The organism is Mesorhizobium sp. M0848 (assembly GCF_040319805.1).
Lineage (GTDB): Bacteria > Pseudomonadota > Alphaproteobacteria > Rhizobiales > Rhizobiaceae > Mesorhizobium.
The window spans coordinates 1-55512 of the sequence record NZ_JAMYOM010000008.1 but is presented as its reverse complement, the minus strand read 5'-3'; the positions used below and the strand labels follow the sequence as shown (position 1 = coordinate 55512).

Below are 55512 nucleotides of genomic sequence, written 5' to 3'. Positions count from 1 at the left end.
TTTCCTCGGCTCAGTCATCCGGGTTCGTGTCGGCATCGGCGGCAACACGGTCTCGCTCGACACCTTCAACAGCCCGGCGACACCGCCCCCCGCAGTCGGTGAAAAGGCCGAGATCTCGTTCTCGTCGAGCGATATGCTGGTGCTTCACTAGGCTGATGCGCTTGTTCAAAATGAATGGCTGCATCCCGGTCTGCGAAGACGGGAGGATGCTTCCGTCCGCGTGGCATGGGCTGCAATGCAGGGTTTAAGCGAGCCCTCTATCGGTGATTTCGATGTCAGTGCGGTCGGCGCATTTGTCGATTTGGCAGGGCATCGGCGGAAGGCAATTCGAGGCATATTCCCATCGGCTCGAGCTTGCTGGCCAATCAACAGTTTCCAGCCGCTTTGCCACTGCCAGCGTCTCGCTTCCCGGCTATAACAGGCCATGGCGCTTTTCGAACTGACACTCGTTCTGCTGTTGATCGCCGTTGCGCTGACGGCGCTGTCGCGGCGCGTGCAGGTTCCCTATCCCTCTTTGCTGGCGCTGGCAGGGGTGGCCATCGCCTTCGTGCCTGGCGTCCCGACCATAGAGATCGATCCGGAACTGGCGCTAGCCCTGTTCATCGCGCCGGTGCTGCTCGATGCCGCCTATGATACCTCGCTGCGCGATCTCAACCGCTACAGGGTGCCGCTTGTGCTGCTGGCGCTTGGCGCCGTCCTTTTCACGACAGCGACGGTTGCGCTGGCCGGCTGGGCGATGGCAGGCCTGCCGATCGCCGCAGCCATAGCGCTTGGCGCCATCGTGGCGCCGCCCGATGCGGTTGCGGCATCGGCCGTGCTTGGCCAGTTCAAGGTGCCGCACCGCATCACTGCCATTCTGCAGGGCGAGAGCCTGCTCAACGACGCCACCGCGTTGCTGATTTACCGGATGGCGATTTCGGCGGCAGCAGGTTCCATTCTGCTGAGCAGCGCCGTTCCGATGATCCTGCTGTCCACGCTCGGCAGTCTTGCGGCCGGCTACCTGCTTGGCCGGGTGTCTCTGATAACGCTGGGCCGGATCGAGGACCCGGCGAGCGGCACCGTGGTGCAATTTGCCGGCACATTCGGGGTCTGGATCCTGGCCGACAGGATCGGACTGTCGGCCATCATCACCATAGTCGTCTATGCCATGACGATCGCCCGCACCGCGCCGCGCCGCATGCCGGCCAGAAACCGCATCAGCTCTTATTCGGTCTGGGAAACGGCGGTGTTCGTGCTCAATGTCCTGGCTTTCGTGCTGATGGGCCTGCAGGCGCGTACGATCGTCGGCCGGCTTGCCGGGCAGGGGCAGACCGATGCGTTCGTCCTGGCCGGGACAGTGCTTGCCATCGTCATCGTCTCACGCCTCATCTGGGTGCTGGGGTGCGGCGCGATCATCAGGTGGTTTGACCGTTCCGGCGGAGCTGATCGTCAGCGTGACGCTCCGTCGTTTCGGGGCGGCGTGCTGATCGGCTGGTGCGGGATGCGCGGTTTGGTGACGCTTGCGGCGGCATTCGCCCTGCCGGCTGAATTCCCGGCCCGCGACCCGATCGTGCTCGCTGCCTTCACGGTCGTGCTCGGCACGCTGGTGCTGCAAGGCATGAGCCTGAAGCCGCTGCTGCGCCTGCTAAATCTCGACCCTGACGAAACGGTCGACCGCGAGGTTGCGCAGGCACGCGTCGTGGTCATGCAGGCCGCGCTCGACATATTGGGCGGCAAGACATCGGACGCGGCGGCCGCGGTGCGCGAGCAATATGCCGCTCAACGCAAGATCGCCAAAAATCCCGACGATGCCCAGGCAGCGACCGAATATGACCGCTTGCGTCTTTATGCGATCAAGAGCCAGCGCGACGCGCTGGAGGAATTGCGCCGCAACGGGACGATTGGCGACGAAGCCTATCATCGCCTTGAGGAAGAGATCGACTGGACCGAACTGGCGGCGTCGCCACCCGGCCGGTTCCAGCCGCTGAATACATAAGGCATCGCACGCCGTTTTCCGGCGCACGGAAGATACCGAAGTGCTTCGTGATCGGTGCATGATCCCGGTGAAGCAAGGCTGGTCCAAGCCACGTCCATTCTCCTGCACATTGCAACCGTGGCATCGAACCGCTACTGCCAACACGAAATTGAGCCGGATAAGCAATGAAGCTGGTCAGCTACAACATCCAGTACGGGTTCGGCGGCGACGGCCGCTACGATCTTTCGCGCGCCGCGCGCATCGTTGCCGGCGCCGACATCATTGCGCTTCAAGAGGTGGAGCGGAATTGGCAGCGCAGCAATTTCGATGATCAGCCGGAGCTGCTTTCCCGTCTGCTGCCCGAACATCACTGGGTTTACGGCCCGGCCTTCGACATGGATGCCAGCGAAAGGCGCGACGGCCGTCTGGTCAATCGGCGCCGCCAGTTCGGCACCATGGTGCTGTCGAAACTGCCGATCGTCTGGTCGCGGCTGCATGCGCTGCCGATGCGCCGCACGCAGCGGCCGCTCAACACCCGCAACGCCGCGCTTGAATGCATGATCCGCACGCCGGCAGGGCCGGTGCGGGTGTTGTCGCTGCATCTCGCCCACATCGCGGCCGAGGAGCGGCTGGAGCAGATCGACTATCTCTTGGCCGAGCATCGCCGGGCACCGTCCGATGGCGGGCCGTGGAGCGGCGTCGACGACGAACCCACGCGCAACTGGACAAGCGGCGAAGCGGAACCGGAAAACCCGCTGGCGGCGATCTGGATGGGCGATTTCAACATGGAGCCGGGCAGTGCCGAATATCGCCGCATCGTCGGCAGCACGCCCTACCATCGGGGCGCCGCCTATCTTGACGGTTTCGTCGATGCCGCCGCCATTCCCAGCGAGCCGGCCGCGGATTTCCACACCCATGTGAAGACCATCGACGGCAAGCTGGCAAAGCGCCGGCTCGACCATTGCTTCGTCGGCGGCATGTTCGCCGGGCGGGTGCGTTCGATCAGTGCCGACATCGGCGAGGTTGCCTCGGATCATTTTCCGCTGCGGGTCGACATCGACCTGGAAACGCCGGGCATCGCCACATGACGCTTTTCGTCTTCTTCGCAGTGCTTGCCGCCGCTGCCATGCACGCGATCTGGAATGCGCTGGTCAAGGTTCATCTCGACCGCTTCCTGTCGATTACGCTGATGACATTAGGCATGGGCGCCGCGGCCCTCGTGGTGCTGCCTTTCGTCGAAGTGCCGAAGGCAGAGGTGTGGCCCTACATCATCGCCTCCGTCATTTTCCACATGGGCTACCGGACCTTCTTGATCGGCGCCTACAAGGCCGGCGATTTCGCACAGACCTATCCGCTGGCGCGGGGCACAGCACCTCTGCTCTCGGCCTTTGGAGGCATGTTCGTCGTCGCCGAGATTCCCGGCCCGTTCGCCATGCTCGGTATCTTCCTGTTGTCGGCCGGCACGCTGGTGATGTCGTTTCGTGGCGGCGCGCATCTGGAAAAGCTCAATCTGCGCGCGGTCGGTTTTGCGCTGGGCACTTCCATCTTCATTGCCAGCTACACGCTGTCGGACGGCAGCGGCGCGCGGCTGGCGGCAACCGCGCAGAGCTATGCCGCCTGGCTGTTCATCTGCGATGCTTTTGGCGCGTTGGTGCTGTGCCTCATCTTCCGCGGGCCGAAGGCGCTGCCGGTGCTGGCGCGCGACTGGAAGGCAGGGCTGTTCACGGGCGTGCTCAGCGGCGCCGCCTACTGGATCGTCATGTGGGCGATGACCAAGGCGCCGATCGCTTCGGTGGCATCGCTGCGCGAAACCTCGATCCTGTTTGCCATGATGATCTCAGTCTTCGCTCTCGGCGAAAAAATGACCGGCTGGCGCGGTGCCGCCGCGCTCAGCATCGTGGCCGGCGTCGTCGCACTGAGGCTTGGTTAGGCGCCGCTCAGGTCAGGACCGTCATCACCTGGCCACGTCGTTCCGGGCTGAAGCGGATGAAGACGATGATGCAGACGGCGACCACGCCTGCGAACAGCGCCAGAGCATAGCCATAGCTGCCTCCGGCGCTTTCAGCGATTCCTGCTTGATAGGGGCCGCCATAGGACGCGGCGAGATTGCCCGCCTGATAGATAAAGCCGGGCAAGGTCGCCCGCACCGCGCCGGGCGAAAGCTCGTTGAGGTGCACGGGGATGACGCCCCAGGCACCCTGGACCGCGACCTGCATGACGAAGGCGCCGATGGCGAGCATGAACGGCGTGGTCGAGTAGGCCCATAGCGGGATGGACGGCAAGGCGATCAGGCATGCCAGCGTGATGGCGTTGACGCGGCCGATCTTCTCCGACAGCGCGCCGAATGCCAGGCCACCGACGATGGCGCCGATATTGGCAACGATGGTGATCCAGCTCACTGTGTGCGGATCAAAGCCATGCTGCTTCTTCAGGAAGGTCGGATAAAGATCCTGCGTGCCATGGCTGAAGAAATTGAAGAACATCATCAGCACGACGGCATAGAGCGCGACGCCCCAGTGTTTCTGCAGGGTTTCCCACATGCCCGGTCTCGCGGTCTTCTGCGCTTCGACGAAGGCCGGCGATTCCGGCACATGCGAGCGGATGAAGAGCACGATCAGCGCCGGCACGAAGCTGAGCAGGAACATGGCACGCCAGCCGATCGTGTAGCCGCCGATCGTCTGCTGATAGAGCAGACCATAGACCACCGCCGCCAGCAGGTAGCCGGCCGGATAGCCGCATTGCAGGATGCCGGAGACCATGCCGCGTGCGCTCGGCGGAATGGACTCCATGGCCAGCGAACTGCCAAGCCCCCATTCGCCGCCCATGGCGATGCCGAACAAAGCACGCAGGGCGAGGAACATGCCGAGATTGGGCGAGAAGGCGGCCAGCGCGCCAATCACCGAATAGCTGACGATGTTGAGCATGAGGATCGGCTTGCGCCCGTATTTGTCGGCAAGCATGCCGAAGAAGAACGCGCCGATGAAGCGTGTCGCCAAGGTCAGGAACAGCGCCTTGGAGACCGCGGGCACGTCGGCGTGGAATTCGGTCGCGATATCGGTGAGCAGGAATGTCAGAAGGAAGAAATCGAAAGCATCGAGCGTCCAGCCCAGGAATGAGGCAAGGACGGTCTTCTTCTGCTGCGAATTAAGGGGCAAATCTTCCTCCATCATCATCGATGGGGGGAATTATCGGCCAGTTCAGGGAAGACCGGTGGTCACGTTTTCGCGTGGCTCATTTGATCGAACGCCCGCAGGAATGGCGGAAGGTGCGATGAGACCGACCGGTGCCATCTGTCGATGAACTCGATCGTGGCTTGAGGGTAGGTTTAGATTTCGAGATCAAACACCAGCAGTCCGTCCGTGCCGCCTTCCAGGGCAGCGACCAGGCGCGCGCCGGCGCGCTGGTGCGCTTCATGCACAAGATAGGCATCGCGCGCGGCAGCATCGCGGAAATCGATGGTGAAGCCGTGGGTGAAGCCGCGTGCGAACGGCTCCGGGCTGACATTGGCGCTGAATTTTACTGCGTCCATGCCGTCGATCACCTGTCGCAGCGCCTCGAGATCGGCATGGATCGCCGTGCGCTCGGTGGCGTCGACATCGTTGCGCAGCTTGACGAAAACACAGTGCCTGATCATGTCTTACTCCTCAGTGGCTAAGCAGCCCGGTTTCCGGAAAACACCGCCGGCGGCAGCGGCTCGCGGCCAAGGACCAGGTCGGCGCCCTTTTCACCGACCATGATGGTCGGCGCATTGGTGTTGGATGAAGGCACGCGCGGCATCACCGAGGCGTCGCAGACGCGCAGGCCCTCGATGCCGCGCAGCCGCAGATCCGGCGTCACGACAGCCATATCATCATGGCCCATGCGGCAGGTGCCGACCGGATGGTGGTCGGTCTTGGAACTGCGGCAGGCATAGTCGAACAGCTCGTCGTCGCTGGCGAGTGACGGGCCGGGCAGCACCTCGCGCAGCACGTAAGGGGCAAGCGCCTTCTGCCGCATGATCTCGCGGGCCAGCCGCAGCCCCTTGATCGACATGGCGCGGTCATAGGGATCGGACCAATAGTTCGGATCGATCAGCGGGTGGTCGGCCGGGTCGGCACTCTTCAGCCGCACCGTGCCGCGCGAACGCGGACGCAGGAAAGCCGAGTTCAGGGTGACGCCAGGGTTTTTCAGCTTCTCGACGCCGGCTTCGATGCCGGAACCCAAGCCGAGATGAAACTGGATGTCGGGCGAGGCGGCGGTCGGGTCGGCGTACCAGAAGCCGCCGGTCTCGAACAGGCTGGAGGCCACCGGCCCTTTCTTCAGCAGCAGATACTGCAGGCCGGCCCAGGCCGTGCGGTGCAGCTTGGCGTAGTTGTCATAGGTGTGATCGCCCGTACATTCGGCGATGACGAACAGATCAAGATGGTCCTGCATGTTGGAGCCGACGCCGGGCAGGTCGTGCACCGGCGTGACGCCGACCGACTTCAGATGGTCGGCGGGGCCGATGCCCGACTGCATCAAGAGTTTCGGCGAGCCGATGGCGCCGGACGAGACGATCACCTCGCGCTCGGCGCGCAGGATTTTCTTCTCGCCGCCCGGTCTGTCGACAATTTCGACGCCGATGGCGCGGCCCTTCTGGACGACGATGCGCGTCACCAGCACATCGGTTCGGACGGTCAGGTTCTTGCGGGCGCGGATCGGCCTCAAATAGGCGACTGAAGCGGACGAGCGCCGGGCATCCTTCTGGGTCAGCTGGTAATAGCCGACGCCTTCTTGGGCAGCGCCGTTGAAGTCCGGGTTGAAGGGGATGCCCATCTGCTGCCCGGCACGGAAATAGGCCTCGCAGATCGGCAGCGGCGCAATCGGGTTCGAGACGCCGAGCGGGCCCTGGTCACCGTGAAAATCGTTGGCGTAGCGCTGGTTGTTCTCAGCGCGCTTGAAATAGGGCAATACATCGCGATAGCCCCAGCCGGCGAGGCCTTCTTCCTTCTCCCAGTCGTCGTAGTCGCGGGCGTTGCCGCGCGTGTAGATCTGGGCATTGATGGACGAGCCGCCGCCGACCACCTTAGCCTGCGTGTACCAGAAGACGCGGTCCTTCATATGACTCTGCGGCACGGTCGACCAGCCCCAGGAAGCAATACCCTTGGTCATCTTGGCAAAGCCGGCAGGCATGTGGATATAGGGATGCCAGTCCTTGCCGCCGGCTTCCAGCAGCAGGACCGAATTTGCCGGATCCTCGCTCAATCGGTTGGCCAGAACGCAGCCGGCCGGACCGGCGCCCACGATGATGTAGTCGGTCATGACACTGTCCACTTATAGTCGCGGCACGGAGAGGGCGCCATCGACATTGATGATCGAGCCGGTCGAAAAGCCGAGCCTGCCGCCGGCGAGCGTCGCCACCACCGCACCGATGTCCGATGCTTCGCCCCAGCGTTTGGCCGGCACCAGTCCACTGTCGATGAGGGCATCGTATTTGGCGGTCACGCCTGAAGTCATGTCGGTGCGGATGATGCCGGGCCGCACCTCGAACACGCCGATGTTTTCGGGCGCCAACCGCAGCGCCAGGTTCTTCACCCACATCGAAAGCCCGGCTTTCGAGATGCAGTAATCCGGTCGCTCCGACGATGCCATTTCGGCGCTGACCGAGGTGATGGTGATGATCGACCTCTGGTGATCGCCTGGCGCAGCCAGCATCGCCTTGGCGACGGCCTGGCTGAGGAAGACGGTGCCGCGCAGATTGATGCCCAGCGTGCGGTCGAAATTCTCCGGCTTGAGGTCCAAGAGGTCACCGCGCACCACGGCGCCGATGCCGGCATTGTTGACCAGGCAGTCGATACGGCCGAAGGCGCGCATCGCGGCATCGACAAGTGCGGTGTGGCTGGCGAGATCGGCGATGTCGCAACGGACATAGGCGAACTTCGCGCCACGCTTGGTGATGTCGGTGGCAAGTCCATCAGCGGCTGTTTCGGCAAGATCTGCGATCAGAATATCGAAGCCGACATCCGCCAACGCCTGGGCGCAGGCAAGGCCGATGCCGCGCGCGCCGCCGGTGACGATGGCGGAGGGGCGGGTCATGCGGCGAGGTCCGTCTTGCGGATGTGGTCCGCGACGCGGAGCGCCTGCGCGGCGATCGACAATGCCGGATTGACCGCCGCCGAGTTCGGAAGGAAACTACCATCGACAACGAACAGGTTCCGGTGATCGAATGAGCGGCAGAACGGATCGAGCGCCGCCGTCGCCGGATCGTCGCCCATCTTTATCGTGCCGCATTGGTGCGACGGCGTGCGCTTGTCGAAGGGGCGCGAGAGAACGATGGGATAACCGCAGGCGCGGAAATTCTCGCGCATCACCTTGGTCAGCCCGTCGAGCGACTGCATGTTGGAGCGCCGCCATTGCATGACGATGTCCTTGCCGTCGACCATGATGCGGCTTTCCGGATCGGGCAAATCCTCGCACATCAGGTACCAGTCGACGGCATGGCCGGCCATGAAATCGAGCGCGAATTTCGGTGTATACTTGACGTTGGCCTGCAGCATGTTGCCGTCGATCTTGCCGAGAAGCTGGACGTTGCCGAGCGGCTTGCCGCCCTTGCCGTCGGACAGGTAATAGTCGTTCAGCATCAAAGTCTTCTGGTAGACGGCATCGTTGCGGCGGCGCGGGTCGATCGCCAGCATGGCGCTTGAATTGTGGTTCATGAAATTGCGGCCGACCTGGTCGGAGCGGTTGGCTAGGCCTTTGCCATCTCCCTTGCTGTTGTTGGGCGAGGGCGAGCGCAGCAGGATGACGGCGGAATTGACCGCGCCGGCGGAGAGGATGACCAGCTTCGGCGACACCTTCTTCAGTTCGCCGTTCTGGCGATAGTGAATCGCGGCGATGGTTTTGCCATTCGCCGAGGCTTCGAGATATTCAACATAGGCGCCAGTCTCGAGCCGAATGTTCTGGTCGGTCAGCGCCGCCGTCAGCGGTCCGGTCTGCGCATCGACCTTGCCCTGACCGGTGTTGGGAAACGCGTCCCAGCCGGTCTTGCCCTCCTTCAGCCAGGTTTCGATGTCGACACCGAGCGGCAGCGAGGCGGGATGCAGGCCGAGCCCCTTAAGTTCGGCGCGGGCGCGGGCAATCGGTGCCTCGTCGGGCACCGGCTTATAGGCGTAGGGGACCGAATGGAACGGCTCGGTCGGATCTTCGCCCAGCGTGCCGCGCACGCGAAACAGCTGTTCGGCTTTCGAATACCAGGGCTCGAACTCGTCATAGGAAAACGGCCAGGCCGGCGAGACGCCGCCGAAATGCTCCATGGCGGCAAAATCCTCTTTGCGGTAGCGGATCAGCACCGCGCCGTAGAATTTCGAATTGCCGCCGACATAGTAGTAATTTCCCGGATTGAAGGCGGCACCGCCGGCTTCGCGCCACATCTCCTTCGGCCGATAATGGCCATCGACGAAGATCGAGCGCGTGTCACGTGTGTGCGGCGTCGCCGGCAAAGGCTCGCCGCGCTCCAGCATCAGGATCGAGGCGCCGCTGCCGGCAAGGCCGGAGGCGATCGTGGCGCCGCCAATGCCGGAGCCGATGATGACGATGTCCGGATTTGTCATGGCCTAAATCGCGTCCCGACGCGTTTTAGTTTCTTGTTTTGATGCATGTCGTTGCCCCAAAACCGGATCCACTTTTGGGCGACATACATTAGCGAATACGGGTCTCGGTCGCCGGATCGAAGAACACCGCCTTGGTCAGGTTGAAGGCGAGCGGCGTGTTGGTGCCCGGCTGGATGTTGGCATCGGCGCGCAGCCGCGCCACCACGCCCTTGCCGCCGAGATTGGTGACGGCGAAGGTATCCGAGCCGGCCGGTTCGACGACCTCGATGTGACAGTCGGCGGTTGCGATGTGCGAGGCGTTGCGCTCGGCACCTTCCGGATCGGTCAGGGCTTCGGGGCGGACACCGAAGATAATCGGCTTGCCCTGGAATGCCGACAGGCCCGCCGGCGCATTCGCCATCGGCAGCGAGATCGGCTCGCGCGCCTCGCGCTGCAGCACGACCGACAGCGCATTGCCTGACGTGCCGATGGTCGCCGGGATCAGGTTCATCGCCGGCGAGCCCATGAAATCGGCGACGAAGAGATTGCTCGGGTTGTTGTAGATCTCGGCCGGGGTGCCGAACTGCTGCACCTCGCCATCGCGCATGACAGCGATCTTGGTGGCCAGCGTCATCGCCTCGATCTGGTCGTGGGTGACGTAGACGATTGTTGTGCCGGTGGTGGCGTGCAGACGCTTGATCTCGATGCGCATGTCGACGCGCAGCTTGGCGTCGAGGTTGGACAGCGGCTCGTCGAACAGGAACAGTTTTGGGTCGCGCACCAGCGCCCGGCCCATGGCGACGCGCTGGCGCTGACCGCCCGAAAGCTGGCTCGGCTTGCGCTGCAGCAGATGACCGATCTGCAGCACCTTCGCCACCTTGTCGATGGCCTTCTGGCGCTCCGCCGCCGGCACGCCGCGCATCTCCATGCCGAAGGAGATGTTTCCGGCCACCGTCATGTTCGGGTAGAGCGCATAGCTCTGGAACACCATGGCGATGTCGCGCTTGGAGGGGTGCAGATCGTTGATGGTGCGGCCGTCGACACGGATTTCGCCAGACGTGATCGTCTCCAGGCCGGCGATGGTGTTGAGCAAGGTCGACTTGCCGCAGCCGGAAGGGCCGACCAGCACCAGGAAGCCGCCTTTCTCGAGTTCGACATCGATCCCTTTGAGGATCTCGACCTGGCCGAAGCGCTTTCTCAGACCATCAATTTCCAGAAAAGCCATCAGATCATCCTTTGACGGCGCCAGCCATGAGACCACGCACGAAGTAGCGGCCGGCGAGCACATAGACGAGAAGGGTGGGCAGTGCCGCGATCATCGCGGCGGCCATGTTGACGTTGTATTCGACGACGCCGGTCGAGGTGTTGACGACGTTGTTGAGCGCCACCGTCATCGGCATCGCGTCGCCGGTGCCGGCGTAAGCCGAGGCGAACAGGAAGTCGTTCCAGATGTTGGTGAACTGGTAGATCACCGTGACGACGAAGATAGGCATTGAATTCGGCAGCATGATGCGCCGGAAGATCTGGAAGAAGGAGGCGCCGTCGACCTGTGCCGCCTTGACCAGTTCGGTCGGGAACGCCTCATAGTAGTTGCGGAAGAACAGCGTGGTGAAGCCGATGCCGTAGACGACGTGGACGAAGACGAGGTTGACCGTCGGGTTGCCGAGGCCAAAGCTGGTTCCCGTTGCATTCTGCAGCGTGACGCCGAAGCGGCCGAGACTGCCGAGGATGGTCGCCATCGGCAGCAGCACCGACTGGAACGGGATGAAGCAGGCGAACAGCATCAGCCCGAACACCAGCGTTGCCCCGCGAAAACGCCACTTGGTCAGCACGTAGCCGTTGAGCGCGCCGAGCATCGTCGAGATCAGGACGGCCGGGACCACCATCTTGATAGAGTTCCAGAAATAGCCCTTGATGCCGGCGCAGGTGAGGCCGACGCAGGTCTCGCCCCAAGCCTTCAGCCACGGATCGAAGGTCGGCGCCCTGGGCAGCGCCAGCATGTTGCCGTTCTGGATCTCGTCCATGGTCTTGAACGAGGTCACCAGCATGACGAACAGCGGCATCAGATAAAATAGCGCAAACAGCGCCAGCAGCCCGTAGATGACGATGCGGTTGATAACCTTGACGTTGACGCCGCCGGAGGCTTGGCGGGCGGGAGTGGTGACGGCGCTCATCGCGGCTTCTCCTGCAGTTCCGAATAGAGATAGGGCACGATGATGGCGACGATGGTCATCAGCATGATCACGGCGCTGGCCGAGCCGACGGCCATTTCGTTGCGCTTGAACGTGTACTCATACATGAAGTTGGATGGCAGCCAGGCCGAGCCGCCGGGGCCGCCGCTGGTCAGCGCCACGACCAGATCGTAGGACTTGATGGCGAGGTGCGCGAGCACGATGAAGGCCGACAGGAAGATCGGCCGCAGCAGCGGGATGACGATGCGGCGGTAGAGCTGGAAGGTGGTGGCGCCGTCGATCTGCGCCGCCTTCATGATCTCGCCGTCGATGCCGCGCAGGCCGGCCAGGAACATCGCCATGATGAAGCCGGAGGCCTGCCAGACGCCGGCAATGACCACGGTGTAGATGACGAAATCCTTGTTCTTGATCCAGTCGAAATGGAAGCTCGTCCAGCCCCATTGATGCAAGGTCTGCTCGAGGCCGAGGCCGGGATCGAGGAACCATTTCCAGGCGACGCCGGTGACGATGAAGGACAGCGCCATCGGGTAGAGATAGATCGGCCTCAACACGCCTTCGCCGCGGATCTTCTGGTCGAGCAGGATGGCCAGGAACAGGCCGAGCGCCAGGCAGATGAAGATGTAGAGAAAGCCGAAGATACCCATATTGGTGATCGACGTGTACCAGCTCGAGGGCGGGTCGGTGTCGAAGGTCCAGCCCCACAGTCGCTGATAGGCGCGCGAGCCGGTTAGGACATAGGATGGGAAGGTCTTGGAATTGGTGAAGGACAAATAGATCGTCCACAGGATGAAGCCGTAGACGAAGACGATGGTGATGGCAAAGCTGGGCGCCAGCACGATCTTCGGCAATGCGTCCTGCAGGCGTGAGCGCACCGAGGCGCGTGGCCGCGCATGCTCCGGCGTCAGCTTGATCTGGCTTGTCGCTACCGTGCTCATGGGCTCCTCCCGTCGACTCGCGGCCAACCAGCTTCGCGGATCTAAGTTCGCGGATCTGGGCCTTCCCCGCCGGAGCGGGGAAGGCGTTTTTGGCGCGTGGCGCTTACTTGGCGTCGTCGATCGCCTTGACCAGCTCGGTCACGGCCTCGTCCGAGGTCTTGATCTGCCCATGGACGAATTTGGAGACGACGTCCTTGTAGGCATTGGCGACCGCCGGGGGCGCGCCATAGCCCTGGGCGAGCGAGCCGAACAGCGTGCCGCCTTCGTTGGCTGCCTTCAGGTCGGCGATGCCCTTCTTGCCGCACGCGTCGAAGTCGGTGTCCGGAACGTCGGTACGGGCCGGAACCGAACCCTTGACGACGTTGAAGGCCGACTGGAAGCTCTTCGACAGGGTGGCGGTGGCCAGCGCGACCTGGGCGGCCTTGCGGTCGTCCGGAACGTTGAACATGCCGAACATGTCGGAGTTGTAGATCACTGAGCCGTCGGTGCCCGGGAAGCGATAGCACAGGAAGTCGGTGCCCGGCGTTTTCTTGGCGGCGTTGAACTCGCCCTTGGCCCAGTCGCCCATGACCTGCACAAGGGCATCGCCCTTGATGACCATGGCGGTGGCAAGGTTCCAGTCGCGGCCGGAGAAGTTGGGGTCGACAAAGGTGACGAGCTTGGCCAAATTGTCGAACGACTTCTTCATCGTGTCGGACTTCAGGGACTCGTCATCGAGGTCGTTGAAGGCCTTCTTGTAGAACTCGGGTCCGCCGGTCGACAGCACGACGGAGTCAAACATGGTGGCTTCCTGCCAGTTCTGGCCGCCGAGAGCGAGCGGGATCACGCCTGCCGCCTTGGCCTTGTCGAGCAGTGCAACGAAGTCGTCGAAGGTCTTCGGCTCGGTGCCGCCGATCTTGTCCAGGACGGCCTTGTTGATCCACAGCCAGTTGACCGAGTGAACGTTGACCGGAGCCGCGACCCACTTGCCCTCATAGACCGAAAACTTCTGCAGGGCTGCCGGAACGGACTTGTCCCAGCCTTCTTTCTTCGCCGTTTCGGTCAGGTCGCCCATGACGCCGGCGGCCGCATAGTCGAGCACGGTGTAGCCGAGCATCTGCGAGGCGGTCGGGTAATTGCCGGCCGCGACCATTGCCTTCAGCGCGGTCATGGCGGCATCGCCGCCACCGCCGGCCACCGGCACGTCCTTCCAGGCATAGCCTTCCTTGGCCAGGTCGCCCTTGAGGACGTTGAGAGCAGCCGCTTCGCCACCCGACGTCCACCAATGCAGCATCTGGACTTCCTTGACGTCCTCGGCGTGGGCTGTGAAAGCCAGGCCCGACGCGAGAGCCGTTCCGATAAGCAGTTTGCGCAACATGTACTTCCTCCCTTGTTGCATTACACGACCGGTGAAGCCCACCGGGTTCTTCTCAACTCAGCCGACCCACCACCCGGTGCGCTGGCCGCGATGAAACTGGATTGTCTTTTCCTCGGTATAGTCCTCGACGGCGCGTTTGCCGAGTTCGCGTCCGAGACCGGACTGCTTGTAGCCTCCGAAAGGCAGCTCGGGATAACCTTCCATGAACGTGTTCACCCAAACGGTTCCCGAACGCACCCCACGCGCCACCGACATGCAGGTGTCGATGCTGGCGCTCCACACGCCCGCCGACAAACCATAAGGCGTGTCGTTGGCGATGTGCAACGCCTTTTCAATCGATTCAAATGTCAGCACCGAGAGCACCGGGCCGAACACTTCTTCGCGGGCGATGGCCATATCCTCGGTGACGCCGCGAATGATGGTGGGATCGAGATATTGGCCGACATTGGAGGCCAATTGCTTGCCTCCGCTGTAAACCTGGCTGCCGTCGCCTTCAGCGGCAGAAACATAGCCGGCCACCTTCTTCAGATGGTCGGACGAGATCATCGCGCCCACCTTGGTTTGGTCATCGAGCGGATCGCCGACCGTAACCCTGGCGGTAAGCGCCTTGACGGCGCTGAGAAAATCGTCGGCGATCGCCTCGTGCACGATCAGCCGGCTGCCGGCATTGCAGCACTCGCCGGCATTGAAGAAGCCGCCGAACACCGCCGCATCGGCGGCCGCTTCGAGGTCGGCGTCCGGGAAGACGACCTGACCGTTCTTGCCGCCGAGCTCCATCGAAACTTTCTTCAGCGATAGCGCGGCGGACGCCATGGTCATCTTGCCGACGCGGGTCGAGCCGGTGAACGAGACCATCTCGACCAGGGGATGGCTGACCATCGGCGCGCCGACGTCGGCGCCAAGCCCGGCCAGGATGTTGACGACGCCGGCGGGGAGGCCGGCCTGCAGCAGGATATCGCCGAGCACAAAGGTCGAGGCCGAGGTCATTTCGCTCGGCTTGACCACCGCCGTGCAGCCGGCGGCGAGCGCGAAGGGCAGTTTCTGGCTGACGATCAGGAACGGGAAATTCCACGGCGTGATGATCGAGACGACGCCGATCGGCTCGCGCAGCACGACGCCCAGCATGGCATCGCCGAGATTGGCATAGCTTTCGCCGTGCAGCGTGCGGGCGAGCGAGGCGGCGTAGCGCCAGATGTCGACGGCGCCGCCAATCTCACCGCGCGCCTGGGCGATCGGCTTGCCGGATTCCAGTGTATCGAGCCGGGCGATCTCTTCCAGCCGGCCCTCGATCAGGTCAGCCGCCTTGAGCAGGATCGCGGCACGCTCAGCTGCCTTCATGCGCGGCCATGGACCGGTCTCGAACGCCTTGTGGGCGGCCTGCACAGCGGCTTCCACTTCGGCCGCGCCGGCCTGCGCGTAGTGCGAGACGGTGAAGCCGTGGCCGGGGCTATTTCGAGCAATCGTGCGGCCGTCGCGGGCATCGACATGCTTGCCGTCGATCAGCAGTCTGTACGCTTTCGGTGCCGCAGCCGCCTCGGCCGGCATGGCGATCTTGAGGGGGGCGTTCATCTGTTTTCCTCTAGGATCTCGAAAAGGCCGGCTTCTGCTTGGCCTTGAAGGCATCGACGCCGGCCTTGAGATCTCCGGTCAGGGCGATGAAGCCGCTGGCCAGCGCTTCGGTGGCGGCGGCACTTTCCTCGCCTTCGGCGACCGCGATCATCAGCTTGGCGGCTTCGGTCGCCAGCGGGCCGCGCTCGGCGATCTTTTCCGCCCACGCCCTTGCTTCGTCGTATGCCTTGCCAGTCGCGACCACCCGGTCGACGATGCCCAGAGCGAGTGCCTCGGGGGCGAGAAAGATCTCGCCGCCGAGCGCCATGCGGCGCACCGTCTGCGCGCCGAAGCGGCGCACGGCGCGCTGCGTGCCTGACCAGCCGGGCACGACACCGATCGAAGTTTCAGGGAAGCCCAGTTTCACCTGTGTTTCCGCCACGCGAAAATCACAAGCCACAGCCAGTTCCAGCCCGCCGCCCAGTGCATGGCCCGACAAAACGGCGATGGTCGGCTGCCTGAGCCGCGCCAGCCGGTCGAAGACGCGGTGGCCGTAGCGTACCCATTGCACCTGGAAATCGGCGGCACTCATCCGCGCCCAGGCTTCAACATCGCCACCGGCGCAAAATCCCTTGCCTTTGCCGCGTATGCCTTCGCCGCGTAGCAGCACGACGCGGACGCCCTCGGCCATCTCGGCCGCGTCGAGCGCGGTCTCCAGCGCGCGCAGCATCGGAATGTCCAGTGCGTTGAATTTCTCCGGCCGGCGCAGCGTGACGATGCCGAGGGCGCCATCCTGTTCGAAGGTGACGAGAGGCTCAGCCATGCGCGCCTCCGAGCGAGGCGCCGCCATTCAGTGACAGGCCTATCGGTTGCTCCTGATAGAGGGCTGCCGGTGTCGTCTTGAGGTCCTTGGCAACGCCCAACGGGATTTCCGACTGCGCCAGCACATCGCGCTGTAGATCGATGCCGGGTGCGAGTTCTGTGACGACCAGGCCCTCCGGCGTGAGCCTCATCACGCAGCGCTCGGTGACATAGGTGATGTCCTGCCCCTGCGCGACCGCGCGCTTCCCCGAAAACGAGATGTGCTCGACCTCGTTGACCACCTTCTTGACCTTGCCCTCCTGCTCGATGCGGATACCGCCATCGGCCAGAGACAGCTTGGCGCCGGCGTTGAAGAAGCCGGAGAAGACGATCTTCCTCGCCCGTGCGGTGATGTCGACAAAGCCGCCGGCGCCGGCGGTGACATGCGGGCGCGCCGAAAGCTTCGAGACATTGACCGAGCCATGGCGATCGATCTGCAGGAAGGACAGCAGCGAAGCGTCGAAGCCGCCGGCCTGGAAATAGATGAACTGGTGCGGCGAGGGCATGAAGGCGTCGGCGTTCGACGAACAGCCGAATTTGAAGTCGAGCAGCGGCACGCCGCCGACCGCGCCCTGTTCGATCACCCAGGTAATCTTGCCGTGCTGTCCTTCCTCGAGAAGGATGCGAGGGACATTGGCGGAAATGCCGAAGCCGATGTTGACGGCCATGCCGTCGCGCAACTCCATGGCGACGCGGCGCGCGATCACTTTCTGGACGTTCATCTCCGGCGTGCGGAAGCTCGACAGCGGCCGGAAGATTTCTCCGGAGATGGCCGGGTCATAGGGTGTCAGCGTCGTCTGCAACTGGTCGGGCGCGACGACGATATGGTCGACCAGGACGCCCGGCACGCGCACGTCATGCGGTTTCAGCGTACCGTTTTCAACGACACGCTTGACCTGCGCGATGACGATGCCGCCATTGTTGCGAGCGGCGAGCGCCTGTTCGAGGCCGCCGAGATAGGCGCCCTCATGCTCGTAGGTGAGGTTGCCGCGCTCGTCGGCTGACGTGGCGCGGATGATCGAGACCTGCGGCACGATGGAGCGGAAATAGAGCCATTCCTCGCCGTCGAACTGCTGCACCGAAACGATCGGCTCGCTGGCGGCGGCGTTCATGGCGCAGCCCTGGTGGCGCGGGTCGGCGAAGGTGTCGAGACCGACCTTGGTCAGCACGCCCGGCCGCTTGGCGGCCGCTTCGCGGTGCATGTCGAACAGGATGCCGGACGGCACGTTGTAGGCGGCGACCGAATTGTCGCCGATCATCTTCCAGATCTGCGGCGGTTCGGAAGAGGAGGGGCCGGACGGGTAGGAGCCGCACAAAGTACGCTTCAGCAGGCCGGGCTTGGCCAGATGGTCGATGCCTTTGATGCCGTACATGTCGCCGGCGGCGATCGGGTGAAGTGTGGTGATATTTTTTGGGTGGCCTTCCCCATCGAAGCGTTCGCCGATCGCGGCAAGCACCGCGTCCGGACAGCCGAGACCGCTCGACGACGACACGGATACGACCATGCCGTCCTTGATCAGGCCCGCTGCCTGCGCTGCCGAAACGACCTTGCTCAATTCATGCTCCCCGAACCGGCCGTCCTGTTTCGGGTGCGGCGATCCGGGCCACAGCTTTCCCTGACGACCAGATTGACCGCGCCGATATGGTCCTCGGCCCGCGTGGTGCGCGACTGGATCATTTTCAGCATGACATGGGCGGCGCGTTCGCCGAGGCCGGCCGAGTCCACCGCGACGCTGGTCAGCGCCGGCATGTAATGCTCGGCCTCGGCCACGTCGTCGAAACCGACGATGGCGAAATCAGTTCCCGGCTCAAGCCTACGCTTGCGCAGCGCCAGCATGGCGCCAAAGGCGACAGCGTCGTTGAAGCAGAGCGCCGCGGTCGGCGGCTCAGCCATAGCGAGAGCGGTTTCCAGGCACGCTATACCACCTCTGCGGCTGGTCTCGCCCTCGACGACCAGTGCGTCGCGGGCGGCGATGCCCTGCGTCTCGCAGGCTTCGCGAAATCCGCCAAGCCGCTCGTGATAGACCACCAGGTCGGACGAGCCGCCGAAGAAGACCAGCCGGCGATGTCCCTTGCCGATCAGATGCGCGGTGGCGAGATAGGCGCCGCGATGATTGTCGGGCGCGATGACCGGGATGCGGCTCTCGGGAAGCCGGCGCATGGCGAAGACAACCGGCAGACCCGCCGTCTCGATCCTACGGAAGGCGCCCGGCGTCGTGCCGCGAGCCGGCGACACGATGAGACCGGCGACGCCTTGCTCCATCAACGACTTCAGCACTTCTTCCTGGCGCACCGGATTTTCCGCCGTGTTGGCGATGAACGGCACGATACCGGCCGACTGAAAGACGCGTTCCATGCCGACCGCCAGTTCGGCGAAGAAAGGATTGGTCAGATCGTTGATGACCATGCCGATGACGTTGGAGTGCGCCTTGCGCAGATTGGCGGCGCCGCGGTTGTAGACGTAACCGACATCCTCGATCGCCTTGCGCACCTTGCTCGCTGTTTCGGGCCGGATCAGTCCGCTGCCCTGGAGCACGAGCGATACCGTCGATTTGGACACGCCTGCTTCGCGGGCGATGTCGAATATCGTCGCCTTGGCCCGGTTGGCCATCCAGATGCATCCTCCTCGATTGCAGGCCCAAACTATTGGAACGTTCTAATCTCCGCTCCGCTCGTAAGTCAATCGGGATTTTCCCGCGCCTCGAACGCCGATTGTGCGTACTCAAATGGCTTGCTCCACGAGGATTTGTGTTGCAATGCAGCATTCTTCCTGCCGTGGAGCCCGAATCTTAAAGGTTCTTGATTTATTGGAACGTTCCATTTAGTAGCGTTGCGAAGGGAGAGATCGATGGACATTTCCTTGCCTGGTGAGGGTGGCGGCAGCACCCGGTACACGCTGGTCGGCGAACCGGTGCAGTCTGACATCGGCGCGCGATTTTCGCGTATTGCCTATGCCGCTGCGCACGTCGTTGCCGATCCGCTCGCCATGACCGATCCGTGGTCCAGGCCGGTGGTCGACTGGGACAGGACGATGGCGTTCCGTCACCATCTGTGGCGGCTGGGATTCCGCATCGCCGAAGCGATGGACACGTCGCAGCGCGGCATGGGCTTCGACTGGGCAAGCGCGCAGGAATTGATCCGCCGTTCGATCGCCGAGGCGCGTACCGTCGATGGCGCCGATCTCGCCTCGGGTGCCGGCACCGACCATCTGGCGCCCGCCGCCGCCAGGACGCTGGACGATGTGATCGCCGCCTATGAGCAGCAATTCGCTTTCATCGAAGGCTTGGGCGGCAAGGCGATCATGATGGCCAGCCGGGCACTGGCGGCAGTGGCCAAGGGGCCGGACGACTATGTCGGCGTCTACGACCGCATCCTGTCCCAAGCATCCGGCAAGGTCATCCTGCACTGGCTGGGCGACATGTTCGATCCGGCGCTCAGGGGCTATTGGGGCAGCGAGAATTTCGAGACTGCTCTCGATACAGTTGTTGCCATCATCGAACGCCACGTTGGCAAGGTGGAGGGGATAAAAATCTCACTGCTCGATGCCGGCAAGGAGGTCGCGCTGAGGAACCGTCTGCCGGACGGCGTCGTCATGTTCACTGGCGACGATTTCAATTATCCCGAACTGATCGCCGGCGACGAGAAAAGACACTCGCACGCACTGCTCGGTATTTTCGATGCGATTGCGCCGGTCGCCAATGCAGCGCTGGCGAAACTGGCGGAGGGTGACCGCGCCGGCTATGACACATTGATGGCGCCGACCGTGCCGCTATCGCGAAAAATCTTCGAGGCGCCGACCGAGTACTACAAGGCCGGCATCGTCTTCATGGCCTGGCTGAATGGCCATCAGGACCATTTTGCGATGGTCGGCGGCATGCAGTCGGCGCGCGGCATCCGTCACTATGCCGACGTGTTCCGCCTTGCCGACCAGGCAGGATTGCTCGCTGATCCCGATCTGGCGGTAGCCAGAATGAAGAGCCTTTGCACCGTCGCGGGCATCTGAAGCGCGGAAAGGCTGACCGGTCGAAGAGGACGCGTCGCCACGCGATTGCTGCGCCTGCCCAGGTGTTTCCGCTGTCGAACGACCGCGAGGGTGGTTTTCGCGTCACCAATTTTCTTGTGAACCAATTTCTCTCGAGGCGCGACCAAGCGATGTGTCCAAACATGGTCCATCAAGGAGAACGTCTGATGTTTACTGTTTCAAGAAACGTCCTTTTGGCCGCTATCGCCGTTTCGGTGCTGGCCGGCTGCAAGACAACCGCTCCCAGGGAATGCGACAAGCTGAAGCCTGGCGTCACCTACAACGGCAAATGCTGCGGTCTCGGAGAGCCTTGTCGCGAAGGCAAGGGCGGCGGCGACAGGCCGGGAAATACGCCTGATCCAGCGCCGCAATGATCTGATCGAGTGCGGCCCGTTCCGGTCAAACGCCGGGACGGGCGCGTTGCGCTCGAAAAACTCGCCAGTGTCCAGCTTCCCTTGGGCGAACGAAAATTGTCCAGCTCGGGCGAGCGGGCCAGGATGCCGATTCAAGTCTGATCGTCTGGTTGGATGGTGGGCGTGACAGGGATTGAACCTGTGACCCCTGCAATGTCAAAAACAGGCTTAACGCTACCTCTTGTTCCCGCGTTTGCCTCTATTGATTGAAATAATTGAACAAAATCGATTTTCAATTCCCTATAAAGCCCCGGGTCACCTTGCCATTCCCGATCAAATGATTACTATTTGATTGCTAGCTGGGGCTTATCATTTATGCAGATGCGAATTACTAAACGCTCCGTGGACGAGCTTGTCGCGGGCGAGATAGACGCCTTCTGGTGGGACGATTCCCTTAAGGGCTTCGGCGTCAAAGTGACACCTGCTGGCAAGAAAGTCTTCATTCTGCAGTACCGAGTTGGGAAGCCAGCGCGCCTCAGACGCAGCACAATCGGCGTCTATGGCCAGCCTTGGTCTCCCGATAAAGCACGTGAAGAGGCAATGCGCCTCCGCGGCTTGATTGCATCGGGGATTGATCCGTCAGTTCCAGCCCCGCACAAGTTACGAGCAACTGTCGAGCAGCTCTGGAAAATGTATGTCGAACAGGCGTGTGGTCACAAGAAGCCGTCAACTCTCGCTCGCGACCTGAGTTCGGCAAAACGTCACATCATCCCTCTGATCGGCGATAGAGAGGTGAGCAGCCTTAGCAAGGCGGACATTCAGACTTTCTTTTACGCCGTTAGGGCGGGCAAGAGCGCGGTTGATGAGAAAACTGGTCCACGAGGGCGGGCGATAGTCAAAGGTGGACCGGGTACAGCAAACAGAACATTGGACCTTTTTGCGTCGCTGATGACCTACGCGATCGATATAGGACTTCGATCTGATAACCCTGCGAAAGGCATTAAAAAATTTCCATTGAGAAACCGCGACCGCTATTTGACCTCTGACGAATTGAAACGTCTTGGTGACGCTTTAGAGGCGGTACAAGCGTCAGGTGCAAATCCGTTCGCGCTGAAGGCGATTCGCTTTCTGCTGCTTTCTGGCTCACGCAAGAGCGAGGTCCTAGCGCTTCAATGGAAATGGATAGATTTCGACCAGAATTTGATATCGCTTCCAGATAGCAAAACTGGCGCGCGGCTCCTTCATTTAGGGAGCGCTGCTAGATTGTTGCTCGAGACGTTGCCGAAGGTCGCCAACTCTCCGTACGTATTTCCGTCTGCTCGAGGTAATGGTCATGTGGTGGGGATACGAAAGATCTGGGATTTGGTGCGCAAGAAAGCCCAATTGGACGATCTCCGATTGCACGACCTGCGCCATAGTTTTGCCAGTTTGGCTGTTTCATCAGGGCTGAGTCTGTATGTCGTGGGAAAGCTTCTCGGACATACTCAAGCGAGAACCACGCAACGGTATGCCCACTTGGCGAAAGGACCGGTTAATGCTGCAGCAGATTCCGTCTCAGACGAGATCGCACTCAAGTTAGCCGGAAAGACAGAACCGGCTTCGGAAGGGTCTAGTTAGCTCAAACGTCTGCCGGTCTCATTCAACGAAATTTGCGACGTCCATTATTGTGAACCCAAGGCGCTTGCTTACCGCTCCCTTCGGACCGTAATCCTTCTGCGCTATGTCGTTGCAGAAGGCTTCATCATAAACGCTTGGAGGGCCTTTGATCTCGTCGTTGTAGGCAGCAAAATACCAGTGCGGATTCTTCCGCTCAGCGGTCGCCGCGAACTTCCTGGCTGCTTTTGTAAGAACAGACTTCCCGCCTGAAAAGCACTGCTCGGCGACACCGACGAATTGGCCAGCCTGAAGTGCCCCGGCCTTGGACTCTGGTCTCACTGCGGCTTCTGCCGGTGACAACAAGAAGGCAATGAATGCTGTAACAATCGACGTCCGACGCCAGCTGCTCATAGTGCGTTCGGATGCATTGATCGGGTGCCCGAGAAGGTTCGGGACTTCAGCGAGCATCCGTTGTGCCCCTCGATATGTTCAAAGTGCGCTCGCATCCCGTTATTGCTTTCTCGATGTGCTCGGACAGCACCATGGCACTCAGGACAGCGCTTAGTGAGGTCCGGGTTGAGCCCGAGCGCATCATGGACAGCTATGACGGCCCAACCGCCATCGACCTTCATTTCGCAGATATCAGTCTCCATGGCGCCACTATGACACTAGGCTTGTCCTATTCAAAGATCGAATTCCAAGGCTGAGACTCTCGATCACATGAGACCTTTTCAGCCGAACGAACCCGGGCCAGAGAGATCGGGGCAAGGCAAGATGATTGACAATAGGAATATTTTCCTGTATGCTGAGGGCGACCAGTTGCGCGGCTCGGCGCACCTTGGGTCAGACCTAACAGGAGTATTGACATGCCTTTGACAGATCGACCCGACACACCATGTCGGCACCATTCAAATCACACCGCAAGGGGCCTTCTGGCCCCTTTGTCATATCTGGAGGCAAGCGAATGAATGTCGCCTCCGAAACCACTCGCTCGCTGATCGTTTTTGGCCGGGATGATGCTCGCAAGGCCCACGCGTCGGTGTTCCTGCTACCCGAGGTCGAAGCGGCAGAAAGCGCTGCAAGGCTGATGGGGATGCATTCGCACCGCGTTGAGCCCGGCGAAGCACCCGAGATCGTCATGCGCCTTCCGGCTGGCAAGCTGTTCGATAGCGGCAAGGCTTTCGTGCCGTTCGTGAAGGCCGAAACTTATCAGCGCATCGCAGCCCTCGCAGGCGTCGCTGACGAGCGCGACAGCGGGTCGGGCGACGACAAGGCCGCCGACAGCCCCGAAAACGCCTCAGCGGGCTCGCCTGAGGCCGTGGTAGCCAACAGCGGGGGCGATGGTGGCAGCAAACCGGCGGCCGGTGGCACGAGCGACCTTTGGGCTGGTCTTGCCGTTGGCGATGTCGTGCTGGCATCGGAAGGACCCGACGAGGGATACTTTGAGGCCCGCATTATGAAAGCGAAAGCCAAGGGCATTTTCACCCTGAAGTTCAGGGATTACCCGGAAGCCCCGCAGGTCGACCGCAGCTACTACCAACTCGGCCTGATCCACCCCCGCCAGTTGGCGAAGAAATAAGCGGCGTTGCAGATGGGCCGGGTTCGTCCCGGCCCACCACCCCTCAATCAAACATCCATTCGAAGGAACCACCCCATGACATGCTCAACAGAGCGCGTCGGTCGGCTGTCGGCGGCTGATCGAACGTCACGTATTCGGACCCTAAACGACCAACTGCGCCAGACGGGCGCTGGCGGGCGTATGGTGATGTCCGCCGGTGTCGCCGCACTACCTGCCCAAGAGCTTGGCGCCATTCTGCTGGCCATCGCCAACTTCGACGCATTCGACGAGAACAACGATCCGTGGGGCCAGCACGATTGCGCTCTGCTGTACGTCGGCGATCGGCAGCTTTTCTTCAAGATCGACTACTATGACCGGGCGCTGGTGAACCTGTCGCCCGATGCCTCCGACCCTGCCGTCACCATTCGCGTCATGACAGTCATGCTGCCGGAGGAGTACTGATGTTCGCCCCTGCACAGGGCACAGGGGCTCATCCGCCAGCCCCTTTAGCCTTGCTTCGGCTTTCTGCCGGACGACAACGGCATAGGCTGCCGCTCCCCCTTAGCAGGCTCAATCAAAAGAGCCGCGGCGGGCACACCAAGGACGGTTGCCAAGGCATCCAACGTATCGATGGTTACGTTTTCCGAACCGCGCTCAACGCGGCCAACGTAAGATCGATCGATCTCCGCCGCCAATGCCAGTCGCTCTTGCGACAAACCTTGCTCTGTTCGGAGCTTGCGGAGATTCCAACCAATGATCTTGCGCACATTCATTGTGGGCAAGAAAGCAATATAAACGGCTTGACAATCGACGGACTGACAGTCCCCTATTCGTTTTGGGGATTGCTTCAGGTTCTAAACAAACCGGTGACGAAGCTTCAGGGGGATTGATATGAAAATTGCAGTTGGAATTATCGGCATTCTGCTTGGCATGATTTCGATGCTGCAGTCCTGCGCAGTGGCGACGGGTGGAAGCATCGCGGCCAATCATGACCTAGCGGGAGCTGGGTCCGTTGGCTTGTTGGTCGGTTTGCTGTTCTTTGTCGGCGGCGCCTTCGCCTTCGGCCTGCCGCTGATCTCGGCGATCATTTTCGTCGTCGGCAGCTTGTTTGCCTTCATCGCGGCAAGCGCATTCACCGATATGAAGATTTGGGCGTTTGCCGACCTGATCCTCGCCGCCATGGCATTTTTCGCATGGAGAAGCGCACGGCGTGGTCGTGCCGGATCGGCAACGGAGGCCAAGACAAAATGAGGTGGTGTGGATGGTCCAAAGGAGCAAATCGCCCATGGCCTCTTTGGGTGGCCGCGATGTTAGTCTGTTGGGCGAGCTCTGCTTCAGCTGTTTCAATATCGTGCAGCTCAGTATCCTCCGGGCGTTGGGAAGGTACTCCGAGCCTGGAATTTTTTAGCCTAGAAGACCTCGATGCGATTCTACAATCCGTTCGCGACTGCAAGCCCGGCAGATTTGATGTCACCCAAGAGGCTTTGGACCATTTCGTCTCCGAACTGGAAACAGCTCGCGCTACAGCAGCGACGTTTTACGCGGAGGCGCAATTCGTTAAGCTGCTCGGGCAAGCTGAAGCTCTTCCGGTCGCGCCATCGTCGGTGGCCGCTTTGAACCAGCTCATGCGTTCAAGAGAACAAGCGCGCTCTTTGTCACGGCAGGTCAGGGACTCTCAGGTGTCGAACCGACTGGAACTGGTCATCAAAGAGAAGCTGCGCGCTATCGAAGCGGCGGGAACGCAGCCAACGCTGCCGGAAGCCACGAATAGCGATTTCGCCTCGTCGGCAAGCGCTGTGAGCGCCGAGAGCAACGTGCTGCCATATGGACCTAAAGCAGGCATGACAATCACGATCACGGGTCGCTCCAGCCTCAACACAGACCACGCAGAGATCACGCTCGATAATGTCGCCGCTAACGCGAAGGGGTTCTGTGCCAACTCAAATGGGGAAACCGGCGAAGCTTGTGCGAAGGACAGTTTGGCGGGGGCAAAAATACAGTCGAGCGTCGTCGCAAATTGTGGGACCGGCAAATTCACCGGTCCTTGGGGGAACGGCTTTCAATTTGTTGGTCGCTCTGCTGAAGAAGGATATCCCTACGCGGTTATGCCAGACGTCATTCCCCACGAGGTGCTTGATTATAAGGCGAACTATGACGTGGCGGTCGAGACCTTCAAGGCACTCTGCCCCACCAGAGTGAAACAAGCTGACCGCGACGGACCAGTTGCGGAGGAAAGCTCGGAAGTTGGGCCAGATGACGAAACATCGCCCGATCTCACGGATGATGATGCCGGTTCGGAAGTCGCGCTCAGCGGATCATCGTTCCGTGGCCTGCAACTCGGCATGACAACAGCCCAGCTTACGCAATCGTTGGATCGATCATTTGCCTTAACCTCAAAGTGGGCTGGCACCGAGCTGCAAGCGTTTGCTGCCCTTGCCGAAGGCATGAACTCAGGCATACCCACCAGCCAGACGCTGTTCATAGTTAAAGGTCCACAGGCTTGCGGGCAGATTGTAATGCGCGACGGCGTTGCCGCCCGCCTGCGGTTCTACCAGTGCTACTTCGATATCGGCGATGGGATGTCGATCGGCGATTTCGCGCAACAGATCGCGGAGACCTACCAGCTTGAAGACGGCATGTCTGGTCACTGGGAAATGCGCGGCGATGGAGCGTACCGATTCAAGTACACCGAGTATGTCGGTGTCAGGCAGACTACATCTGAGCGCTTCACGGCTTCGCTCCATCAGATGGACAACAATCTAACCCTGACCGTTGAACGAGTTCCCCACGCCAACTTCAACTGAGATCCTTCGAGGGCCTCGGAACTCAAGTGCGGCTAATGGCGTCTAGACGATCGACTTCTCTTTTGAGGTGATTGAGCGTTGCATAGCCAGAACGGCTCAATTGCAAAATTTCTATGATCATCCAAGCCACCCATTGGCTAAACTGGGCAACGTCTTTTTCAGTGACGTGCTGGTGGGCGCCGCGATGGACTGCAAGCGATCTTAGATCGTACATGTCGCTGATTTGCTTCTTCAGCTTCCCGTATTCAGAGAAATGAACGAAACGAAACCCACCGTAAGTCAGTATGCTCGCAAGCCCAGACGAGACAGATTGAGACACCCTCTCCTTCTCAAGAGAGAAAAAGGCTTCGACGCAGCTCCAATATTTGACGATTCTCATGGTCAGCGGAGTGTCGCGGTGCGCATCTGAGAACCAGTAAATCGCCCTTTCGATTGCTTCCTCGACCTCTGTCTTGTTGCCTTTCTGTAAATTCTTCGCCGCGAGCCCGATCATTCGCATCGCGTCAGACCTGTCCGACAACTCGGTATCTAGCGAAAATGGCTGTCCTCTTGGAGATCCAAAATGCGTGGTAACGTGACTGTCGGCTTGGCTCCAAGACATCCAAACTGAGCGGCCCGGTGCATCCTCTGGAGTCATGCCCGTACCGATGCGAAACCCTGCAGCGCCATTCTCGTATCTAGCAGCGGCAGCGATTGCAATCAGGCCAACGACCAACACGGTCTGTTCTGAGAACAATCGTCGCGCCACTCTTTCAGTCGCGAAAGCTGAACCATAGAGCCACAAAGCGCCGGGCCGAGCCTCCAATATAGAAGGATCCGGGTGCTTCTCGTAAGAGACGTTCGCCGATTTCAGGACAGAAATCGGACTTCGCAGTACCCTCATCGGTCCGAGACTGAATGGGTCCTCCGATTCCAGTTTTATGCCAAAAATTGGAACGATGAAGAAATGCTCGTGTATCTCGCCGGTGACCACATTAGATATGGCATCGAGGACCTCTTGAGGATTGTCAGGCATAAGAGCTTGAGATAGCCAATCCTGCACGGCGCTTTTCCATGCCCGCCAGATGTCCGAATAGTCTGCCTTTCCATCGAAATAATCGTGCCGAGATATTATCTCGACGACTTGCGTGAATTTTTCGAATCCAAAATCAGTGAGATATAGATGCTTGTTCTTTCTGATCCTAAGCTCCCTAGCGAGAGTTCTGTCGCGCGGTATCTCGCTTATGGATTTGGGAGCTATAAGTGACTTGGACTTAAATATGTCTTCGGCGCACGAGTATAGAATACGCAGTTCCTTTGGCGTGAATGGCTTCCCCATATTGCCCTTCTCAATGCGCTGAGCAAGGCCTCAGCGGCTCCCCGCAGGATAACCAGCGATGACGGAGATCGCTTCAGCGTGGTAGATCACCCGTTCGAAGTTTCCAAGCCTTACATCTGATGCGGTCTCAGCGCCGCAAAAGATGACTGTTGTCCAGTCGTGATGGGCGTTCAGGGTTTGACGCGTCTGATACGTTTTGGCGAAACAGGCGGCGCGAAGTGGGTACGCCTCGGGCTGGCCGTCGCCGAACCGTTCGCCTGGATGCTTGAATTCCAGATGGACCGCGAGAATGCGGTTTAGAGAATTTCGAAAGAAAAAAATTGCATCCGACTCGAGCCCCTTACTATCGGGAATTCGACAAGTGCATCCACCATCTAAACCGCACCAGTAGTTGGCCCAGAAAGGCTGTATTGTAGGCCGCGTTCGCCAACGCACAGCGCGCTGTTCGTCTACGAGAGCGGAACTGCCGGTGTAAGTTGGTTCCGCCGACGTGCCCCTAATCAACCAATCTCTGACGTGTTGAGAGGTAAATACGCTCTCAGCAATGGCAATCAAGTAATGTTGGGCTTTTCCCGAATATGCAGGCATGGGAGTTACCTTAATGTCGCTGCGAACATGAAACGTGTTGATGATCCCGCTAAGCCGAAAGACGGGAAGGCGGACTTACCGGAAATTAGACCGGCTATCGCGAGCTTTCTCGGTTCTTGAAAGCCTGTTCAATAGCTCCTTTGACTTGCGAAACGAGCGCTTTGTCATGTGACGACAGCACATGGACGTCGCCGCTGGAAGTGCGCAAGACCAGCGTCGATTTGGAGGGCAGCATCGTAGTTGCGAAACCTAAGCCGAAAAAAATAAGGACGCCCCACAGAAGGCCAGCTTTCATCCAAACATAAATGGAAAAGATAATCGTCACCAGCATTAAAGCAGCACCGTAGCCTCCGGCCTCCTGCTTAATGCTCACACTTCCAATGCTCGAAATCTGATAAGTCACATTCCCGAAGATAGCGGTTGCATCCGTGACGTGGATGCCTCCACTTGTGAAGTTGACCTTCTCCATGCTTCCCCCACCCAGTTTTTCTGCCCTTTTGGACGGTGGAGCATTCTCTGGTCATTGCCAAGCGTTTTGTGACTTGTTGTTTGCGGGCGCTGAGCTCTCACAGTTGCGCGGACGGGTTTTCCGGACTAGTCGAAAAACGCAATCAATTGGGAGATGAAACGTGTCGGATGCTGCAGCAGAAACTCGTGACGCCGATTTGTTGGAGCTGACTGCGGATATCGTGGCGGCCTACGTCCAAAAGAACGCTGTGCCTGTCGCCGGGCTCCCCGACCTTATCGCCAGCATCAATTCTGCATTGGTAGGGATTGGTCTGCCTGCGAAGCAGCCGGAGCCTGAACTCATTCCCGCAGTGAATCCCAAGAGGTCCGTGTTCCCAGACTACATTGTTTGCTTGGAGGACGGAAAGAGGTTCAAATCCCTCAAGCGCCACTTGAATGTCCACTATGGGCTGGCGCCGGAGGAATACAGGTCCAAGTGGGGCTTGGCTCGAGACTATCCGATGGTGGCGCCAAACTATGCTGCTCAGCGGTCCGCCCTTGCGAAATCCTCAGGCCTCGGCCGAAAGGCGGTTGCAAAAGCTGCACCAAAAAAACCTGCAGCCAAAGCCAAGAAGCCTGCCGCTCGGCTGCCGAAGCCCTGAGCCGATGATCTCAATGAGCAGAACCGCTGCCTTGGGCGCGATTGTATTGCTAGGGTTGACGGTATGTCCTGCTGCGGCCCAGCAGACCTTTGACGGTTACGACTGCACGGCCGACTGTTCTGGTCACCAAGCAAGGATACGATTGGGCCGAACGAAATGGCATTTCGGACGCCAATGACTGCGACGGCAACAGCCAATCCTTCAATGAAGGTTGTCAGGCGTATGTGGAAAAGCAGCAGCCATTGCCTGACGATGAAGACACTTCCGATGAGGGCGACGAGGACAGTTCAGGATAGCCAGATAGTGCTTTCTCCTTCTCTAGACTCTTCCGCCTGACGGAAGCATTCTCCCCTCGGGGAGATGGCTATGGGCAATTCTGTTCAGCCGTGGGTTAGACGGCGAAGGCCTTGGTGGCGTTCGCTTCTGCGCGCTCGCCTGCCTATTTCTCTGGCGCTGCTTGGCACTGCGTCACTGGCTTATGTCGCGACAGACACCCAGCGCTCACTTCCAAATGTTCATTATCCCGGCACGTCAAAGACCTCCCTCGCCGTGCGTAGAGTGGGCTGTGACATCAAGGGGAACATCAACGATGGCGGCGAGCATATCTATCATGTGCCCGGTCAAGAATATTATTCGGCTACGCGCATAAACCCGGCGCGAGGCGAGAGATGGTTCTGCTCCCAATGGGAAGCGTGGTGGGCTGGGTGGCGGAAGGCCAAAGTATGAAGACAATAGGCAAACGGATCGGATCCCTAATCGCGATTGTGCTCGCGTTACCGGCTCTGTCTATGCGGCTGGAGGCGAGCCAGTGCTTCGACATCTCCAAAGGACAGCCGGAGCATCTGTCTGGCCAACTCCTCTACAAGATATTTCCGTATCGCTCGATCCTCGGTCGGCTGCTCTGCCGGTCCGAATACGGGTGGGAGATCGCCGGTGTCGTCGCGGTCGAAGGCGGTGACAACGATGAGCTTGGGTGCTTTCTGTTGACGCAGCAAATGCGCGTCTAAGGATGCTGGTCTCGCAGCTCGCGTAGCCATCAATACCCAGTGCCGACATTTGCGAAAGCGACGTAACGCGTCCTCGTGTCTAGACCAGTGAGGGTGCGATTGAAGCGGCCGAGGAGCACTACCGCGAAAACTGTGGGAAAGGACCGAAGTCATGAAAGAAGAAATCACCGCCGAGATGAGCAGCGGCAACGTGTTTGCGGACCTTGGCTTTGACAATCCCGAAGAGGAATTGCTCAAGGCCAAGCTGGCCCGCGAGATCCGCGCCATTATCAAACACCGCCGCCTGACTCAGGCGAAGGCGGCTGAGATGCTTGGGATGAAACAGCCCGACTTCTCCGACATTGTCACCGGTCGTACGGGGAAGTTCTTGATCGACCGCCTTGTCCGCTGTCTTGAATCGCTCAATCGGGCTGGAAAGGTCGATGCGGAGGACAAATAGACATCAACCCCGACACCCTTTCTTAGTTGAACCGGATCGAGGCCCGGAACTTCCCTGTTGATCTTTCTCCCGCCGGAGGGTTGCGCGTAGAAGCCCCGCAGAGACCAACTCCGAGTTGGTGGAGGGCAAGCCTGCCAACGAATAGGCGGTCCTCATCGTGCCAAATCGGTCTAGGAAAGCCTGATACCTAGGTAGCTCAGGGTCAGCATTTATATGCGCGACCGTGACATATCCGTGTGCCCTTTCCAGTCGACGAAGGCAGTCCAAGAGCTCTTCATCTGAGTAACGGCCAATGTACTGCGCGGCCATGCGCTTACTCTAGCGTTCAGCCGTCTCCAAAAGCGCCCTCGCTCTTTTCAGCGCTGCCGAGCGGGACTCTGATCGGGTGGTTGGGAACCCTGCCAACCCATAGGCCTGGAGCATCGACCCAAATCGCGATCTGAACACACCAGCCGCAGGAAGATCTGGGTCCGCATTGATGAGAGCGGAGGTGATATATCCGAAATTTGCGTGTAGCCGTCGGAGTCCATCGAGCAGTTGATCGTTCGTTAATCCCCACTTAAACTTGCAGTGAGGATGTGCCGCCGCCCTTTTCATCCCCGCACGAACGGACTCAGATATAGTTGAAGGAAAGCCTGCCCGCGCATAAGCCCGCATTAACGAACCAAATCGGAACGTGAGCACACGAGCCACTGGAAGGTCTGGGTCTGCATTGATCATTTTTGCTGTGACATATCCGAACTTGGTATGAAGTCTTCGTATCCCGTTGATTAGATAGTCATCCGTATATCTGAGACCTTGCTGCCAAAGGCATTTATATCCAACGAGTTCATAGCATGACACGAGACTACCAAAGTGGTTAACATACGAGCTCGAAGAAGCAGTGTATAAACAGGCATCAATTATTCCCTGAGAGAGCTTTCCCTTCTCCCTGAAAAGCCTCCTCAACCTATCGACCATGTCCGTCTTCGCATAGGCATTGCCGACTTTGCGTCTCATTTCCTGTTGGACCTTCGCGAATTGTTTTGGGTCAACAATCGGATCCATTACCCGCGTTCTGATCCATAGGTCGGGAGGATTTCGTCTGGACGGCCCTTTCATCCGCTGCGTTCGTACGTTGTAGACGTAGTATCCTATCATCAACTCGCTTGTGAGCAGGGTTTTGACGCGGGTTTGGGTCCAAGCCTGACCGTTTGTTGAAGGGACACCTTCAACGTTCAGTTTTCGTGCGATGGCTGTCGTTGTTCGATGCTGGTTAACGAACATCCGGAAAATGCGGCGCACGGTTGCGATTTCATCCGGTGGACCGGGCACGAAGACAACGCGATCTGTGCTTAGCCCCTTTTGCTCGCCTAAACCGAGGAGAAATCGATGCTCTCCGTTTTCGCTGACCAACAGGCGTCTTATCCCGTAGAGCACCCCACCGCCCTGTCGAAACCCAAGACGTGCTTGCTGTGTTTGCGCCCGTGAGACTTTGGCAGACAATTCGCGGCTGTACTCACCGGCCATCACCCGCTTCAGGTTCTTAACGATCATCGAGACCATACTGCCGTCGTTCTCGAATGGTTCGCCGCAATACTCGACCGCGACCCCGGCGTCCCGACAGATGAATTCGTAATGCGCGGATTGGTCCGTATCCTGAAAGCGGCCCCATCGGCTGATGTCTAAAACGAGAATGGCAGAATAGGTGTGTTGGCCAGTCACAACGTCAGCCAACAACTGCTTGAGGCCATCTCTTCCCTTCAAGGTTAAGCCACTCTTACCGGCATCGGCGTAGGTATCAACGATAGCGAACCCTCGTTTTTCGGCATACTCCCCAATGGCAGCGATCTGGTTCTCTAAAGAATACCGCTGGTGCTCGCTCGACATGCGAATGTACTGCGCAGCCGGAACACGGAGATCGCTTGTAAGCTCGGTCACTATAGTGCCTCCGAGCGCGTCGATTTCTAATGCGGCAGGAACGACGCTGATGACTACAAGCTCATATTACTCCACAACGAGCTTGAGCAAAACGTTTTGAGCGGTCAATTCAGGTGTGCTTGCCGTAGCCGAGGATAGTGCACCCTGACGGCGGTAGGCTGCGAGCGTCGGTAAGCGTAAGCCCCTTAGCCGTGGCAGGGCCTCGATGCACCTGAAGGCTTCATAGCGGTGCCACCGCAGGGGCATTGAGGATACGGTAAACCTGCATCCTTGAGCAGCCGACTACTTTCGCGATCTGCGTCGGGCTCTGGCCGTCATCGCGAAGGGCAATCACCTTGTTCCTGTCGAGACGCTGTCTGCCCCCTTTGTAGGCGCCGACAGTCTTCGCTCTCTCTATTCCCTCGCGCTGGCGATCCTTGATGAAACGCCGCTCCATCTGAGCGACCATCCCCAGGACCGTCAGTACGATATGACCCATCTCACCACGGGTCGAGACATGCGGGTCTAGGACAGTCACGAAAGCGCCCCGTTGCTCGCACTCGTGGATCAGGTTCAGAACGTCGCGGGTGTCGCGGCCGAGCCGGTCCAGCCGAGTGACAACCAGTTCATCACCCGGCCGCAGAAACTCGATGATGGTGGCGAGTTCTGCCCTTCCGTCGCGGCTGCCGCCCGACACCTTCTCCGAACGAATGATGCCGCAACCCTCGGCTTTCAGCTTGGCGATTTGCGTATCGAGATCTTGGTCAACCGTGCTCACGCGAGCGTAGCCTATCCGGCTCATGGTGTGTCACCTCAAGGTTTAGGCCTGAGGCTACCTTGTCACAAATAGTCGCTGTCAACCCAGATGTTACATGGCCGTTGCGGTCGAGCGTTACGTCACTTCAGGGCATACCCCAATGTGACATGTTCTCGTCTCTCGTGGTTGACTGGCGGCCATATGAGCGGTGCTGGCCGAACAGCATCCGTTCGTGAAGCGGTGTTCAGTCACCTATGGGCCTACCAACCTTCTCAATCTAATGAATAGTGTAGGGATCTCCGCAGTGCTTCGAGCAGGGGTTCAGACGCGCCCTTATCAATGCTCGCCGAACCCTGTCTGGTAAGGATAAGTGTGTTAATCGGTGAGCCCTCAATCTGAACTCTTATTTTGTCGTTCGTATATGAAGCGCCATTCGTCAATTTATCAACAGCCAGACGAACGTCAGTGGCACCTTTTAAAATCGCCGTTGCCATAACACTCTCAGTGATCTTGATATCTCGCATCTGGCAGCTAACTATTTTTGCCTCCCTGTTTGTTTCCTTCGAAAAACGTTCGCACCACCTAATAACATCTACCTTAACTTCGCTAACAGACACTTCGAAATTGCAAGCTTCCCCAAGGCGAGACAAAAATAAACTCATACTTCTAGGCGGGTTTATGATTTCAAGGTCCGAATATGATGGATTAACCGCGAAGCCAACGTCCCGAAACTCGGTTCTTTCATAAACAACTCTCTCTCCTAGGGGACTCTCCACAATCTGACTGATATCTTGGCGCTCGATAAACCGCCCTTCCAAAGAGTTGGGCCGCACCCGATCCAAAATGAAGCCGTTTTGTGTTGCAGCCGTGAAAGGTATTGCCCTCAGCCTCTCCGCCAATGTTCTCATATCGAAAGGCCAGCGGACACGGAGCCATCTACGCCGGGTCATGCCGCTGTCACTCTCTCAGCGGGCTCTTGAACGGAAGCTCCTGACGCAATGATCTCGTCGAGTGCGTTTGCCGACGCGCGCTCCACCAGACTCCAAAGCGCGGGCTGCCTATTTGGCTCAAGGGGTTTGAAGTCGGAAGTGGGAGTTCCGTCAGTCAGTCGCCGAGCGATCCTGACCCCAAATTTGAAACCTTTGCCTTGGCGAGGCTCGTCAAATGAAACGTCGAACTGCATGAGATCATTAGGCCTCTCTGTTTGAAGCGCCCTCCAAGTTACCGCTGTGATGAAAAACCCATTCTTTTTGAGCGACTGATATTCCTCAGACTGCAAGAGGTTCATACCGCTTAGAGCGACGCTGTTTATTTTGCCGACAATTTCGCTCTCGACCGCGCGCTCCTTCTCTTCGATATCTATCTCAAGGTCTTCGCCGACGTCATTATCGCCCGATGCACACTTTATGCTAACAACCGTCTGCAACTGGTATCCGGGAATGTTTCGAAGCATACTCATAAAGAAAGTAGTCCGTTGATCCGCCGTCAGGCCGTCCAGTGACAGATCTTTAGGTGTAAGAGACTGAAGCTTAAGTTGGCTAATCTTTTTGACCAATCGATCAACGACACCTCTCGCCTTTTCCGTCGCAGGCATCCTGATCGTAGTTCGGTCATTCTCCAAGATAAACTCGATGTTGGCGTCTCTCCGCTGTCTCTGTATTAATCTTGTCTTCGAATAGTCAATTTCATCGTATGCGACATTCAGCTGGACTTCTTTCAACCTACGTTGCTGGGTGGTCAACTCATCCTCACCTGCAAACTCATCCTTATAATTTCGCACGACTTCACTAATCTCGTCATGGGTAAGAGACACAGGCACGTCCACGTAAGCCCTCTTCTCGTTTCTATTCTGATATTCGCGTCTCTCGATCAGTTTGGTCAACGAAGCAAAATCATGAGGCAAGAGGGAAATATCGCTGGCAAGCCGCTCTCGGTCAGTTTTGGGAGAATAGATAATTCCACGGGTTAGCGCGATTCCACGCAGAACACCCTCACTCATTCTCCCTTTGGATGACATGAGCAAGTCAAATATATCTTTGTCTGTAGCTGCCAAAAAGGGCAATCTATCCGTCATATGACATTCCAATCTGGATCTCGGAGAATGTCGGAATTACATTGTTTATCAACTCGAATCTTATGCTATTTATTACGTCCAATAGACTATTCTTCCCTTCATCGGTCGCGCCCATAGCTTCTATATAATGAAGTCGTGCCTTTTGGAAATTTTGTAGCGACGTGCCCGTTTTGTCTATGGAGTGAATGAATATTTGTCGTTCAAGGTCGAATAATCCATGCTGGCGCATATAATCCAGTAGGTAGAGGAACTCATCAACCGTTTCACCGGGTGATCTGTAAAAGACCACCAACCCTGCTTTTCTCTCGCTGTTTCCGTCATATTGCAAAATAATCCACGGACCGGTAAGCATTTCCAATGACGCGGCGCATCGCTGTTTTCCGCGGAGCTGTGCACGGCGCACCGTCTGCGGGTAAAAAAAAGAGCAAGCTCCTCGATCTGGTAGTCGCGCTGCCCCTGATCTCCCTCTCATTCGTAATATTTCTTGGCTGACATTATTGAGCCAATGAATTTCGGCCGGACCAAGAACGACCAATTTTCCATTCTTGGGAGTGTATAGGTCGTCAAAGTCCAATTTCTCAAGATTATCACTAAATGTCCGATCATACCCTCCGTCATGATTGTAGATGAATAGGAGACCGGAGACTGAAAAGTCCTTGTGCTTGTGTACATATCGTTCTTGCCACTCGGCGCTTATCTCCGCACAGGCGACCTGAGCTGAAAGGCTAACAATGGCTTTCTCGATTTGTGACCGCGCGATCGAAGCGGCAGCATAGCTTTTGAGATCGCATTGAACATAGGTTGTAACGTCGTCATAAGGCTCATCGTAATAGAAGACGACATCGGTTGGATGCGTAGCTACCTTGTGGCTCTCGTAATTATCGCATTTGAAATCAGCGTTGACTGGTCCAATTTTTGTCCAGAGAAACTCGGCAAAAATCTGGTCGGAAATTATCTCTGCAATTTGCGCTATACCCGCAGTCTCACCCATGCCTATCCCGCTCCCACATGCGAATCTCCGCTATTAGCACTCTCCGAACCAATATTACAGGTTTCCTGTCTCGTTGAGTGTGATGGTTACCGAGCACCTGTCAAATCGAGCGGAGAATGCCTCTTTAACTATTCGTTCGAAGTGTTGGGCTGGGTCGTAATTCGCCGGTATACGCAATGTCGGAACATTATTCGCCCGCCCCTATTAACCCGCCACTGGAGGTGGAAAGATGGCTATCGCTTGCCGCCGTTTATGGCGACGGGATATTCATCTCATCTGCTTGGTATTGCCCCACAATCTTGCCAACGTCATCTAATTTTGTCTCGGGCGGTACCATGTCGAGGACCCGCATCATTGTTTCAATCGTGTCGGTATGGCCAATTTTTATAGTCGTCTGCGAGCTGGAGAACTCCCACCATTGTCCGCGTCCACCCTTCAGTTCTGCAAAAAGCTCCTCAACCGTACCGGCGGGCTTGTAGAGCGTCGTGGCATTAGGTCCAACCGGGCCAAACAGGCACCAGACAAAACTTCTACCATCATCGGTTTTCGCTATCGGTGTGAACACGACATTTGTTGAACGCTCGCCGTACTTGATGCGCCGGACGCCGAAGACCTGCTTCTCCTCACCATTCTCAAGGAGTTTCGAGCCTTCGACAAATTCTTCCCTGACAGAGGCTGCCATTCCGTACCCGGCGAGGCTGCTTCGCCCTCGGAGATGGTAGTATCGATTTACGCAGGCGTTCAGGATCATCGATGGTGTGATGCCCTTAAGGTCGCGAATTTGGAGGGTATAGTCGGTGTAGTCGATTCCTAGAAATCTGACCGCATCAACGTTGTCGGCTATATAGAGGTCATCTCGCGTCGGTTTGAGAAGCTTCGGCAATTCGGCGGTTGACACATACAAATGGTCGGCAATTGCGATAAACCGCGAAATCCCCAAGACAGCAGCGGTATACGCCTCTGAGACATTGTCAGCAGTGTATGAAGACCCGCTCAGGGCGAGATAGGGAGCGTGAAAACCAAGCAAGGCGTCACGTTCGATTGAACGATCCGGAAGCTGGTCCGGGATAGGTCCATCCTCGGGCGCAGGTGTCGGGTCCGTAGCCTGCTGGGTGCCGCCAAGAAACGCCAACGCACAGGCCGAAAAACAATGATCGCCCGATTTGACGACTGTCGCCAATCCTAACCGGCGGAAGAGCAACGCTAAGTCGAGGCCAGACTGATAGGATCCGCCCGAACTGTTCAACTCGACGACAATTCTTGGCCAGACCTCACCATCATTTGAGATCGCAGCGTTCGCAAGTGCGGCCTTGACGCTAGCGGAGTCGGTATCAGCAATCTCGCCGTCAAGGCGAAAACCCACGGCCTCGCTTCCTTCGTGCTCGACTTGGCCCACAAACGTCACCTCGGCAGCTTGCCCCATCCCAGCCAGACTTAGACAGATGCCGAGCGAAAGCGACGCGCGAAGGCTCCAACACATGTTACTTCGCAATTCCGGGGCAGAGGTGCTGGAAAATGCCAAGCTCGACCCAGTACCCCGAAGCTGTTGTGCCGTCGAGGATCTCGCCCGTTTTGACTCGTTTTATAGCGTAATCAGCGATCATTTCGTCCGACTTTCTGGCGGGGCCGAGGAACGCGAACTTTTCGTTCGATAGATCCAACCAAGTCCGTTTGATGCAATTTCCGGTCAGATAATCGTCAATTTTGACCAAGGCCATCGTTTGCTTCACACAAGCCATCGAGTAGTCCGAAGGCCTTGGCGTCTTTTGGGGTATGCTTTACGTGAATTTTGGCGTTTGCCGTGCCGATACCCTCTTCCGACACAGTGGTAAGTTGCATACCAGCCCGGCTTCCGTAGTAGATGGGATCCTGATCATCAGCCCATCCTGCTGAAGCAGATAGGGTTATGGCCAAGAATGCATAAATACACCCGAAAAGCTTCATAGTCGGCCCCCAAAAATATTCAGTATACTTTAGTCACCCGCATTGACCCCTATCGGCAAGACCGCAGTTCAGTTCGCTCCATAACTGAAAGTGCCACAGAGGTTTGGGCTGTTGATGTCGTGTGGCGCGTCCTTCGATCCAAAAACTGCCATCCCAAGCAGCGGGGAAGCGCCAAACGACGATCTTTCGAGGAACACGACGTAACGAGCTGGTTCAGCTTTCGGATCACCGCAAAGCGTGTTGCCGTTTCTAAGAGCGCCCGGATCGCTCGACAATTTGAAAACTTCCGCGGTCGCTTTACTGTCGGTCGTTTCGTCCCACTGTCGCCAAGATGCACCCATTGAAGTCAGACCAACTTTCTTGCCGTTTCCGAATGTGATTGCCATTTTGGTGCCCGGGGCGGCAAAATATGGACCCCCCGAGAGCCGTATCGTGCCGGTTATTGACTCTGCAGTGCGGCTATATGGCTCGAATTTACGCTTATCTTGCCAGACGTGACGCTCGGTTGCTGACTGGGCCAACACCGGACCGCAAACGACGCAGGCCGCGATTGTAAAGGCTGTCGGATATCTCAGCTGCAAGATTATCACCTCAAATCCGAGCTACATCCATTTTCGCGCCCACGTTGCCAGTTCGGCTTGAGCCTTGTCGGGCCATTCATCTAGAGGCGGCCGGACTTCCATCTTTTTTTGATCCGGTTTCCACGCCGCGAAGATGCGATGTTCTTTTGCGGACACAAAAACCAATGCCTCCTGAAGGCCGCACATATGCGGGGTGCAAGCCGTTCCGACATAGTCGTCGCCGACGAATTTCCCGGAGCCCGTCCCATCAAGCGTTTCCCGGTAGGCGCCGAGGTCGGGGCCAAGGAGGTCGCTGATGGCACTGCTAATTTCCCCGTAGCTGAAAAGGTCAGACGGGTGTTTGACAGTGCGCTCTCGCAAGGTCGCGAAGCCCTTAGTCAAATCAGGCTGCATTTCAACGGACGCCTGCTCAGCAAGGCCAGCGGAGGGCGTCCAGACCCATATCTTGCCGACCCTTCCGGCACTTGGAGCTGTGGAAAAAGTAATCGCAGTGTCTTCAACCTTGCGGGTTACCAACGCGCAGTCGGCTCCCTCGATCGGCCCGTCAATGCGAGGCTGGCCGGTAGGGGGGAACGAAACAATGAAGGGTGATCCTTCGCAAGCGTTGCCGCCGGACAGGCTGTTGCCAACCAATGTTGGAATTCCGTTCACAATTGTGATTTCGTCGATTGTGAGTCTACCGTCTGTAATGGTCGGCTTTCCGTCAAGATGCATCGTCTCCTCGGTCTCGCCGTAAATTTCAACTGAATGACCGAATAGAATGGCATTGAAATCATCTGCGATTGACGCTGTCGTGAAGCTGAGGATGACAATTAGCGCGAGAAAGTTTCTCAAGTAGCTTCGCATTGGACGGCCTTAGCTTTTGAATCGGGTTTCGTGAAAGTCCCGATGCACATCGGTGTTCTAATATTGGAACGCCGCGATGTGAGAGCTTTTTGCGAGGCTGCTGGATGAAAAGAAGCCGCCACATTTATTGCGTAGGGAGCAGCCGCTGCACTCATCGGCGTATTCATTTTTCCAATCGCTGATCGAGCGTTTTGCGTACTGATGGATGGAGCCATCAAGAAGACAGAGCTGGTGATTGTAGACTGAAACATTGATCCTAGCCGCAGCCAGATATTGCACAGCCGCCCGCAACTCACTTCGATAGTCGTAAGGGTCCATCCAGAGCTTATCCATATTTGCCCTTGTGAAGCCAGTGATCTCCAGCCCCATGAACGTCACATGGTCTACGAAGGTGAGGTTTCTAAAAATGAAATCTGACAGGTCGGCGAGACCTTCATAGGTCTGCTTGTGAACGACAACTCGTATCTCGACCTCAGCCCCGACGGACTTCAGGTTCATGATCCCGCGGATGGTCTCATCGAAAGCGCCTTTGGATTGAACCACATAGTCGTGCACTTCCGGATCCGCTGAGTAGATCGGTATGCCAACGGAAAGACGAGGATGCCCGATTGCTTGATAGCGATGCGAGAAGGCCTTGTCCTTAAATGTCCGGCCATTGGAAAGAATATGAACCGGCGTAGAAGGAAGGTGGTCACGAGCTGATGACAAAATGTCAAAAAAGTCCTCGCCCACCAGCGTCGGCTCACCGCCAGTGATCCCGAGAAACGGGGTCGTTGCGGGCAGCAAGGGCAGCACATCCAAAATCTCGCGCGCCAACCAGCGATCGTCAACGTCTTTGGGTGGCTGGGAGCACATCAAGCACAGGTGGTTGCACCGCTCCGTTACGAGGAAATAGTTCGCGTTGGCATCCTTTCTGAACAGGACACGCACTGCCTTCCGATCCGGGACAAAGCGGATAACGTCTCCCTCGCTGAGGTAGTCGAACTCGTGGGGCAGAAAGACTAGTCGTCGGTCTGAAAACAGTCGCTCAGCCTCCGGCCGGTGCTCCTCAAAGGTGACAACCCACTGGCATTCAGAATGAAACGCCTGCCCCTTGAAAAGATACGCATCATGCTCCGGGTTAGGCGCTTGATCAGCTTGGCCCGTCACGAGCCTAAGTGCCACTCGCTGTGAGAAATCACCGACGCTTGCTGACGCAGCGAAGCCACTCAGTCGCAACATCCTAATTCGCCCAACTTAGAAAGAGTTCTCGGGCGGTAACGTCCCTCTCCATAAGGTCGATCAGCCTCTTGAAGATCGACATGTTGCGATTGCAGAATCCCGACCGCGTTTTGAGGCCAACAAAGTCGCCCTGCGTTGCAGTGTGGAATACGGGATCAGACCCACAAAAAGGCTCGTAGGCGCATTCGGCGCACATCGGAGCGGACCCGGCAAAGGACTGCTCAATTGGATCGAGGAGAGCGTCAGACCCGAAAATCTCCGCGTACGTGTTTTCGTGGACGTTCCCGAGCAGAAATGTCTTGTCGCCCATCTCAGCCAACATGCGCGCTTCGTCGGATGCGTAGACGCTGGCGTCATAGTTATAGACAACGGCGGAGATACCGATGCCTGCCGGGCTCATCAGGTCCACATATCCCGGCTCGAAAGGCGTGAGCATTTTTGTAAGGATGGTGGCCGCGTAAAACTCCTTGAAAGGAATGCCGTTCCGATTCAGCTCCAGGATGTAATTCAGCCCGTCGAAGTAGAAGTCGAGCCAGCGGTCCACGTCATAGGCAGCGTACGATTTCGTCTTGACCGCAAAGCCGTAAGGGGAAAGCGGCCGAAGGAATATTCCGGGGAAATCTAGCCGCACGTATTCGTCAATGATCTCGCGCACCAGTGGAAGGCTGGCTTTGGTCGTCGTCATAAGTGCGCTGACGCGTTCATGGCCGAGAGCCAGTCTGGCCTTGTGGATACCTGCCACAGCCAATTCATAGCTGTTCTTTCCCGGGCGCGGTCGATTCGCATTGTGAAGAGTGGCCGGACCATCGAGCGACGTAGAAATTAGGACGCTGTGCGCGCGGCAAAACTCCAAGATTTCTTCCGTAACGACAGCGAGATTCGTCGTGATGACGAGCTGCAGCGACCGCCCGGCAACCTTGTTGATCGCTTCAGCTCGATGCACGACGTGTTGGATCAATGGGAAGTTCAAAAGCGGCTCGCCGCCTTGGAACTCGATCTTGATAGCCGGACTTGGAGACTGGAAAATGAGCGCCAACGCCTTCTCGGCAGTCTCCTCTGACATATCGAAGGCTGAACGATCTTCGCTTTGACGGGATACCTGACAGTAAGGGCAGGAGTGCTCGCACCGCAGCGATACGACCATGATGTGAAGCGAGGTGAAGTTCTCAAGCCTCTTTGCCTTGGTCCGAACCTTCAGCGCCAGCAGCTCCTTGCCGATATTGGAGGATGCATCAAAGAGGAACTGCTTGCTGCGCAGGCGGGAGTAGGCGGGGTGTGTGCTGGGAAGCTCGTGCTTGACAAACGAAGCCAGCAGGGCGCGCGGCAATACCAGATATTCGCCCGCTTGGTTGGTCAGCACATACCGCTCGTCGTCCAACTGGGAAAAACGGAAGTACGCGAGCTGGTATGTGTCGTCCAACGGTCGTTGGAACTCAGTTGCCGGAGCAAACTTAGTCATCGGACTGTAGGCCCGATCTGGAAAACGCCAGCGCCAGTATCGCGTTTCTCACCGTGGCGGTTTCGGCGGCGATGCTGCTACGCAGGTCCTGATCCAAGACCTCTAGCCGTAGCCTTTCTATCGCTGCGTCGGCCGAAGCTCGCACGGCCGCCCTGCTGAAGTTGATCGTGCAGACCGCAAAGCCGCCTTCGATCGTGATCTCAACCGCAGCGTTCCCGGTTACCCGATACGCTGCGCGCTTCACACAGTCGAGGCTGAAGACTGACAGATCAAAGTTGACTTGGGCAGTCTGGACGAGCTCGCTATCGCGAGGGGTGTCCGACATCAACAATAGCTGTAGCCAGAGCAGTGAGACCCGTGACTAGCATGGCTCGAATGGCTGGTGTGGTACGCCATGATAACGTCCGTACCATTTGAGCGGTCGAGCACCTCACCGTAGCCGAGGTCCGCCGGAACAGTGCCAGCTTCAGCAAGCTTGGCCGAAGGCTGATTTGCCGATTCGACAAGGACTGCAGCCTGAACTTGGCCGCCGAGAATCATCGTGGCCGACAAGGCCATTGGTGACAGGAAATTGCGCTTAGACATTATCCAAACCCCCGTTTGTACGGACTCATTAGCAAAACGGGCCAAGCCGGGCAAGTACCGATTGTGGAGAAGTGCTTAAGAGAACACTAAATGTTCGGACAAAATACTGTATTGTGGTGATGACGGGGTTCCGTCTTCTGAGCACAATCGATTGTCATTTTCGCCCTAAACGCGGGAATTCACCGCCCATGACCCGCGCAACATAAGCTATCGCGCCGTGCTTTTTGATGGTTGCGGCGTCGCAGCTATCGCAGCAAGCGGTGTGGTAGGTTGTCGGCGCACGTGTTCCAAAAACCCATTCGAGGATCCGCTCTGCAAGGCTCAGTCTGTGTCGTCCCTTGCTGTCGCCGAAATAGTTGCGGATCGACTTGCGAAAACAGGACGTCGAGCGGAGCATCCCGGCCACTTGATCGATGTTCCGGGTCCGCTGCTCCAGCATGACCGCTCTTTGGTGTTCATCCCCCGGTGCATTCGAGACAGTCATCTCGGCCATGAATTTGAGGCGTCCCGTATCACCTCGGCCCTTACCGTCGTGGAACATGACCGAGACCGACGGCTTCCCATCTCTTCCAGCGCGGCCAAACTCCTGCAACAGGTCTTCAACAGATGCTGATTGTTGCCAGTGCACCACCAGCCGCACGTTAGGAACGTCGAGGCCCATGCCAAAGGCGTTGGTGCAGACAATCTGATCGACCACTGGGCGGCTCTGCCCCAAGAAGCGCTTGACGAGTTCCTGCCGCTCCCATGCGGTTCCCAGCTTGGAATGATAGAATGGGATGTCCAACCCCATCGCCGACATAGCAGTCCGCAGTTCGTCACCCACTTTCACCGTTGGGACAAAGACCATCGCCTTTTGTCCCTTCAACTGGGGCAACGTTAGCATGGATGCTATTTCCTGCGCCCGCTGTTCAGATCGACAATGCCGTCGCAACATCGCGATGTTTGGCCTATCCACATCGCGGACGAACACCTTTGCATCCGGAATGCCAAGAGACGCGAGGATCCGATCCTGCATCTCCTTTCCGGCGGTCGCTGTGAATGCCAAGACTGGGGGAGCACCCAGCTTTTCGCGCACTTCGCGTAGCCGACCATACTCAGGTCGAAAGTCCTCGCCCCAGCGGTCCACGCAATGGGCCTCGTCGATGATCAGAAAGGACGGCTCGCTCCGCTTGAGTTGGCTGCGCTCCGCATCGCTGCGTACGAAGAAGCGCTCCGGCGCTACGTAGAGGAGCTTGATGGCCTTCAGGCCAAGCAGAGAAAATCGGGTCTCCTTCTCCTCACGGCTCAGATCACTGTTGATGAACGTTGCCGGTATCTTCTTCCCGAGGAGGTCGGACACCTGCTCTGCCATCAGCGCCTTCAAGGGAGATACAACGAGGGCAACTCCGCGTCGGAGCACCGCGGGGAGCTGAAAACACAGCGTTTTGCCGGAACCCGTAGGGCTGACGACCAGCACGGATTTTCCAGATAGCGCTGCCAGTATGATCGGCAACTGACCGTGACGAAATCGGGCCAGTCCGAACAGCCGCAGAGCGGGACCGAAGTTGCCCGCCGCTTCGGTCACCACCCCTTCACGGTCCAGCCATTTTGCAAGGCGCACAGCCCATCTCTCCATCACCCGTCTCGCCAGACCACCTGCTAAGTTTGGGTGGTGGCGCGCGTGGCAGCCGTCACAGAGGGTCACCAAGTTCGACATTTCGTCGGTTCCGCCCATCGAGCGGGGGAGCAAATGGTGTACGTCCGCATCCACCGACTTGAGCCTGATGCCACAAGATACACAGCAATAGCCGTCGCGCTGCAAAACCTGCTGCCGGATCATGGACCAGCTATTGGATGGCACGTTCAGATCAAATTTCCCCAATCTAGTCAGCAGTTGGCAGGTAGTCCCTCGAAGGCATCTAAAGTCTACGCGGAATGTGAGAGGTCTCAGTTAAAACCCGGTGTAGGAAACTGTTGACAGGTTTGGCGGCCGGAGGCATTGCCGCGTCGTTAAGGGAATTTGGGCAGCATGATGAAACTGATTTTAGCGTTGTTAGCAGCCATTTTACTCGCCGTCTCACCGGCAGCGGCAGAACCTAAATTCGGCGACTATCCAACCAAAATGTATCTCAAGGGAAAGCCGGTCCTGCCAAAATTCACAGGCTCTGTCGCCCAATTCAAAACCAGGATTCGGAACGGCATGAAGTCCGGCGCAAATTAGGGCGGCCACTTCTCAGTGATCGAAATCGGCTGTGGCACGTCATGCATTTTCGCGTTTCTGATCGATGGTCGTGATGGGAGAGTGGTCATTTCCCGCTCGGCGGCGAGGACAACTACCAGCTTCAGCTCCAATACGGCATTGACAGCACTCTCCTGCAGGCTGACTGGATGGACACCAGCAACGACAAGTACGACACCTGCGTTCGCCGCTTTTACGATGTCGGATCAGGGAATCTGACGAAGGTCTCCGAGACCACGTACACGATCAAACCGTTCTCGTTCTGCGGCTAATGAGAGCCGCGTGGCAAGTCGCGTCGAGCAGACGTCAGGCCTGATCGGTAGAACGCGAGGCCGGTCGCGGCTGCCAATGATGGATGGCAGGGAACGCTATTTCGCCCGCATTGCTAGTGCCTTGCTAACTTGCTTGAACATTCTCTTTTGCCACGCTTCGCGCCTCCACGGTGGCACGATACGCTTCTCGCTGCCGGGTAGCTTGATTTCACGCCAGTTGTGGATTGTTTCGCCACTCTGGACATCGATACACGCGATCACCCCATCAGCAGGCACCACTCCCAGCACAATGTACCAAGTGTCCCAAGCCGAAGCAGTGTCCTGAAGGCCAGTTATGGTCTGCGGGGTGACGTACTGTTTCGACCACTCGGTCCATTTGTGAAGGGTCGGCAGGCCAACTGGAAGTTCGACGGTGAGCCTATATCGGCGCTTGTCGTATTGCTTACCCAGCCCATGATTGTCCGAGAGGGGCGAACTGGTAAGCCAAACCCCGACTAGTCCGCGCATCTTTGCGATGTCAGTCGGCACGTCACCCACCGTAAGCCCATGACGGCCGATGCCTAAGAGGCTTTCGGCGCTGGTGAAGTGATAGAAGGTCATGTTCTGCATGATGTGCCCCGACGTGTGCAATACCATCGGACCTTTCTCTGTGGCCAGCGCAAGCCGCTAAGAGGACCCTGCCGCGCCAGCGAGACAGCTGGGTCCAGTCGGATAGAAACTGGTCTCAGGAAACGTACCGAACTAAGGCACGAAGCCGCTCAGCATCCTGCTGACCGATGGTCAAAGTGGACCTAGCCGTAGTGCGCTCCCAAACTTCCCGACCGCCTAGTCCGGCGACGCACAGCTTGTCGATCTCCGCGCCGTGCATAAACCGGCAAACGGCAGCAGCTTCACCTGACCGATGCCAGCCCTTTCGTTGTCTGTATCTCCCGGTCGGTCGCCCGTCGGGCCCCTTGACCGGGTAAACCCGATAGGTCTTTAGGGGTGCCTTGAGCATGTAGATGAGGCTCTGACGAAGGCCCTTCCAGCTACTACGAACACGGAAATGCGCTGCCTCGCGATTTGGCAAGAGCGATCCGTACCGTTCATTCACGGAGTCCTTCAACGCCTCCATTTCTTCACGGCTCGCGCCCCACACAATGGCGTGGATATGCCACGATACAACCTTCTCACGCCCTCTAGGGGTGTTGGCATACGGCGCTGCATCGACGATGCCAAAGTAGCAAAATCCTTTGAGCACTTTCTCTGCCCATTTTTGCAGGACCGACCAATCGTATGTTTCTGCATCGGCAGCGGTGGTTACGAAATCGATCGGCGATAGCGTAAGGAAAAAGGCAGGCCGTTCTGGCGTCGGTTTGACTGCGGCCTTCATGACGTTCCTGGCCGCCCGGCAAAACTCGCTCCTTGCCCTACAATTCATCGCTTTAAGAGAACTTGAGGCACGGTCTGCCAAATTCTCCCGTATGGGTTCGCTTAAAGCGAAGTCGCCCTCGCGGCCGCGCTTAGTGAGCGCATATCGTTTCACCTTCTCATCGAACTGGTGATGCGCCCACACAAAGGTCTTCCATCTTATAATCGGTTTTGAAGCCATGACTTTCTCGAATGCGGTTGTTATTGAACGCATGGTTGGTGGTCATGTGATCAATGGTCGGTGGCCGGTGGCGACTAAAAGGGTGCTACAACGGGGTGTTGTCATGCAGTGGCCAGCGAAGATGGCCGATCTTCGAGCGCTTCACATGCACAACGTCCAGTTTAGACGGATCAGCTGCCGATTGACGCACCAACATCCACACGTCTGCCTTTTTTCCAATGCGCCTAAGGCGGGCGAGTTGATATTCATCGGAGAAAACCAGCGATGGAGCGTCAGTGTCGGTTCTGGCGGCGCGCCTTGGCCCATTCACCGGAGATATGCCAGCCTTCTCAGACGCCAGCCGCGCACGTCTCGCTTTATACGCCTTCTCGACCCCACCTTTTTGCTTGAGCCACTCAGGAATCTCGGCAGGCAGAACATTGGCCTCCCATGCATCAGCGAGGGCAAATTTCAGCTTAGACGCCCTTTTCTGCCCGACTGGCGAATCCAAACCACAGGATAGTCTGAAGACATGATCGATCGCCTTAGAGGGCTCTTCAAGACGAGGCCTGTTCGGCTTGCCGACCCAGTCTGGCCGGTGACAGAAATCGCGCCAAAGGTCGGGCACTGCCTGCAATATGCGAGCAAGATAGTAGCCACAGGCAACAGCCTTGCGATGCTCGAGGCGATGTAGCCTGCCAAGAGCACCTAAATTTCGTCCGAGATCGTCTATTGCCGCGTTCACCCCGCCTTGCTGAAGAAGTTCCTCAGTCGGAGGGAACCGCATGGGTTCGACCTTTTCTACGGTCCTCCTGCGCCTGCGATGCCTATCCCCTTCTTTCATGGAATTGCCCACCCGACCCTCCCTGCCGCCGCAGCGGCCTCTGCAACGATGGCCTTCAGCCGATCGCGGATGTCTGCTTCGTGCTCGTAGATGAACTTAGAGAGCTTCATCTTCGCGATGCCTATGTAGATGTTTGGACGTCGGGGTTGGTGAGACAGCTCTCAACCCAACGCCCACCAAACTGCAGGTCCCAAAAGGAGCCTGCAGTTTGGGGTTCTCTTTCGTGCGGGCGTCTTGAGGCGCATCCAACGGATCAGCCTACCGCAGCCCTCAATTGGCTTTACGCGGAGTTGCAAGCCCTATCCGCGGCCTCCCTGATCAGCCGTTCTTCGTTTCGTGATCAGAAGGGGATCCCATCATCGATATCGTGACTATCGGATCGGATCGTGCGGTGGACCGGACCAAAACGAACCAGTTTGAACCGTTTCCAGCCGTCATCCCTTTCACCGACGGTTTCGATGATGAGACGTCGCTGCTCACCGCAATCCATAGAGATTAGTTTCGAAAACTGCTTCCGTGTGACCTCGATCATAAACTCTTCGATCGGCGGTATCGTCGCCGAAGACTCTAGATCCGAAGGCTCATTTTCATCGTTCTCTCCGCTGTCCAGCTCATCAAAGACAGTAGACCTCTTGCCAACTAACAGAGCCAAGGATTTGTGATCTCTGTTCGCATACGCGGATCGCATCTTCTCCTTGGTCTCCCTGTCCCTTCCCAAGTAAGGCAGAGTCTCGACGGCTTTTTGATAGAGATTTTCGATACCACCAGCCTCCTCGATCCTGGACCGCACAACCTCCGGATCACTTGTTTCAAGGCGCATGAAATCCAAGACCCGGGCTACTTTGTAGGCTCGGTCGTAGCTCTTTCTGAATCCGAAAACAAACCGCACAACTATCGTGTTCTTTCGGTTGGACGATTTGTCTGGCTTTATCTTGCGTCCCAGCAAACCTGACTCATTGATGTGCTTGACGAACTCCCGCCATTTGCTGTGATCGTGATCGAACTCGTCCATGGCCACAAAGCAAGCTTGGCAGAGCTCAATGTCTACTTCTTTGGTGGTCTTCTCAAAAGAGATGCGAGCCTGCTTGCACAAGACCAGCGCGCGGATTGGATCGCTTTTCACAAACTCAAGCGTCGGTATCCCGCGATCCGACGTTGAGTCGGCCATATCTTGGGAGGCTTCCGTCAAACTTCGCGTAACGCGAAGATTCTCTTCCTCAGTCGAGTTCCGTTCGGCGTTCATTGCGCCGCTCCCTTGTCCGACGTGCTTGAACGCGAGCCTTTCGCGATGAATGCTTGCAGGTCCGAATAACGGTAGACGATAGCTCCGCCCAACTTGGTGAACGCAGGCCCCATCCCGGAGACCCGCCAGTTGGCGAGCGTCTTCGGTCTGACCTTCAGCACTTTGGCGGCTTGCGGAGGACGCAGGAGGGCTGAGTCTGAATAGTGGGGAGATCTCGCTCGCTTCTTCGGGGCTCGCAGCAGGCGTGGCAGAAGAAGCCGATCGCGTTTGGCAAAATACGCAATCAGATCAAGGATTGCTTGATCCAACCCAGTGTGTGGATTCGACATGATTGTGCTCTCATTTTGAGAGCGACGATGGTGGTTTGGAGGCTTCCGAACATCGACCATCGCCACTCCCGGATTAAGGGTTGTGGGTTTGATCAGATGTCCCGCGCTTGCGGTGGGGCCGTTCCCCCTTGGTCCGGTCCTTTACAGGAGGCCGGGCTCGCTATCTGTTTATAAGGCCTATCGCCTTTTTTCTTCTCTACCTGAGATGGGGTGTGTCCTGTGCACTCTACAAGAGGCAGGCAAGAATGTTTTTTAACAGCAGGGTTGGTGGAGTGGATAACAGCCATCTAATGGGCCGATAGGAGCTCGGTGCGCTGGGCTTTTTGGCTCTCCGTGTGATCGGACTGCTATGCGCTGATTATGCAACGCCCTGTGAAGAAAAACCACCTACGAGCCGGTATGCTGAGGCGACCTCCATGCTGCCGGAACAATCCGTCCTATTCCCGCTTTATCCCGCCCGCCTGATTGCTATGTGATTGCTGAGGCAGCAACCATAACGCAAGCGAAAACAGCTCGTCCTAAAATTAGTCATATTTTTCATTGGCTTCGAATGGTGGGCGTGACAGGGATTGAACCTGTGACCCCTGCAATGTCAATGCAGTGCTCTCCCGCTGAGCTACACGCCCATCCGAAGCCGCGCATACACCATTTTTGATCCAGCGCGTCAATAGCAGGAAAAAGGAAAGAAGGCGTCGTCTCGCCGCAGTGGCGAAGAGGTGCGGCGCCTCGCTTGAAAAACGGCTCAGGCCGCCTGCAGCATCTTCTCGACCTCGTTGACGAGGTCACGCAGATGGAACGGTTTCGACAGCACCTTGGCGTCTTTCGGCGCCTTGGAATCAGGGTTCAGCGCAACGGCGGCGAAACCGGTGATGAACATGACTTTCAAATCAGGATCGATCTCTGTGGCGCGGCGCGCCAGTTCGATGCCGTCCATCTCCGGCATGACGATGTCGGTCAACAGCAGCGAGAACGGTTCCTCGCGCAGCCGCTCATAGGCGCTGGCGCCATTGTCGAAATCGCTGACCTGGTAACCGGCGCGCTCCAGCGCCTTGACGAGGAACCGACGCATATCGTCGTCGTCTTCCGCCAGAAGAATGCGTGCCATGATATCCCGTCCGAATCACCCGCCCGAGATTGCCGTTGGGCAAGCCCGTTAACCATCCTGTATATGAGGAGGTGAGGGTAAACATCAAGTGAACGCTGACGGGGATGATCCATATTTGCCGGGCGTGTGCTGCGGCCGAAATGCTGGACACGAGGCTTGCAAGGTGGCACTTTCACATCATGATGCACTGGTGTTTTCGGGTTCGTTCAAATTGAAGACGGCAGCCGAGGATTTTTCGGTCTTTCCACCCTTCGAAATCCGGTCGGGCGTCGAGCAGCGCGTCCCCTTCCTCTTCAACTCACCGCATAGCGGCCGCTACTATCCGGAGCGCTTCCTTGCCATGGCAAGGCTGGACCGCAACGCCATCCGCCGGTCCGAGGACTGCTACGTCGATGAGCTGTTCGGCGGCGCCGTCGCGCTCGGCGCACCGCTGCTGGCGGCGAATTTCCCGCGCGCCTACCTCGACGTTAATCGCGAGCCGTGGGAGCTCGATCCTCGCATGTTCGCCGAGCCGGTGCCGTCCTTCTGCAACATCCGCTCGGCGCGGGTGGCCGGCGGGCTTGGCACGGTGCCGAAGCTGGTGGGCGAGGGGCTCGACATCTATTCCGGCCGCCTGCCGCTGGCCGAAGCGATCGCCCGCATCGAGGCCGTCTACAAGCCCTATCACGAGACGCTGAAGCGGCTGTTGACCAGAACCCATGCGCGGTTCGGCTTTGCCGTGCTGATCGACTGTCATTCGATGCCGGCGAGCATCCGGGTCGGCGACAGCGGCCTGCGGCCCGACTTCATCATAGGCGACCGCTTCGGCATCTCGGCAACCGCCGCCCTGACCGAGACCGCGATCGGCCTGCTCAGCGCCATGGGCTATTCGGTTGCCCACAACAAGCCCTATGCCGGCGGCTTCATCACCGAGCATTACGGCCGCCCGGCGCGCCATTTGCATGCGCTGCAGATCGAAGTCAATCGCGGGCTCTACATGAACGAGCGGACATTCGAGAAGGCCGCCGGCTTCGATGCGCTGGCCGACGACCTGACGCGGTTCTCAGCCGACCTGATGTCGATGCCCGACCATCATTTTATCGACCTGCCGCTGGCCGCGGAGTGAGCCGACCGGCCGCTGGCCGCAGAGTGAAATCGCGGCGTAAAAAAAGACCGCATCGTTTGCACGATACGGTCGAAGTCTAGGGAGGAAACGCCCAAGGAGGGCATGGACAGGAAACCCTGTCCGAGATCAAGGGTATTGTGCGCTGCACAAATGTCAAGCGACCTTCAGGCTTTTTTAATTCACTCTGATGTGGAAATTGCGTTTCGACGACGCTTGTGTGACATCCGGGCAACAGATGCCGTCGCGGAAAAGCCGTCGAACACTCTTGTTTTGGTACGAAATTGGCGGCAGAGCACGGCTCGGACATGCTGCAGTGCGGGAGAATCAGTTGGACATCAGTGTCGATTTCATGCGCCGCATCGCGCAGGTGGCAGCGACGGAGACCTTACCTCGCTTTCGCAGCCAAGGTGCGGTCGCCAACAAGGAACAGGGCAGTTTCGATCCGGTCACCGAGGCCGATCGCGAGGCCGAGCGCGCCATCCGGGCGCTGATCTCTGCTGAGTATCCCGATCATGGTATTCTAGGCGAGGAGCATGGCAGCGAGAACATTTCGAGCCGGCACGTCTGGGTGATCGATCCGATCGACGGTACGCGCGCGTTCATTTCCGGCCTGCCGGTGTGGGGCACACTGGTCGGGCTGACGATCGACGGCGACGCCGTTGCCGGCATGATGGCGCAACCCTTCACCGGCGAGCTGTTCTACGCCAACGGCTCGGGCTCCCATTATGAGGGGCCAGGCGGGCCGCGAAAACTGACGACCCGCAAGACGACGAAGTTGGACCAGGCGACGCTGTTCACCACCACGCCGGCCCTGTTCAAGGGCGAGGCGCGCAACCGTTACGATGCATTCGAAAGACAGATCCAGCTCGCCCGCTACGGCGCCGATTGCTATGCCTTCGCCATGATCGCCTCGGGAAGCGTCGACATCGTCGCCGATCCCGGATTGAAGCCCTACGACATCGTGGCGCTGATCCCGATCATCGAAAAGGCAGGCGGCGTCGTCACCACATTCGATGGCGGGCCGGCGGAACAGGGCGGCGATGTGCTCGCCGCGGCGACGCCGGAGCTTCATGCCGCCGCCATGGCCGCCTTGCGCGGCTAAACGAGCGTCCGCTGCCATTCAGGTGATGCCGACCGCTTGAAGCAGTCGTTTTACTGCCGGCGGCACCCCTTGGGGAGCGGGCCAGCGACCGGCGCCTGTCAGGCTGTGGGGTCGTCGCTCCCGGGAATGAAGGCGTCGAAAGCGGCGAGCAATTGCTCGCGGTAGATGTCGGCTTCCTGCAGGATTTCGTGGCGGGAGCCATCGATCATCAGCAGCGAACCGAGCCGCAGACGCCTGGCGTAGGTTTCCACGGCCCTGGTCGAGACGACCTGGTCGGCGCCGGCGGCGATGATCAGCAGCGGGACTTGGATCCGAGCCATGAAATCGGGGTCGCTGACGGCTTCCGAAGCTTTCGCGGCTGCCTGCAGCCAGCGGATCGTCGGCCCGCCAAGCGCCAGTTGCGGGTATTCTTCGTAGATCCGTGTGTTGCGCCGATAGCGCTCCGGGTCCGATGTCAGCTTGTTGGTCTCGAAAGGGGCCGTTACCCTCGGCCGCGGACCCCAGGCGGCGTAGAGCCGGCCGAGGCCGAGAGCGCAGAACAGAGAACAGACGCGGCGAACCGTCGAGATCGAGACCGGCAGGTCGGGCAGCGTCAGGAAGGGCGCGATCAGCACCATGCGCCGGATGCGGTTCACCATCGACGGGGCGGCAAGCAGGGTGATCAAGGCACCTGCCGAATGGGCGAGGATGTAGTACGGTCCGCGGCAATCGGGCAGCACGATCTCCTCGAAGAATTGTTCGAGGTCGGCGGTGTAGTCGCGGAAGCTGCTGACGTAGCCGCGCTGGTGATCGCGGATCAGCCGGTCGGAATCGCCCTGGCCGCGCCAATCGAGGGTGGCGACGCCAAAGCCGCGATCGGCAAGGTTGCGGATGGTTTCGAAATATTTCTCGATGCACTCGTTGCGGCCGGTGAGCAGGACCACGGTGCCCTTCATCGGGCGAGCGACTGCGCCGAACAGGCCGTAGCGGATATTCTTGCGGTCACGCGTGGTGAAGAAGCCGCCGGTGGCATTTTCCGGCCGCGGATTGCCCTCGATTTCGTGAAAAAGGGAGTTTTCGGTGAAAAGATCCGTCATTCGGCGCTTCGTGCTCGGCGTCTCGCATGCCCGCCTGCGCTGGCCGGCTCCGCTAAGGTGATAAACGCCCATGCGCCAAAAGCCAAGGAATTCCCGGTGAAGGGGAGGCTGCACCAGGGAAGGCCGGAAGCCGCTCGAAAGCGTGCTTCCGGCCTCTGTCGATCCGGGAGGAAGGGACGTTACACCCGGTCGGCCTCGTTGCGGTGCCTGTTGTGCAATCGGCGCCGCCAATCCTTGATCCTGAAATGCACCCTAGCGCCGGCTGCCTGAACGCGCGCCGAAGTGCCGGTTCATCTGCCGTTCATCAAGGGGCCGGCCGCCGTGGCTTTTGCCGCCAGGTGAAATCTTGAAATGCTTTCCAGCGCTCCCCAAATGTCTCGTGCGGTCGCCAATGTCGGGGCCGCTGGCCCACCCGAAACGCCGCTCAAGGGTTTCGCACCGGCCATACGCAAACCATGTTGCTCAACAGGAGAACACCTCATGCGTCACGTTGATTTTTCCCCGCTTTATCGCTCTACCGTCGGCTTCGATCGTCTCTTCACGATGCTCGATTCGCTCGCGCAGCCGGATGGCGCGCAGACCTATCCGCCCTACAACATCGAGCGCACCGGTGAGGATTCCTACCGCATCTCGATGGCGGTTGCCGGCTTCTCGGACGAGGAAATCTCGATCGAAGCCCATCGCAACGTGCTGACCGTGAAAGGTGAGCGCAAGGACGAGGGCACCGGCGAAGGCTCTGAGCTGCTCTATCGCGGCATTGCCTCGAGGGCTTTCGAACGCCGCTTCCAGCTTGCCGACCACGTCGAGGTCGTTGGCGCCTCGCTGAAGAACGGCCTGCTCTTCGTCGACCTCAAGCGCAACATCCCCGAGGAGCTGAAGCCGCGCAAGATCGCCATTACGGCGTCTTCGGCCAAGGCCAAGCAGATCGAGGCCAAGACCGCTGCCTAAAGTACAAGTCTCCTCCCGAGACGGAAGCGGGGGCGCAAAGCGCCGCGGTTTTTTTTTAGGGGGGTTAAGATTTAAGGGGATCAGCGGGCCACAAAAGGGGAAGAAATATGGAGGTGTGGGAAAACAGGTGTGGAAGCGGGTGGGAAACAAGTGCAC

General features: G+C 58.6%; 61 protein-coding genes and 1 tRNA gene (1 of these 62 only partly in view). 21 read left to right on the top strand and 41 right to left on the bottom strand.

From position 1 onward, the window contains the following. From NKH95_RS11105 to NKH95_RS11090, 4 genes are all read left to right on the top strand, one after another. Positions 1-151: the 3' end of an ABC transporter ATP-binding protein gene (locus NKH95_RS11105; RefSeq protein WP_023810097.1), read on the top strand. It extends 914 nt beyond the left edge of the window; 151 of the gene's 1065 nt are visible here — the last part of the coding sequence; its start codon lies beyond the left edge, outside the window; it ends in the stop codon at positions 149-151. A gap of 273 nt (positions 152-424) precedes the next feature. Beyond that, positions 425-1975 carry a cation:proton antiporter gene (locus NKH95_RS11100; RefSeq protein ID WP_023810096.1) on the top strand — a complete coding sequence of 517 codons (1551 nt, stop codon included), beginning with the start codon at positions 425-427 and terminating at the stop codon, positions 1973-1975. A gap of 164 nt (positions 1976-2139) precedes the next feature. Beyond that, on the top strand, positions 2140-3042 hold the full coding sequence (locus NKH95_RS11095) for an endonuclease/exonuclease/phosphatase family protein (protein WP_352891568.1): 903 nt from the start codon (positions 2140-2142) through the stop codon (positions 3040-3042). Further along, positions 3039-3884 (top strand): EamA family transporter, encoded by an 846-nt coding sequence (locus NKH95_RS11090; protein WP_013529691.1) that lies wholly within the window; start codon positions 3039-3041, stop codon positions 3882-3884. The genes NKH95_RS11095 and NKH95_RS11090 overlap by 4 nt, the downstream gene beginning before the upstream one ends. Before the next feature lie 7 nt (positions 3885-3891). Here the strand turns inward: NKH95_RS11090 and NKH95_RS11085 are convergent, their stop codons facing one another. The 13 genes from NKH95_RS11085 to NKH95_RS11025 form a co-directional block, all read right to left on the bottom strand. After that, the gene (locus NKH95_RS11085) at positions 3892-5127 is read right to left on the bottom strand and encodes an MFS transporter (protein ID WP_502895198.1); all 1236 of its coding nucleotides are present in this window, start codon (positions 5125-5127) and stop codon (positions 3892-3894) included. A 152-nt stretch (positions 5128-5279) separates the two neighbouring features. Continuing rightward, complete coding sequence (locus NKH95_RS11080; protein WP_023810093.1) at positions 5280-5588, bottom strand: Dabb family protein; 309 nt, start codon at positions 5586-5588, stop codon at positions 5280-5282. 17 nt (positions 5589-5605) lie between these two features. Beyond that, positions 5606-7234, bottom strand: a complete 1629-nt coding sequence (locus tag NKH95_RS11075; protein WP_023810092.1) for a GMC family oxidoreductase — start codon at positions 7232-7234, stop codon at positions 5606-5608. A 12-nt stretch (positions 7235-7246) separates the two neighbouring features. Further along, positions 7247-8008: a 3-ketoacyl-ACP reductase gene (locus tag NKH95_RS11070; protein ID WP_128303139.1), complete on the bottom strand. Its 762-nt coding sequence runs from the start codon at positions 8006-8008 to the stop codon at positions 7247-7249. Beyond that, positions 8005-9522 (bottom strand): GMC oxidoreductase, encoded by a 1518-nt coding sequence (locus tag NKH95_RS11065; RefSeq protein ID WP_352554236.1) that lies wholly within the window; start codon positions 9520-9522, stop codon positions 8005-8007. Before NKH95_RS11065 ends, NKH95_RS11070 begins: the two co-directional genes overlap by 4 nt. Before the next feature lie 88 nt (positions 9523-9610). Then, complete coding sequence (locus NKH95_RS11060) at positions 9611-10726, bottom strand: ABC transporter ATP-binding protein (protein WP_023810089.1); 1116 nt, start codon at positions 10724-10726, stop codon at positions 9611-9613. A gap of 4 nt (positions 10727-10730) precedes the next feature. Further along, the gene (locus NKH95_RS11055; protein ID WP_023810088.1) at positions 10731-11675 is read right to left on the bottom strand and encodes a carbohydrate ABC transporter permease; all 945 of its coding nucleotides are present in this window, start codon (positions 11673-11675) and stop codon (positions 10731-10733) included. Then, the gene (locus NKH95_RS11050) at positions 11672-12628 is read right to left on the bottom strand and encodes a carbohydrate ABC transporter permease (protein ID WP_352891565.1); all 957 of its coding nucleotides are present in this window, start codon (positions 12626-12628) and stop codon (positions 11672-11674) included. Before NKH95_RS11050 ends, NKH95_RS11055 begins: the two co-directional genes overlap by 4 nt. A 103-nt stretch (positions 12629-12731) precedes the next feature. Then, positions 12732-13985, bottom strand: a complete 1254-nt coding sequence (locus NKH95_RS11045) for an ABC transporter substrate-binding protein (RefSeq protein WP_352674830.1) — start codon at positions 13983-13985, stop codon at positions 12732-12734. Between the two features lie 57 nt (positions 13986-14042). Beyond that, the gene (locus NKH95_RS11040) at positions 14043-15554 is read right to left on the bottom strand and encodes an aldehyde dehydrogenase family protein (protein ID WP_352891564.1); all 1512 of its coding nucleotides are present in this window, start codon (positions 15552-15554) and stop codon (positions 14043-14045) included. Positions 15555-15564: 10 nt separating this feature from the next. Further along, positions 15565-16356, bottom strand: coding sequence for an enoyl-CoA hydratase/isomerase family protein (locus NKH95_RS11035; RefSeq protein ID WP_352891562.1), 792 nt, complete (start codon positions 16354-16356; stop codon positions 15565-15567). Further along, positions 16349-17950 carry an acyl CoA:acetate/3-ketoacid CoA transferase gene (locus NKH95_RS11030; RefSeq protein ID WP_128303132.1) on the bottom strand — a complete coding sequence of 534 codons (1602 nt, stop codon included), beginning with the start codon at positions 17948-17950 and terminating at the stop codon, positions 16349-16351. The genes NKH95_RS11035 and NKH95_RS11030 overlap by 8 nt, the downstream gene beginning before the upstream one ends. Next, positions 17947-19005, bottom strand: a complete 1059-nt coding sequence (locus NKH95_RS11025; protein ID WP_023810081.1) for a LacI family DNA-binding transcriptional regulator — start codon at positions 19003-19005, stop codon at positions 17947-17949. Before NKH95_RS11025 ends, NKH95_RS11030 begins: the two co-directional genes overlap by 4 nt. 237 nt (positions 19006-19242) lie before the next feature. On the opposite strand from NKH95_RS11025, the gene NKH95_RS11020 reads away from it, so the two are divergent. From NKH95_RS11020 to NKH95_RS11010, 3 genes are all read left to right on the top strand, one after another. After that, complete coding sequence (locus tag NKH95_RS11020) at positions 19243-20397, top strand: dihydrodipicolinate synthase family protein (protein WP_023810080.1); 1155 nt, start codon at positions 19243-19245, stop codon at positions 20395-20397. Positions 20398-20582: 185 nt separating this feature from the next. Beyond that, positions 20583-20789 (top strand): hypothetical protein, encoded by a 207-nt coding sequence (locus NKH95_RS11015; RefSeq protein WP_023810079.1) that lies wholly within the window; start codon positions 20583-20585, stop codon positions 20787-20789. A 354-nt stretch (positions 20790-21143) separates the two neighbouring features. Next, complete coding sequence (locus NKH95_RS11010) at positions 21144-22385, top strand: tyrosine-type recombinase/integrase (protein ID WP_352891561.1); 1242 nt, start codon at positions 21144-21146, stop codon at positions 22383-22385. 18 nt (positions 22386-22403) lie between these two features. On the opposite strand, the gene NKH95_RS11005 is transcribed toward NKH95_RS11010, so the two are convergent. Together NKH95_RS11005 and NKH95_RS33450 are read right to left on the bottom strand one after the other, a co-directional pair. After that, entirely contained in the window at positions 22404-22832 is a 429-nt protein-coding gene (locus NKH95_RS11005) for a hypothetical protein (protein WP_352891559.1), read from the bottom strand. Further along, a complete protein-coding gene (locus NKH95_RS33450; protein WP_502895205.1) occupies positions 22772-22969 on the bottom strand; it encodes a hypothetical protein in 198 nt (65 codons plus the stop codon). Before NKH95_RS33450 ends, NKH95_RS11005 begins: the two co-directional genes overlap by 61 nt. Here NKH95_RS33450 and NKH95_RS11000 point away from each other — a divergent pair. The 3 genes from NKH95_RS11000 (at position 22907) to NKH95_RS10990 (ending at position 24384) form a co-directional block, all read left to right on the top strand. Continuing rightward, the gene (locus NKH95_RS11000; protein WP_352891558.1) at positions 22907-23071 is read left to right on the top strand and encodes a hypothetical protein; all 165 of its coding nucleotides are present in this window, start codon (positions 22907-22909) and stop codon (positions 23069-23071) included. The two genes, NKH95_RS33450 and NKH95_RS11000, sit on opposite strands and share 63 nt — an antisense overlap. A gap of 257 nt (positions 23072-23328) precedes the next feature. Further along, entirely contained in the window at positions 23329-23943 is a 615-nt protein-coding gene (locus NKH95_RS10995; protein WP_352891557.1) for a hypothetical protein, read from the top strand. A 186-nt stretch (positions 23944-24129) separates the two neighbouring features. Then, positions 24130-24384: a DUF3768 domain-containing protein gene (locus NKH95_RS10990; RefSeq protein WP_352891555.1), complete on the top strand. Its 255-nt coding sequence runs from the start codon at positions 24130-24132 to the stop codon at positions 24382-24384. 44 nt (positions 24385-24428) lie between these two features. On the opposite strand, the gene NKH95_RS10985 is transcribed toward NKH95_RS10990, so the two are convergent. Beyond that, positions 24429-24695 carry a helix-turn-helix domain-containing protein gene (locus tag NKH95_RS10985; RefSeq protein WP_352891554.1) on the bottom strand — a complete coding sequence of 89 codons (267 nt, stop codon included), beginning with the start codon at positions 24693-24695 and terminating at the stop codon, positions 24429-24431. Between the two features lie 118 nt (positions 24696-24813). Between NKH95_RS10985 and NKH95_RS10980 the strand changes: the two genes are divergently transcribed. Together NKH95_RS10980 and NKH95_RS10975 are read left to right on the top strand one after the other, a co-directional pair. Further along, the gene (locus NKH95_RS10980; protein WP_352891553.1) at positions 24814-25173 is read left to right on the top strand and encodes a hypothetical protein; all 360 of its coding nucleotides are present in this window, start codon (positions 24814-24816) and stop codon (positions 25171-25173) included. 233 nt (positions 25174-25406) lie between these two features. Next, positions 25407-26726 carry a hypothetical protein gene (locus NKH95_RS10975; protein WP_352891552.1) on the top strand — a complete coding sequence of 440 codons (1320 nt, stop codon included), beginning with the start codon at positions 25407-25409 and terminating at the stop codon, positions 26724-26726. Positions 26727-26748: 22 nt separating this feature from the next. Here NKH95_RS10975 and NKH95_RS10970 read toward each other — a convergent pair whose 3' ends face one another. The 3 genes from NKH95_RS10970 to NKH95_RS10960 form a co-directional block, all read right to left on the bottom strand. Next, on the bottom strand, positions 26749-28044 hold the full coding sequence (locus NKH95_RS10970; protein WP_352891551.1) for a hypothetical protein: 1296 nt from the start codon (positions 28042-28044) through the stop codon (positions 26749-26751). A 30-nt stretch (positions 28045-28074) separates the two neighbouring features. After that, on the bottom strand, positions 28075-28632 hold the full coding sequence (locus NKH95_RS10965) for a hypothetical protein (protein ID WP_352891550.1): 558 nt from the start codon (positions 28630-28632) through the stop codon (positions 28075-28077). A 94-nt stretch (positions 28633-28726) separates the two neighbouring features. Further along, complete coding sequence (locus tag NKH95_RS10960; RefSeq protein ID WP_352891548.1) at positions 28727-29101, bottom strand: DUF6232 family protein; 375 nt, start codon at positions 29099-29101, stop codon at positions 28727-28729. A gap of 160 nt (positions 29102-29261) precedes the next feature. Here NKH95_RS10960 and NKH95_RS10955 point away from each other — a divergent pair, with 160 nt between their 5' ends. From NKH95_RS10955 to NKH95_RS10940, 5 genes are all read left to right on the top strand, one after another. Then, a complete protein-coding gene (locus NKH95_RS10955) occupies positions 29262-29741 on the top strand; it encodes a Ros/MucR family transcriptional regulator (RefSeq protein ID WP_352891547.1) in 480 nt (159 codons plus the stop codon). Positions 29742-29830: 89 nt separating this feature from the next. Continuing rightward, positions 29831-30037: a hypothetical protein gene (locus NKH95_RS10950; RefSeq protein ID WP_352891546.1), complete on the top strand. Its 207-nt coding sequence runs from the start codon at positions 29831-29833 to the stop codon at positions 30035-30037. Between the two features lie 64 nt (positions 30038-30101). After that, positions 30102-30467 carry a sunset domain-containing protein gene (locus NKH95_RS33445; RefSeq protein WP_502895197.1) on the top strand — a complete coding sequence of 122 codons (366 nt, stop codon included), beginning with the start codon at positions 30102-30104 and terminating at the stop codon, positions 30465-30467. Beyond that, positions 30410-30748 (top strand): hypothetical protein, encoded by a 339-nt coding sequence (locus NKH95_RS10945; RefSeq protein ID WP_352891544.1) that lies wholly within the window; start codon positions 30410-30412, stop codon positions 30746-30748. Before NKH95_RS33445 ends, NKH95_RS10945 begins: the two co-directional genes overlap by 58 nt. Positions 30749-30899: 151 nt before the next feature. Further along, positions 30900-31187: a helix-turn-helix domain-containing protein gene (locus tag NKH95_RS10940; RefSeq protein WP_352891543.1), complete on the top strand. Its 288-nt coding sequence runs from the start codon at positions 30900-30902 to the stop codon at positions 31185-31187. A gap of 318 nt (positions 31188-31505) precedes the next feature. Here NKH95_RS10940 and NKH95_RS10935 read toward each other — a convergent pair whose 3' ends face one another. The 14 genes from NKH95_RS10935 to NKH95_RS10870 all read right to left on the bottom strand — a co-directional run bounded on the left by NKH95_RS10935 (position 31506) and on the right by NKH95_RS10870 (position 45363). Then, on the bottom strand, positions 31506-33107 hold the full coding sequence (locus tag NKH95_RS10935; protein WP_352891542.1) for a recombinase family protein: 1602 nt from the start codon (positions 33105-33107) through the stop codon (positions 31506-31508). Between the two features lie 220 nt (positions 33108-33327). Continuing rightward, the gene (locus NKH95_RS10930; RefSeq protein ID WP_352891541.1) at positions 33328-33888 is read right to left on the bottom strand and encodes a recombinase family protein; all 561 of its coding nucleotides are present in this window, start codon (positions 33886-33888) and stop codon (positions 33328-33330) included. Between the two features lie 227 nt (positions 33889-34115). Then, positions 34116-34751, bottom strand: coding sequence for a hypothetical protein (locus NKH95_RS10925; protein ID WP_352891540.1), 636 nt, complete (start codon positions 34749-34751; stop codon positions 34116-34118). Between the two features lie 38 nt (positions 34752-34789). Beyond that, entirely contained in the window at positions 34790-35917 is a 1128-nt protein-coding gene (locus tag NKH95_RS10920) for a hypothetical protein (protein ID WP_352891539.1), read from the bottom strand. Next, positions 35907-36908, bottom strand: coding sequence for a PD-(D/E)XK nuclease domain-containing protein (locus NKH95_RS10915; protein WP_352891538.1), 1002 nt, complete (start codon positions 36906-36908; stop codon positions 35907-35909). Before NKH95_RS10915 ends, NKH95_RS10920 begins: the two co-directional genes overlap by 11 nt. Positions 36909-37158: 250 nt before the next feature. After that, positions 37159-38271 carry a hypothetical protein gene (locus NKH95_RS10910; RefSeq protein WP_352891537.1) on the bottom strand — a complete coding sequence of 371 codons (1113 nt, stop codon included), beginning with the start codon at positions 38269-38271 and terminating at the stop codon, positions 37159-37161. A gap of 118 nt (positions 38272-38389) precedes the next feature. Continuing rightward, on the bottom strand, positions 38390-38626 hold the full coding sequence (locus tag NKH95_RS10905) for a hypothetical protein (protein ID WP_352891535.1): 237 nt from the start codon (positions 38624-38626) through the stop codon (positions 38390-38392). A gap of 294 nt (positions 38627-38920) precedes the next feature. Beyond that, positions 38921-39238, bottom strand: coding sequence for a hypothetical protein (locus NKH95_RS10900; protein ID WP_352891534.1), 318 nt, complete (start codon positions 39236-39238; stop codon positions 38921-38923). Between the two features lie 216 nt (positions 39239-39454). After that, entirely contained in the window at positions 39455-40279 is an 825-nt protein-coding gene (locus NKH95_RS10895; RefSeq protein ID WP_352891533.1) for an Ivy family c-type lysozyme inhibitor, read from the bottom strand. A 57-nt stretch (positions 40280-40336) separates the two neighbouring features. Then, positions 40337-41500, bottom strand: coding sequence for a His-Xaa-Ser system radical SAM maturase HxsC (gene hxsC, locus NKH95_RS10890; protein WP_352891532.1), 1164 nt, complete (start codon positions 41498-41500; stop codon positions 40337-40339). Position 41501: 1 nt separating this feature from the next. Beyond that, positions 41502-42959 (bottom strand): His-Xaa-Ser system radical SAM maturase HxsB, encoded by a 1458-nt coding sequence (gene hxsB, locus NKH95_RS10885; RefSeq protein WP_352891531.1) that lies wholly within the window; start codon positions 42957-42959, stop codon positions 41502-41504. Continuing rightward, positions 42952-43284 (bottom strand): HxsD-related protein, encoded by a 333-nt coding sequence (locus NKH95_RS10880; RefSeq protein WP_352891529.1) that lies wholly within the window; start codon positions 43282-43284, stop codon positions 42952-42954. Before NKH95_RS10880 ends, hxsB begins: the two co-directional genes overlap by 8 nt. Then, positions 43284-43544: a hypothetical protein gene (locus NKH95_RS10875; RefSeq protein WP_127218519.1), complete on the bottom strand. Its 261-nt coding sequence runs from the start codon at positions 43542-43544 to the stop codon at positions 43284-43286. The genes NKH95_RS10880 and NKH95_RS10875 overlap by 1 nt, the downstream gene beginning before the upstream one ends. Positions 43545-43698: 154 nt before the next feature. Further along, positions 43699-45363 carry a RecQ family ATP-dependent DNA helicase gene (locus NKH95_RS10870; protein ID WP_352891528.1) on the bottom strand — a complete coding sequence of 555 codons (1665 nt, stop codon included), beginning with the start codon at positions 45361-45363 and terminating at the stop codon, positions 43699-43701. A 189-nt stretch (positions 45364-45552) separates the two neighbouring features. On the opposite strand from NKH95_RS10870, the gene NKH95_RS10865 reads away from it, so the two are divergent. Further along, complete coding sequence (locus NKH95_RS10865) at positions 45553-45744, top strand: hypothetical protein (protein ID WP_352891527.1); 192 nt, start codon at positions 45553-45555, stop codon at positions 45742-45744. 386 nt (positions 45745-46130) lie between these two features. Here the strand turns inward: NKH95_RS10865 and NKH95_RS10860 are convergent, their stop codons facing one another. The 7 genes from NKH95_RS10860 to cpdR all read right to left on the bottom strand — a co-directional run bounded on the left by NKH95_RS10860 (position 46131) and on the right by cpdR (position 51125). After that, on the bottom strand, positions 46131-46643 hold the full coding sequence (locus tag NKH95_RS10860) for a hypothetical protein (RefSeq protein WP_352891526.1): 513 nt from the start codon (positions 46641-46643) through the stop codon (positions 46131-46133). A 115-nt stretch (positions 46644-46758) separates the two neighbouring features. Continuing rightward, positions 46759-47625: a hypothetical protein gene (locus NKH95_RS10855; protein WP_352891525.1), complete on the bottom strand. Its 867-nt coding sequence runs from the start codon at positions 47623-47625 to the stop codon at positions 46759-46761. A gap of 85 nt (positions 47626-47710) precedes the next feature. Beyond that, positions 47711-48460, bottom strand: a complete 750-nt coding sequence (locus NKH95_RS10850) for a hypothetical protein (RefSeq protein ID WP_352891524.1) — start codon at positions 48458-48460, stop codon at positions 47711-47713. Between the two features lie 328 nt (positions 48461-48788). Beyond that, a complete protein-coding gene (locus tag NKH95_RS10845; RefSeq protein ID WP_352891523.1) occupies positions 48789-49691 on the bottom strand; it encodes a hypothetical protein in 903 nt (300 codons plus the stop codon). Further along, positions 49688-50020 (bottom strand): helix-turn-helix transcriptional regulator, encoded by a 333-nt coding sequence (locus NKH95_RS10840; protein WP_352891522.1) that lies wholly within the window; start codon positions 50018-50020, stop codon positions 49688-49690. Before NKH95_RS10840 ends, NKH95_RS10845 begins: the two co-directional genes overlap by 4 nt. Positions 50021-50571: 551 nt before the next feature. Continuing rightward, positions 50572-50646, bottom strand: a tRNA-Val gene (locus NKH95_RS10835). A 116-nt stretch (positions 50647-50762) separates the two neighbouring features. Beyond that, the gene (gene cpdR / locus NKH95_RS10830; protein WP_006199474.1) at positions 50763-51125 is read right to left on the bottom strand and encodes a cell cycle two-component system response regulator CpdR; all 363 of its coding nucleotides are present in this window, start codon (positions 51123-51125) and stop codon (positions 50763-50765) included. Positions 51126-51288: 163 nt separating this feature from the next. Between cpdR and NKH95_RS10825 the strand changes: the two genes are divergently transcribed. Both NKH95_RS10825 and hisN read left to right on the top strand, forming a co-directional pair. Beyond that, positions 51289-52230, top strand: coding sequence for an N-formylglutamate amidohydrolase (locus tag NKH95_RS10825; RefSeq protein WP_128303129.1), 942 nt, complete (start codon positions 51289-51291; stop codon positions 52228-52230). A gap of 328 nt (positions 52231-52558) precedes the next feature. After that, the gene (gene hisN / locus NKH95_RS10820) at positions 52559-53332 is read left to right on the top strand and encodes a histidinol-phosphatase (RefSeq protein ID WP_352629484.1); all 774 of its coding nucleotides are present in this window, start codon (positions 52559-52561) and stop codon (positions 53330-53332) included. Positions 53333-53430: 98 nt separating this feature from the next. Here the strand turns inward: hisN and NKH95_RS10815 are convergent, their stop codons facing one another. Continuing rightward, entirely contained in the window at positions 53431-54408 is a 978-nt protein-coding gene (locus NKH95_RS10815) for an alpha/beta fold hydrolase (RefSeq protein ID WP_352728336.1), read from the bottom strand. 480 nt (positions 54409-54888) lie between these two features. Here NKH95_RS10815 and NKH95_RS10810 point away from each other — a divergent pair, with 480 nt between their 5' ends. Further along, complete coding sequence (locus NKH95_RS10810; RefSeq protein ID WP_013529716.1) at positions 54889-55356, top strand: Hsp20 family protein; 468 nt, start codon at positions 54889-54891, stop codon at positions 55354-55356. Positions 55357-55512 lie beyond the last annotated feature (156 nt).

Excerpts from the sequence above, each read along its gene's own strand:
- NKH95_RS10970 (WP_352891551.1), bottom strand. The coding sequence starts at position 28,044 with ATGGGGAAGCCATTCACGCCAAAGGAACTGCGTATTCTATACTCGTGC.
- NKH95_RS10870 (WP_352891528.1), bottom strand. The coding sequence starts at position 45,363 with ATGATCCGGCAGCAGGTTTTGCAGCGCGACGGCTATTGCTGTGTATCT.
- NKH95_RS11040 (WP_352891564.1), bottom strand. The coding sequence starts at position 15,554 with ATGAACGCCCCCCTCAAGATCGCCATGCCGGCCGAGGCGGCTGCGGCA.
- NKH95_RS33445 (WP_502895197.1), top strand. The coding sequence starts at position 30,102 with ATGGCTATGGGCAATTCTGTTCAGCCGTGGGTTAGACGGCGAAGGCCT.
- NKH95_RS11080 (WP_023810093.1), bottom strand. The coding sequence starts at position 5,588 with ATGATCAGGCACTGTGTTTTCGTCAAGCTGCGCAACGATGTCGACGCC.
- NKH95_RS11085 (WP_502895198.1), bottom strand. The coding sequence starts at position 5,127 with ATGATGATGGAGGAAGATTTGCCCCTTAATTCGCAGCAGAAGAAGACC.
- NKH95_RS11025 (WP_023810081.1), bottom strand. The coding sequence starts at position 19,005 with ATGGCCAACCGGGCCAAGGCGACGATATTCGACATCGCCCGCGAAGCA.
- NKH95_RS10895 (WP_352891533.1), bottom strand. The coding sequence starts at position 40,279 with ATGCGAAGCTACTTGAGAAACTTTCTCGCGCTAATTGTCATCCTCAGC.
- NKH95_RS10940 (WP_352891543.1), top strand. The coding sequence starts at position 30,900 with ATGAAAGAAGAAATCACCGCCGAGATGAGCAGCGGCAACGTGTTTGCG.
- NKH95_RS11055 (WP_023810088.1), bottom strand. The coding sequence starts at position 11,675 with ATGAGCGCCGTCACCACTCCCGCCCGCCAAGCCTCCGGCGGCGTCAAC.
- NKH95_RS10915 (WP_352891538.1), bottom strand. The coding sequence starts at position 36,908 with ATGGGTGAGACTGCGGGTATAGCGCAAATTGCAGAGATAATTTCCGAC.
- NKH95_RS10860 (WP_352891526.1), bottom strand. The coding sequence starts at position 46,643 with ATGCAGAACATGACCTTCTATCACTTCACCAGCGCCGAAAGCCTCTTA.
- NKH95_RS10965 (WP_352891550.1), bottom strand. The coding sequence starts at position 28,632 with ATGCCTGCATATTCGGGAAAAGCCCAACATTACTTGATTGCCATTGCT.
- NKH95_RS11000 (WP_352891558.1), top strand. The coding sequence starts at position 22,907 with ATGGCACTCAGGACAGCGCTTAGTGAGGTCCGGGTTGAGCCCGAGCGC.
- NKH95_RS11050 (WP_352891565.1), bottom strand. The coding sequence starts at position 12,628 with ATGAGCACGGTAGCGACAAGCCAGATCAAGCTGACGCCGGAGCATGCG.
- NKH95_RS10900 (WP_352891534.1), bottom strand. The coding sequence starts at position 39,238 with ATGGCAATCACATTCGGAAACGGCAAGAAAGTTGGTCTGACTTCAATG.
- NKH95_RS10990 (WP_352891555.1), top strand. The coding sequence starts at position 24,130 with ATGTCCGCCGGTGTCGCCGCACTACCTGCCCAAGAGCTTGGCGCCATT.
- NKH95_RS11100 (WP_023810096.1), top strand. The coding sequence starts at position 425 with ATGGCGCTTTTCGAACTGACACTCGTTCTGCTGTTGATCGCCGTTGCG.
- NKH95_RS11075 (WP_023810092.1), bottom strand. The coding sequence starts at position 7,234 with ATGACCGACTACATCATCGTGGGCGCCGGTCCGGCCGGCTGCGTTCTG.
- NKH95_RS11095 (WP_352891568.1), top strand. The coding sequence starts at position 2,140 with ATGAAGCTGGTCAGCTACAACATCCAGTACGGGTTCGGCGGCGACGGC.
- NKH95_RS11035 (WP_352891562.1), bottom strand. The coding sequence starts at position 16,356 with ATGGCTGAGCCTCTCGTCACCTTCGAACAGGATGGCGCCCTCGGCATC.
- NKH95_RS11045 (WP_352674830.1), bottom strand. The coding sequence starts at position 13,985 with ATGTTGCGCAAACTGCTTATCGGAACGGCTCTCGCGTCGGGCCTGGCT.
- NKH95_RS11065 (WP_352554236.1), bottom strand. The coding sequence starts at position 9,522 with ATGACAAATCCGGACATCGTCATCATCGGCTCCGGCATTGGCGGCGCC.
- NKH95_RS10865 (WP_352891527.1), top strand. The coding sequence starts at position 45,553 with ATGATGAAACTGATTTTAGCGTTGTTAGCAGCCATTTTACTCGCCGTC.
- NKH95_RS10925 (WP_352891540.1), bottom strand. The coding sequence starts at position 34,751 with ATGAGAACATTGGCGGAGAGGCTGAGGGCAATACCTTTCACGGCTGCA.
- NKH95_RS10815 (WP_352728336.1), bottom strand. The coding sequence starts at position 54,408 with ATGACGGATCTTTTCACCGAAAACTCCCTTTTTCACGAAATCGAGGGC.
- NKH95_RS10905 (WP_352891535.1), bottom strand. The coding sequence starts at position 38,626 with ATGGCCTTGGTCAAAATTGACGATTATCTGACCGGAAATTGCATCAAA.
- NKH95_RS10920 (WP_352891539.1), bottom strand. The coding sequence starts at position 35,917 with ATGACGGATAGATTGCCCTTTTTGGCAGCTACAGACAAAGATATATTT.
- cpdR (WP_006199474.1), bottom strand. The coding sequence starts at position 51,125 with ATGGCACGCATTCTTCTGGCGGAAGACGACGACGATATGCGTCGGTTC.
- NKH95_RS10945 (WP_352891544.1), top strand. The coding sequence starts at position 30,410 with ATGGTTCTGCTCCCAATGGGAAGCGTGGTGGGCTGGGTGGCGGAAGGC.
- NKH95_RS10880 (WP_352891529.1), bottom strand. The coding sequence starts at position 43,284 with ATGTCGGACACCCCTCGCGATAGCGAGCTCGTCCAGACTGCCCAAGTC.
- NKH95_RS10960 (WP_352891548.1), bottom strand. The coding sequence starts at position 29,101 with ATGGAGAAGGTCAACTTCACAAGTGGAGGCATCCACGTCACGGATGCA.
- NKH95_RS11015 (WP_023810079.1), top strand. The coding sequence starts at position 20,583 with ATGTTTACTGTTTCAAGAAACGTCCTTTTGGCCGCTATCGCCGTTTCG.
- NKH95_RS11070 (WP_128303139.1), bottom strand. The coding sequence starts at position 8,008 with ATGACCCGCCCCTCCGCCATCGTCACCGGCGGCGCGCGCGGCATCGGC.
- NKH95_RS10930 (WP_352891541.1), bottom strand. The coding sequence starts at position 33,888 with ATGAGCCGGATAGGCTACGCTCGCGTGAGCACGGTTGACCAAGATCTC.
- NKH95_RS10985 (WP_352891554.1), bottom strand. The coding sequence starts at position 24,695 with ATGAATGTGCGCAAGATCATTGGTTGGAATCTCCGCAAGCTCCGAACA.
- NKH95_RS11010 (WP_352891561.1), top strand. The coding sequence starts at position 21,144 with ATGCAGATGCGAATTACTAAACGCTCCGTGGACGAGCTTGTCGCGGGC.
- NKH95_RS11060 (WP_023810089.1), bottom strand. The coding sequence starts at position 10,726 with ATGGCTTTTCTGGAAATTGATGGTCTGAGAAAGCGCTTCGGCCAGGTC.
- NKH95_RS10875 (WP_127218519.1), bottom strand. The coding sequence starts at position 43,544 with ATGTCTAAGCGCAATTTCCTGTCACCAATGGCCTTGTCGGCCACGATG.
- hxsC (WP_352891532.1), bottom strand. The coding sequence starts at position 41,500 with ATGTTGCGACTGAGTGGCTTCGCTGCGTCAGCAAGCGTCGGTGATTTC.
- NKH95_RS11005 (WP_352891559.1), bottom strand. The coding sequence starts at position 22,832 with ATGCTCGCTGAAGTCCCGAACCTTCTCGGGCACCCGATCAATGCATCC.
- NKH95_RS10980 (WP_352891553.1), top strand. The coding sequence starts at position 24,814 with ATGAAAATTGCAGTTGGAATTATCGGCATTCTGCTTGGCATGATTTCG.
- NKH95_RS10845 (WP_352891523.1), bottom strand. The coding sequence starts at position 49,691 with ATGAACGCCGAACGGAACTCGACTGAGGAAGAGAATCTTCGCGTTACG.
- NKH95_RS10995 (WP_352891557.1), top strand. The coding sequence starts at position 23,329 with ATGAATGTCGCCTCCGAAACCACTCGCTCGCTGATCGTTTTTGGCCGG.
- NKH95_RS10810 (WP_013529716.1), top strand. The coding sequence starts at position 54,889 with ATGCGTCACGTTGATTTTTCCCCGCTTTATCGCTCTACCGTCGGCTTC.
- NKH95_RS10855 (WP_352891525.1), bottom strand. The coding sequence starts at position 47,625 with ATGGCTTCAAAACCGATTATAAGATGGAAGACCTTTGTGTGGGCGCAT.
- NKH95_RS11020 (WP_023810080.1), top strand. The coding sequence starts at position 19,243 with ATGGACATTTCCTTGCCTGGTGAGGGTGGCGGCAGCACCCGGTACACG.
- NKH95_RS11090 (WP_013529691.1), top strand. The coding sequence starts at position 3,039 with ATGACGCTTTTCGTCTTCTTCGCAGTGCTTGCCGCCGCTGCCATGCAC.
- NKH95_RS10840 (WP_352891522.1), bottom strand. The coding sequence starts at position 50,020 with ATGTCGAATCCACACACTGGGTTGGATCAAGCAATCCTTGATCTGATT.
- hxsB (WP_352891531.1), bottom strand. The coding sequence starts at position 42,959 with ATGACTAAGTTTGCTCCGGCAACTGAGTTCCAACGACCGTTGGACGAC.